The organism is Bacillus glycinifermentans, assembly GCF_001042475.2.
Classification (GTDB): domain Bacteria; phylum Bacillota; class Bacilli; order Bacillales; family Bacillaceae; genus Bacillus; species Bacillus glycinifermentans.
This window is the reverse complement of sequence record NZ_LECW02000035.1, coordinates 57,672-99,869: the sequence shown is the minus strand read 5'-3', so window position 1 is coordinate 99,869 and position 42,198 is coordinate 57,672. Positions and strand designations below refer to the sequence as shown.

Annotated in this window: 45 protein-coding genes, 1 rRNA gene and 3 pseudogenes (1 of these 49 cut by a window edge); 14 read left to right on the top strand and 35 right to left on the bottom strand. The window is 47.0% G+C overall.

All coding sequences use genetic code 11. The features are described 5' to 3' along the window. Together AB447_RS27000 and AB447_RS18420 are read right to left on the bottom strand one after the other, a co-directional pair. Positions 1 to 89 (bottom strand): 16S ribosomal RNA (locus AB447_RS27000); the annotation flags it as partial. Positions 90 to 312: 223 nt separating this feature from the next. Continuing rightward, positions 313 to 1,197, bottom strand: a complete 885-nt coding sequence (locus AB447_RS18420; protein ID WP_048356530.1) for a nucleotidyltransferase-like protein — start codon at positions 1,195 to 1,197, stop codon at positions 313 to 315. Positions 1,198 to 1,407: 210 nt separating this feature from the next. On the opposite strand from AB447_RS18420, the gene AB447_RS18415 reads away from it, so the two are divergent. Beyond that, positions 1,408 to 1,764 carry a YgzB family protein gene (locus AB447_RS18415; RefSeq protein ID WP_048356529.1) on the top strand — a complete coding sequence of 119 codons (357 nt, stop codon included), beginning with the start codon at positions 1,408 to 1,410 and terminating at the stop codon, positions 1,762 to 1,764. A gap of 30 nt (positions 1,765 to 1,794) precedes the next feature. Here the strand turns inward: AB447_RS18415 and perR are convergent, their stop codons facing one another. Beyond that, a complete protein-coding gene (perR, locus tag AB447_RS18410) occupies positions 1,795 to 2,232 on the bottom strand; it encodes a peroxide-responsive transcriptional repressor PerR (RefSeq protein WP_048356531.1) in 438 nt (145 codons plus the stop codon). Between the two features lie 214 nt (positions 2,233 to 2,446). Beyond that, positions 2,447 to 2,920 carry a thioredoxin-dependent thiol peroxidase gene (bcp, locus tag AB447_RS18405; protein WP_046132223.1) on the bottom strand — a complete coding sequence of 158 codons (474 nt, stop codon included), beginning with the start codon at positions 2,918 to 2,920 and terminating at the stop codon, positions 2,447 to 2,449. A 156-nt stretch (positions 2,921 to 3,076) separates the two neighbouring features. Here bcp and AB447_RS18400 point away from each other — a divergent pair, with 156 nt between their 5' ends. Further along, the gene (locus AB447_RS18400; protein WP_048356528.1) at positions 3,077 to 4,375 is read left to right on the top strand and encodes a glutamate-1-semialdehyde 2,1-aminomutase; all 1,299 of its coding nucleotides are present in this window, start codon (positions 3,077 to 3,079) and stop codon (positions 4,373 to 4,375) included. 185 nt (positions 4,376 to 4,560) lie between these two features. After that, positions 4,561 to 5,631: an FUSC family protein gene (locus AB447_RS18395; protein ID WP_048356527.1), complete on the top strand. Its 1,071-nt coding sequence runs from the start codon at positions 4,561 to 4,563 to the stop codon at positions 5,629 to 5,631. A 40-nt stretch (positions 5,632 to 5,671) separates the two neighbouring features. Here AB447_RS18395 and AB447_RS18390 read toward each other — a convergent pair whose 3' ends face one another. The 10 genes and pseudogenes from AB447_RS18390 to fabL all read right to left on the bottom strand — a co-directional run bounded on the left by AB447_RS18390 (position 5,672) and on the right by fabL (position 15,152). Further along, the gene (locus AB447_RS18390) at positions 5,672 to 6,562 is read right to left on the bottom strand and encodes an ABC transporter permease (RefSeq protein ID WP_048356526.1); all 891 of its coding nucleotides are present in this window, start codon (positions 6,560 to 6,562) and stop codon (positions 5,672 to 5,674) included. 13 nt (positions 6,563 to 6,575) lie between these two features. Continuing rightward, positions 6,576 to 7,577, bottom strand: coding sequence for an ABC transporter permease (locus AB447_RS18385; protein ID WP_048356525.1), 1,002 nt, complete (start codon positions 7,575 to 7,577; stop codon positions 6,576 to 6,578). Positions 7,578 to 7,598: 21 nt separating this feature from the next. After that, positions 7,599 to 9,197, bottom strand: coding sequence for an ABC transporter substrate-binding protein (locus tag AB447_RS18380; protein WP_048356524.1), 1,599 nt, complete (start codon positions 9,195 to 9,197; stop codon positions 7,599 to 7,601). Positions 9,198 to 9,213: 16 nt separating this feature from the next. Then, positions 9,214 to 10,152: an ABC transporter ATP-binding protein gene (locus tag AB447_RS18375; RefSeq protein WP_057957689.1), complete on the bottom strand. Its 939-nt coding sequence runs from the start codon at positions 10,150 to 10,152 to the stop codon at positions 9,214 to 9,216. Beyond that, on the bottom strand, positions 10,145 to 11,125 hold the full coding sequence (locus tag AB447_RS18370; RefSeq protein ID WP_048356523.1) for an ABC transporter ATP-binding protein: 981 nt from the start codon (positions 11,123 to 11,125) through the stop codon (positions 10,145 to 10,147). Before AB447_RS18370 ends, AB447_RS18375 begins: the two co-directional genes overlap by 8 nt. 117 nt (positions 11,126 to 11,242) lie before the next feature. Beyond that, positions 11,243 to 12,985 (bottom strand): ABC transporter ATP-binding protein, encoded by a 1,743-nt coding sequence (locus AB447_RS18365; RefSeq protein WP_048356522.1) that lies wholly within the window; start codon positions 12,983 to 12,985, stop codon positions 11,243 to 11,245. Between the two features lie 77 nt (positions 12,986 to 13,062). Next, complete coding sequence (ntdP, locus tag AB447_RS18360; RefSeq protein WP_048356521.1) at positions 13,063 to 13,593, bottom strand: nucleoside tri-diphosphate phosphatase; 531 nt, start codon at positions 13,591 to 13,593, stop codon at positions 13,063 to 13,065. A gap of 165 nt (positions 13,594 to 13,758) precedes the next feature. Continuing rightward, the gene (locus AB447_RS18355; protein WP_048356520.1) at positions 13,759 to 14,004 is read right to left on the bottom strand and encodes a YgaB family protein; all 246 of its coding nucleotides are present in this window, start codon (positions 14,002 to 14,004) and stop codon (positions 13,759 to 13,761) included. A 162-nt stretch (positions 14,005 to 14,166) separates the two neighbouring features. Then, positions 14,167 to 14,316: pseudogene (locus AB447_RS18350) on the bottom strand (gamma-type small acid-soluble spore protein); the annotation flags it as partial. Positions 14,317 to 14,399: 83 nt separating this feature from the next. Further along, positions 14,400 to 15,152: an enoyl-[acyl-carrier-protein] reductase FabL gene (gene fabL, locus AB447_RS18345; protein ID WP_048356519.1), complete on the bottom strand. Its 753-nt coding sequence runs from the start codon at positions 15,150 to 15,152 to the stop codon at positions 14,400 to 14,402. 82 nt (positions 15,153 to 15,234) lie between these two features. Between fabL and AB447_RS18340 the strand changes: the two genes are divergently transcribed. After that, positions 15,235 to 15,459, top strand: a complete 225-nt coding sequence (locus AB447_RS18340) for a hypothetical protein (protein WP_048356518.1) — start codon at positions 15,235 to 15,237, stop codon at positions 15,457 to 15,459. 25 nt (positions 15,460 to 15,484) lie between these two features. Here the strand turns inward: AB447_RS18340 and mutY are convergent, their stop codons facing one another. Beyond that, a complete protein-coding gene (mutY, locus tag AB447_RS18335) occupies positions 15,485 to 16,570 on the bottom strand; it encodes an A/G-specific adenine glycosylase (protein ID WP_048407130.1) in 1,086 nt (361 codons plus the stop codon). A gap of 227 nt (positions 16,571 to 16,797) precedes the next feature. On the opposite strand from mutY, the gene AB447_RS18330 reads away from it, so the two are divergent. Next, complete coding sequence (locus tag AB447_RS18330; RefSeq protein ID WP_048356517.1) at positions 16,798 to 17,781, top strand: metal-dependent hydrolase; 984 nt, start codon at positions 16,798 to 16,800, stop codon at positions 17,779 to 17,781. A 200-nt stretch (positions 17,782 to 17,981) separates the two neighbouring features. Here AB447_RS18330 and AB447_RS18325 read toward each other — a convergent pair whose 3' ends face one another. The 5 genes from AB447_RS18325 to AB447_RS18305 all read right to left on the bottom strand — a co-directional run bounded on the left by AB447_RS18325 (position 17,982) and on the right by AB447_RS18305 (position 23,499). Beyond that, on the bottom strand, positions 17,982 to 20,561 hold the full coding sequence (locus AB447_RS18325; protein ID WP_048356502.1) for a YfhO family protein: 2,580 nt from the start codon (positions 20,559 to 20,561) through the stop codon (positions 17,982 to 17,984). Then, positions 20,558 to 20,959 carry a GtrA family protein gene (locus AB447_RS18320; protein ID WP_082142548.1) on the bottom strand — a complete coding sequence of 134 codons (402 nt, stop codon included), beginning with the start codon at positions 20,957 to 20,959 and terminating at the stop codon, positions 20,558 to 20,560. The genes AB447_RS18325 and AB447_RS18320 overlap by 4 nt, the downstream gene beginning before the upstream one ends. Continuing rightward, on the bottom strand, positions 20,928 to 21,887 hold the full coding sequence (locus tag AB447_RS18315; RefSeq protein WP_048356501.1) for a glycosyltransferase family 2 protein: 960 nt from the start codon (positions 21,885 to 21,887) through the stop codon (positions 20,928 to 20,930). The genes AB447_RS18320 and AB447_RS18315 overlap by 32 nt, the downstream gene beginning before the upstream one ends. 191 nt (positions 21,888 to 22,078) lie before the next feature. Continuing rightward, complete coding sequence (locus tag AB447_RS18310) at positions 22,079 to 23,191, bottom strand: NAD(P)/FAD-dependent oxidoreductase (RefSeq protein WP_057957688.1); 1,113 nt, start codon at positions 23,189 to 23,191, stop codon at positions 22,079 to 22,081. A 38-nt stretch (positions 23,192 to 23,229) separates the two neighbouring features. Then, on the bottom strand, positions 23,230 to 23,499 hold the full coding sequence (locus tag AB447_RS18305) for a YfhJ family protein (RefSeq protein ID WP_048356500.1): 270 nt from the start codon (positions 23,497 to 23,499) through the stop codon (positions 23,230 to 23,232). Positions 23,500 to 23,631: 132 nt separating this feature from the next. Between AB447_RS18305 and AB447_RS18300 the strand changes: the two genes are divergently transcribed. Further along, complete coding sequence (locus tag AB447_RS18300; RefSeq protein WP_048356499.1) at positions 23,632 to 23,781, top strand: small, acid-soluble spore protein K; 150 nt, start codon at positions 23,632 to 23,634, stop codon at positions 23,779 to 23,781. Between the two features lie 26 nt (positions 23,782 to 23,807). Next, complete coding sequence (locus AB447_RS25450; protein ID WP_082142547.1) at positions 23,808 to 23,978, top strand: YpzG family protein; 171 nt, start codon at positions 23,808 to 23,810, stop codon at positions 23,976 to 23,978. Positions 23,979 to 24,007: 29 nt separating this feature from the next. Here AB447_RS25450 and AB447_RS18295 read toward each other — a convergent pair whose 3' ends face one another. From AB447_RS18295 to AB447_RS18285, 3 genes are all read right to left on the bottom strand, one after another. Then, on the bottom strand, positions 24,008 to 24,322 hold the full coding sequence (locus AB447_RS18295; protein WP_048356498.1) for a YfhH family protein: 315 nt from the start codon (positions 24,320 to 24,322) through the stop codon (positions 24,008 to 24,010). A 4-nt stretch (positions 24,323 to 24,326) separates the two neighbouring features. Next, positions 24,327 to 25,118 (bottom strand): recombination regulator RecX, encoded by a 792-nt coding sequence (recX, locus tag AB447_RS18290; RefSeq protein ID WP_048356503.1) that lies wholly within the window; start codon positions 25,116 to 25,118, stop codon positions 24,327 to 24,329. An 80-nt stretch (positions 25,119 to 25,198) separates the two neighbouring features. After that, entirely contained in the window at positions 25,199 to 25,567 is a 369-nt protein-coding gene (locus AB447_RS18285; protein WP_156416001.1) for a hypothetical protein, read from the bottom strand. On the opposite strand from AB447_RS18285, the gene AB447_RS18280 reads away from it, so the two are divergent. From AB447_RS18280 to AB447_RS18275, 3 genes are all read left to right on the top strand, one after another. Beyond that, entirely contained in the window at positions 25,535 to 26,074 is a 540-nt protein-coding gene (locus AB447_RS18280) for a GNAT family N-acetyltransferase (RefSeq protein ID WP_048356497.1), read from the top strand. The genes AB447_RS18285 and AB447_RS18280 overlap by 33 nt on opposite strands. A gap of 64 nt (positions 26,075 to 26,138) precedes the next feature. Further along, positions 26,139 to 26,252 carry a YfhE family protein gene (locus AB447_RS25445; RefSeq protein WP_082142546.1) on the top strand — a complete coding sequence of 38 codons (114 nt, stop codon included), beginning with the start codon at positions 26,139 to 26,141 and terminating at the stop codon, positions 26,250 to 26,252. A 71-nt stretch (positions 26,253 to 26,323) separates the two neighbouring features. Continuing rightward, complete coding sequence (locus AB447_RS18275; protein WP_048356496.1) at positions 26,324 to 26,518, top strand: YfhD family protein; 195 nt, start codon at positions 26,324 to 26,326, stop codon at positions 26,516 to 26,518. A gap of 39 nt (positions 26,519 to 26,557) precedes the next feature. Here AB447_RS18275 and AB447_RS18270 read toward each other — a convergent pair whose 3' ends face one another. From AB447_RS18270 to AB447_RS18245, 6 genes are all read right to left on the bottom strand, one after another. Further along, positions 26,558 to 27,142: a nitroreductase family protein gene (locus AB447_RS18270; protein ID WP_048356495.1), complete on the bottom strand. Its 585-nt coding sequence runs from the start codon at positions 27,140 to 27,142 to the stop codon at positions 26,558 to 26,560. A gap of 102 nt (positions 27,143 to 27,244) precedes the next feature. Next, positions 27,245 to 28,132, bottom strand: a complete 888-nt coding sequence (locus AB447_RS18265; protein WP_048356494.1) for a PhzF family phenazine biosynthesis isomerase — start codon at positions 28,130 to 28,132, stop codon at positions 27,245 to 27,247. A gap of 136 nt (positions 28,133 to 28,268) precedes the next feature. Beyond that, positions 28,269 to 30,821, bottom strand: coding sequence for a bifunctional lysylphosphatidylglycerol flippase/synthetase MprF (gene mprF / locus AB447_RS18260; RefSeq protein WP_057957686.1), 2,553 nt, complete (start codon positions 30,819 to 30,821; stop codon positions 28,269 to 28,271). A gap of 140 nt (positions 30,822 to 30,961) precedes the next feature. Next, a complete protein-coding gene (locus AB447_RS18255) occupies positions 30,962 to 31,498 on the bottom strand; it encodes a YfiT family bacillithiol transferase (protein ID WP_048356301.1) in 537 nt (178 codons plus the stop codon). 9 nt (positions 31,499 to 31,507) lie between these two features. Continuing rightward, positions 31,508 to 32,128 carry an NUDIX hydrolase gene (locus tag AB447_RS18250; protein WP_048356300.1) on the bottom strand — a complete coding sequence of 207 codons (621 nt, stop codon included), beginning with the start codon at positions 32,126 to 32,128 and terminating at the stop codon, positions 31,508 to 31,510. Positions 32,129 to 32,130: 2 nt separating this feature from the next. Beyond that, positions 32,131 to 32,718, bottom strand: a complete 588-nt coding sequence (locus tag AB447_RS18245; RefSeq protein ID WP_048356299.1) for an NAD(P)H-dependent oxidoreductase — start codon at positions 32,716 to 32,718, stop codon at positions 32,131 to 32,133. 160 nt (positions 32,719 to 32,878) lie between these two features. Between AB447_RS18245 and AB447_RS18240 the strand changes: the two genes are divergently transcribed. After that, positions 32,879 to 34,147: an MFS transporter gene (locus tag AB447_RS18240; RefSeq protein ID WP_048407247.1), complete on the top strand. Its 1,269-nt coding sequence runs from the start codon at positions 32,879 to 32,881 to the stop codon at positions 34,145 to 34,147. Further along, entirely contained in the window at positions 34,101 to 34,715 is a 615-nt protein-coding gene (locus AB447_RS18235; RefSeq protein ID WP_048407246.1) for a TetR/AcrR family transcriptional regulator, read from the top strand. Before AB447_RS18240 ends, AB447_RS18235 begins: the two co-directional genes overlap by 47 nt. Positions 34,716 to 34,740: 25 nt before the next feature. Here the strand turns inward: AB447_RS18235 and AB447_RS18230 are convergent. Further along, positions 34,741 to 36,187, bottom strand: a pseudogene (locus tag AB447_RS18230) (extracellular solute-binding protein). A 55-nt stretch (positions 36,188 to 36,242) separates the two neighbouring features. Between AB447_RS18230 and AB447_RS18225 the strand changes: the two are divergent. After that, a complete protein-coding gene (locus AB447_RS18225; protein WP_053075446.1) occupies positions 36,243 to 37,088 on the top strand; it encodes an AraC family transcriptional regulator in 846 nt (281 codons plus the stop codon). Here the strand turns inward: AB447_RS18225 and AB447_RS26990 are convergent. The 5 genes and pseudogenes from AB447_RS26990 to AB447_RS18205 all read right to left on the bottom strand — a co-directional run bounded on the left by AB447_RS26990 (position 37,085) and on the right by AB447_RS18205 (position 41,708). Continuing rightward, positions 37,085 to 37,789: a beta-xylosidase family glycoside hydrolase gene (locus AB447_RS26990; RefSeq protein WP_232517743.1), complete on the bottom strand. Its 705-nt coding sequence runs from the start codon at positions 37,787 to 37,789 to the stop codon at positions 37,085 to 37,087. The two genes, AB447_RS18225 and AB447_RS26990, sit on opposite strands and share 4 nt — an antisense overlap. Before the next feature lie 89 nt (positions 37,790 to 37,878). Beyond that, positions 37,879 to 38,598: pseudogene (locus AB447_RS26985) on the bottom strand (glycoside hydrolase family 43 protein); the annotation flags it as partial. A gap of 22 nt (positions 38,599 to 38,620) precedes the next feature. After that, on the bottom strand, positions 38,621 to 40,219 hold the full coding sequence (locus AB447_RS18215; protein WP_048356297.1) for a glycoside hydrolase family 43 protein: 1,599 nt from the start codon (positions 40,217 to 40,219) through the stop codon (positions 38,621 to 38,623). Between the two features lie 165 nt (positions 40,220 to 40,384). After that, positions 40,385 to 41,248: a VOC family protein gene (locus AB447_RS18210; protein WP_048356296.1), complete on the bottom strand. Its 864-nt coding sequence runs from the start codon at positions 41,246 to 41,248 to the stop codon at positions 40,385 to 40,387. Positions 41,249 to 41,279: 31 nt separating this feature from the next. Then, positions 41,280 to 41,708: a DoxX family protein gene (locus AB447_RS18205; protein ID WP_048356303.1), complete on the bottom strand. Its 429-nt coding sequence runs from the start codon at positions 41,706 to 41,708 to the stop codon at positions 41,280 to 41,282. A gap of 233 nt (positions 41,709 to 41,941) precedes the next feature. Here AB447_RS18205 and AB447_RS18200 point away from each other — a divergent pair, with 233 nt between their 5' ends. After that, on the top strand, positions 41,942 to 42,198 hold the 5' portion of the coding sequence (locus AB447_RS18200) for a winged helix-turn-helix transcriptional regulator (protein ID WP_048407241.1). The gene runs 79 nt beyond the window's last position; only the first 257 of its 336 coding nucleotides appear in the window; its start codon is at positions 41,942 to 41,944; the stop codon falls past the right edge of the window.

Genomic DNA, 42,198 nt, shown 5'->3' with positions numbered 1-42,198 from the left:
GGGAGCAAGCTCCCATCTGTCCGCTCGACTTGCATGTATTAGGCACGCCGCCAGCGTTCGTCCTGAGCCAGGATCAAACTCTCCATGAAGTTTGATAATGACTACGCACTTTCACGTGCGATTTATTTAATGAATTAACAGGTACGTTTTGTCTTGTTTAGTTTTCAAAGATCATTTCCGTTTCATCAAGAAGCGACTTTATTAGTATAACATTTTCAACTGAGTGTGTCAAATGTTTTTTATTTTTTCCAGTCGCTGCTGCTTTCGTGAAAAAACGTTTTGCTAACAGCGACGTCTAATAATATATCACCATCACGAATCAGAGTCAACACTTTTTTTGATAAAATATCCCCGGTGATAAATTTTTTGGCCCTTTGTTTCAATTGGCTCTATACCCACCAGGTCTTTCTCGGCCAAAAACTCGAGGATGACTCCGAGGTCTGCCGTAAAATATGTGAGCTCTGGGTGTGTCAGCAGTTCGGCAAATTGCCATACGCTTTTTTCGCTCATCACATCCAAAATGTGCTGCGCGCCGACTTCGGCTTTGGAATGAATGAGAAAATCGCTTGCGAGGAACAATAACTCAAGCCTTTTTTGCAGGCTTTCGTTGCTTTCTACCAGTTCTTTATACAGCTTGTACACCTGCGGCTCCATATGCCGGACTTGATTCCAAACCGTCACTTCCGGATGAAAGCCTTTATCTATGACTTCGATTCTTGCCAAATGGTGCAGAGCATGCACGATTGAATTGTATGCATCCAAGAACTGATCCTCTTCAAAAAACGCTTTTCCTTCTATATACCTTCTGATTAACTTTCCGTATTCAAGTCCGATTTTCAGTTTTCGCTCTGAAAAAGGAAACGTATTAAGCTGCTCAATCAGCTTTGCGATATATTCATTTCGGTCAAAGAGAACTTTCCCGTTCAGAATCCAATCTATTATTCTCCTGTTTGTACCGAGCAAAATCCATTCTTGGAGCTGTTCAACGGAAATGATATGAAGAGAAGCCGTCTTTCCGTCGAACTCGTAATGCTTCACAAATATCGGTTCCTCGGCTTTGCTTACAATCACTAATAATGCCGCATCAAAGTTATCTGTTGCAGATGAGGTTTGGTTTCTCCTCTCAATCATCATAACAGCTAAAGTATCAGGGCGGCTTGCTCTTTCCTGGTAAATCAGACGGAGAAGATTTTCCATCACCATTCCTCCAATACGATGTAAAATACATTGCTCAAAATGCTTCTCTTTCGTTTTCTACCTACTTCTACGAGCCAATAAAAACTCCTTTATTTTGAAAACACATTGAATTATTATAATCAATTCCCCGGAAACTCTCTATAAAAAAGTTCCATTTTATTAAAGAATATCACATCTTCAATATGCTATATTAGAGAGAGGGGGATGGATATGGCGAAATATTCTAGCAAAATCAATAAAATCAGAACGTTTGCGTTAAGCTTGGTATTTATCGGTTTCATCATTATGTACGTCGGAATCTTTTTCAGGTCGTCGGTCTTAGTGATGTCGGTGTTTATGCTCTTGGGGGTATTGTCTATCATGTTAAGCACTGCGGTTTATTTTTGGATAGGAATGCTTTCGACAAAAGCGGTCAAAGTCATCTGTCCGAACTGCGAACAGCCGACCAAGATCCTCGGCCGGGTCGACATGTGCATGCACTGCAGGGAACCTCTTACACTCGATAAAAACCTTGAAGGTAAGGACTTTAATGAATCGTATAATCGAAAAGCTCTAAAACAAAAATAAGCTGACCGTTAAAAAAGCGGCCAGCTCTTTTTAATGGCTTTCTTTTTTATCGCATTCCTGACACAAACCGTATATTTCCAGTCTATGGTGACTGACTTTAAATCCTGTCACGTGTGAAGCGAGCTGCTCTACTTCGTCGAGCCCAGGGTAATGAAAGTCTACGATCTTTCCGCAGCGCTCACAGATCGCGTGATAATGCTCGGAAGTCACAAAGTCAAACCGGCTTGAAGCATCTCCGTATGTCAATTCTTTAACGAGCCCTGATTCCTTAAAAACCCGTAAATTGTTATAAACCGTTGCGACGCTCATGTTTGGAAATTTTCCTTCAAGCGCTTTATATATATCATCGGCAGTTGGATGAGACATAGAATTTACGAGGAATTCCAGAATGGCATGACGTTGAGGAGTAATTCGCACCCCGGTTTCCTTCAACGCTTCCAACGCTTCTTTCAGATTATGTTCAGCCATCGTCATGCACCTCTCTTCTAAAAAAAATTCTTATATTATAACGTTTATAAATAGTGTAACTCCTGAGAAGAATCTTTGTCAATTCCAATCCCTCTCAAAATCCCCTTTTCCAAGGTGAAATCCGCTTTATATTTACATGATGGTCTAACAGCCGGCCAATTATGTACCCGTCAAACGGGGCCAAACCTGATAAAGGCTCGGCCCCGTGCCGTTCTTATTTTTCTGAAACCTCTTTTACAGCTTGAAGAGCCTCGGCGACGTGATCTTTCACCTTTACTTTTCGCCATTCTTTAACAAGGCGGCCTTCTTTATCGATGAGAAAGGTTGAGCGTTCGATTCCCATGTATTCTTTGCCGAAGTTCTTTTTTAGCTTCCATACGTCAAACGCTTCGGCTAGCTTATGTTCATCATCGACAAGCAGCAGAAACGGAAGATCGTGTTTTTCTTTAAATTTTTCATGTCTTCCCTGATCGTCCGGGCTGACGCCGATAATGACCGCATCAAGCTCTGCAAAGCTTTGATGGCTGTCCCTGAAGTCGCAGGCTTCGGTCGTACATCCCGGCGTCATATCTTTCGGATAAAAATAGAGCACGATATATTTCCCTTGAAAATCCGACAATTTCACTTTTTCGCCATGGTCGCCCAGCAGTTCGATATCAGGCACCTTTTGTCCAATTTCTACAGTCATTGTTTTGCCTCCTGTTTGTTTTAATCAGTTGCTTCTTCTCATTATAAAAAACAGTTCCCCCGTGTTCAAATCGTCACCGCTTCATTTTTGCTCTCGGTTCACAACGTGTTACAATATAGCCATAGACAGAGGCTTTATAGAAATGAGGAGGATATTATGCAGCATATACAATCGGAAAAGCTTCATGAAGAAGCTCTTCAACATATAGTAGGCGGCGTCAACAGTCCGTCAAGGTCATACAAAGCTGTGGGCGGAGGGTCTCCGGTCGCGATGGAAAAAGCAAAGGGCGCTTATTTTTGGGATGTTGACGGGAATAAGTACATAGACTATCTCGCGGCATACGGGCCGATTATTACCGGACATGCCCACCCGCACGTTACGAAGGCCATTCAAACAGCGGCGGAAAACGGCGTGCTTTACGGTACACCGACAAAGCACGAGGTCACATTTGCCAAAATGCTGAAGGAAGCCATTCCTTCTTTGGATAAAGTGAGATTCGTCAATTCAGGAACGGAAGCGGTCATGACGACGATTCGCGTCGCCCGCGCGTATACCGGAAGGACGAAGATCATCAAATTCGCCGGCTGCTACCACGGCCATTCCGATCTCGTGCTGGTCGCCGCCGGGTCAGGTCCTTCAACGCTCGGCACGCCTGATTCCGCCGGGGTTCCGAAAAGCATCGCAAACGAAGTGATCACCGTTCCTTTCAATGATATTGACAGCTATAAAGAAGCCCTTGACAAATGGGGCGACGATGTTGCCGCAGTACTCGTTGAACCGATCGTCGGAAACTTCGGGATCGTTGAACCGAAAAGCGGCTTTCTCGAACAGGTGAATCAACTGACTCACGACGCCGGTGCACTGGTCATTTATGACGAAGTCATTACCGCCTTCCGTTTCATGTATGGCGGAGCACAGGACCTGCTTGGCGTCAAGCCTGATCTGACCGCGCTCGGCAAAATCATCGGCGGCGGGCTGCCGATCGGCGCTTACGGAGGCAAAAAGGAAATTATGGAGCAGGTTGCCCCGCTCGGTCCTGCATACCAGGCCGGTACAATGGCCGGCAACCCGGCGTCGATTTTATCGGGCATCGCTTGTCTTGAAGTCCTGAAAGAAAAAGGAACGTACGAGAAGCTGGACCGTCTCGGCGCCATGCTTGAAGAGGGAATCTTAAAACATGCCGAAACGCATGGCATCGACATCACGGTCAATCGTTTGAAAGGCGCGCTCACCGTCTATTTCACAACGGAGAAAGTCGAGAATTACGAACAGGCCGAAAATACCGACGGTGAAATGTTTGCCGCATTTTTCAAGCTGATGCTGGAACGGGGAATCAACCTCGCCCCGTCAAAATACGAAGCGTGGTTTATCACGATCGCGCATACGGAAAAAGATATCGAGGATACGCTTGAGGCCGTCGAGGAATCGTTCAAACAATTGAAACAGCAGGTATAAAAAAGAGAGCACGTTTGCTCTCTTTTTTATACATTTGAACCTTATCGGATCAATTTTTTGACAACGCTTTGTTTTTTCTTAAAAATGGGTTGAATATTTCCGGAGATCGCTGTATATTACTTTATTGTTTGGCAAATTAGCAGAAATAACGAATTTATTATAGAAAGGGATGCAAGTAAAGCCTAATGAAACTAGGTGCCCGTATTTTCAAAACAGGCATTGCCATTACGCTCGCTCTATACCTTGCGGCTTGGATCGGCCTGCCGACCCCGATTTTTGCCGGTATTGCGGCCATTTTTGCAATCCAGCCTTCGATCTATCGTTCATTTTTGACGATTGTCGATCAAGTGCAGGCGAATATTATCGGAGCAGCGACAGCTATCATTTTTGGTCTTATTTTTGAACCCAGTCCGATTATTATCGGGTTGACGGCGGTTATTGTCATTACGATTAACTTAAAGCTGAAGATCGAGAACACGATTTCGATTGCTCTTGTTACCGTTATTGCCATACTGGAAAGCTCAGGCGACGACTTTTTGATGTTCGCATTGATCAGAACAGCAACGGTCATCCTGGGTGTTCTGTCTGCGTTCCTTGTCAACCTGATCTTTTTGCCGCCTAAATATGAAACAAAGCTCGTCAGCCATATCGTCGAAAACACGGACGAAGTCATAAAATGGATCCGTCTGTTGACGCGGAAAACGACAGAGCACACCATGCTGAAAGAAGACATCGAAAAACTGAAAGAAAAAATGATGAAAGTCGACCATCTTTACTTGCTTTACAAAGAAGAACGGAGCTATTTAAAACGAACCACTTACGTGAAGTCAAGAAAGCTCGTCCTTTTCAGACAGGCGATTATCGCGTCAAACCGTGCGCTTGATACACTGAAAAAGCTGCACCGGCTTGAAAACGATTTTTATCACATGCCGGAGGAATTCCAGAATACGCTGATCGAAGAACTCGATTATCTTCTGCATTGGCACGAGCGGATTTTGATGCGGTTTGTCGGCAGGATCAAAACGCATGAAACCGAAGACCTTCTCGAAGAAGGAGACGTATACAAACAGCATTTGACCGAATCGTTCCTGAAAAACCAGGATAAATTAAAGGAAGAACTGCTGGATTACAATATGCTGACCATCATGGCGAGCGCCGTGGAATACCGCGAACAGCTCTGCCATTTGGAAACGCTGATCTCAAGCTTCCAAACGTATCACCGCGAAGACAGCGAGCTGGAAGTCGATGATGATTAAATGAAAGACCCCGGTTAACGCTTTCGTTAACCGGGGTCTTTTATTTCCCTTCTTTCGTTTTCGGATCAAGCGTATCGCGGAGCCCGTCGCCCATTAAATTAAAGCCGAGCACCGCCAGCATGATTGAAATTCCCGGAAAAAACAAGGTCCATGGAGCCTGTGCCAAATAAGGGCGGGCGTCGGCAAGCATTTTCCCCCATTCGGGATTTGGAGCCTGAGCCCCCAATCCTAAAAAACCGAGAGCCGCCGCTTCAATAATCGCCGTTCCGATATTGAGCGTTGCTTGAACGATAACAGGCGCCATGCTGTTTGGGAGAATATGCTTGAGCATCAAGCGGATGTTGGACATACCGACGGCTCTCGCAGACAGAATATACTCCTCCTGCCTGATGCTGAGCACTTTTGAACGGACGAGCCTTCCAAACGTCGGAATATTGATGATGGCAATCGCAATCAGCGCGTTCTCAAGCGAGGGCCCGAGAATGGCGACGATCGCAATCGCGAGAAGGATGCTGGGAAACGCGAGCATGATGTCAAATATCCTTGAGATCAGCCCGTCCGCCCATTTGCCGTAAAAGCCCGCAATCAGGCCCAAGAGCGTTCCCGCAATGGCTGACCCTAAACAGGAGAAAAATCCGACCCAGAGGGAGAGCCTTGCTCCGTACAGCACCCTTGAGAAAATGTCCCTGCCGAAATCGTCCGTTCCAAAGAGGTGTTCGGCAGACGGCGGAGCAAGCCTTTCTGATAACGACTGATCGTTTAACCCGTAAGGTGCGATCAGCGGCGCGAAAATGGCCAAAAGGATAAACGCTGCGACCAGAATGCTGCCGGCCGCAGCAAGCTTATGCTCGAAAAACCGCTGAACGTTTTCCGCAAGAAGAGAGCGGCCTTTCGCTTCTCCCTCCCGGCGTTCATCTTGCAGCACATCCATATTTCACCGCCTCCTAATATTTAATTCTCGGATCGATGACGGCATACAACAGATCGACGACGAAATTGATCATGACGAAGATGAAGGCGATCACGAGGATTCCCGATTGGATCACCGGATAGTCCCGATAGCTGATCGCATCATAAATGTACCGGCCGATGCCCGGCCAGGCAAAAATCGTTTCCGTTAAAATAGCGCCGCCGAGCAAAAGTCCCGTCTGCAGGCCGATGACTGTCAGAATCGGAATAAACGCGTTTTTTAAACCGTGCTTATAGATGACGAAAAACATACGAACGCCTTTTGCTTTTGCGGTGCGGATGTAATCGGACTGAAGAACCTCGATCATGCTCGCTCTCGTAATTCTTGCGATAATCGCGGCAGGGATGGTGGCCAGGGCGGATGCAGGAAGGATTAAGTGGCGGATCGTTTCTCCAAGCTGGTCGAATCGCCCGTTTAGCAGTGTATCAAGCGTATGAATATAGGTAATCGTATCAACCGGGTTTCTCACATCCTCCCTTCCGGTGGTCGGCAGCCAGCCAAGCTCGATTGAAAAAAACCATTGCCCCATCAGCCCGAGCCAAAAAATCGGCATCGATACGCCGACTAAAGCGATCAGCATCGCCGTATAGTCAAACACCGAATTTTTGAACCAGGCGCTGACGATTCCCGCATTCACACCGAGGAGTACGGCGATCAGCATCGCAAAAAAAGCGAGCTCAAGGGTGGCGAACAAATAAGGCTGCATTTCTCTAGTAATCGCCGCCCCCGTGCGGATGGACGTCCCTAAATCCCCTCTCAGCAAATCTCCGACATATTTTCCGTATTGAACATACCAGGGCTCATCAAGGCCAAGCTGCATAGTCAGCTGTTCAACGGCTTCTTTTGTCGCCCTTTGTCCGAGAATTACCTGGGCGGGGTTACCCGGTATAAAGCGGATGATGGAAAAGACGACCAGCGTCATGCCGATAAGGACGGGTATCAGCATGCCGGTCCGCTTCAAACAGTAAGCAAGCAACGGCTGTCACCACCTTGTGCACTATTTAAATTGTACGTCTGATAATACTTCACTCCCCGTCGGGTGAGGGACGTATCCTTCAATATCTTTCGCCCCGGCCAAAACCGGCGTCGAGTGAACGAGCGGAATCCACGGCGATTCTTCGTGAATCAGCTCCTGCGCTTGTTCATAAAGCTTGTTTCGTTTAGTCTGGTCGGGATCTGACTGGGCTTCGATCAAGATGTCGTGAAGCTTGTCATTGCTGAAGTAGGTATAGTTGTTGCCCCCGATATTGTCTTTGTCAAGCAGCGTATAGAGGAAATTATCGGGGTCGCCGTTGTCGCCCGTCCAGCCCATTAAAAACGAATCGGCTTCGCCTTTGCTCGCTTTGTCTATATACGTGGCCCAGTCATAAGTGACGATTTTCGCTTTGACTCCGATTTTTGCAAAATCGGCTTGAATCACCTCGGCGATTTTCATCCCGTCAGGCATATATGGACGAGGAACAGGCATCGCCCACAGCTCCATGCTGAATCCGTCCGGGTAGCCCGCTTCTTTTAAGAGCTCTTTTGCTTTTTTGAGATCGTACGGATACGGCTCGACCTTGTCATTATAACCTTCAAGCGAAGGAGGCAAAGGATTTTTCGCAGGGTCTGCGAGCCCGCCGTAGAAGGAATCGATGATCGCCTGCTTATCGACGGCATGGTTTAGCGCCTGGCGTACAAGCTTATTGTCAAGCGGCTTTCTCGTTGTCGTCAGCCCGAGGTAGCCGATATTCATCGACGGCCTTTCAATTATTTTCAGATTGGGGTCGCTTTTGATGCTTTCGATATCCGACGGATTCACGCCGTCCATCAAATCGATCTCACCGGTTTTTAGCGCGTTCAGACGGGCCGAGTTTTCCGGAATTGCTCTAAAAATGATCTTTTTCAGCTTCGGCTTTTCCTCATCCCAATAGTCTTCATTCTTTTCAAGGACGATGCGGTCATTCGGCTTCCATTCTACGAATTGATACGGACCCGTGCCGACCGGGTGCTCCCTGAATTTGTCCCCGTATTTTTCGATCGCCTCAGGGCTTGCGATTCCAAATGAGGTCATGGCGAGGTTTTTTAGAAACGGCGCCTGCGGCCGTTTTAAAATAAATTGGATTTTATGATCATCGAGAATTTTGATATCTTTAATAACGTGCCCCTTATCTTTTTTGTAGCCTCCGAACATCCCGTAGTAAGGAAATTTTTCCTCGTCCCCGTTCATCCACCTGTCAAAGTTGTATTTGACTGCCTCTGCATTAAAATCGGTTCCGTCGTGAAATTTGACGTCTTTTCTTAAGTGCAGCGTATAGGTCAGCCCGTCATCGGAAGCATCCCATTTGACGGCCAGGCCCGGTTTTAGCGTCGTGTCCTGCTCTCCGTAGTTCAGCAAGGTTTCAAAGATATTGGTCGTGACTTTAAACGCTTCGCCTTCTGTCGTCGTTATCGGATCAAGCGAGGTGGAATCACCGCCTCTCCCGAAAATCAGCGTATCTTTTCCGGTTTTTGCCCCGCCTCCTTCTTTTTGGCTCTCTGAATCAGAACACCCCATTAAAAATAAGGAGACAGCCAGCAGCAGCCCCAGGCCTTTCAGCCAATGTTTTCTTTTCATCCTATCGCCTCCTCAGCTAAAGTAAATGGCACGCGGCATAATGGCCTTCCGTTTTTTCTTCCAGCATAGGCACCGCTTCCTTGCACCTGGCTTCCCGCTTTCGGCACCGTCCGTAAAAGGGGCACCCTTTTACATCGATTGCCGGGGCCGGGCCCTCAGACACCGCTTCATCCGCTTCGCCCTTTCCGATAACAGGCACAGCGGCCAAAAGGGATTCCGTATACGGATGCTTCGGCGCTCTAAATAATGCATCTGCAGCGGCCATCTCGACGATTTTTCCGAAATACATGACCGCCACCCGGTCGCTGATATAGCGGACGACCCCCAGGTCATGCGAAATAAAGAGAAAGGTTAATGAAAAAGCTTCCTGCAGATCTGACAGCAGATTTAAAATCTGCGCCTGTACAGACACATCGAGCGCTGAAACGGGTTCATCGGCGATGATCAGCTTCGGCTTTGTGATCAGCGCTTTCGCAATTCCGATTCTTTGCCTCTGGCCACCGCTGAATTGGTGCGCATAACGCTCTCCATACGAAGCATCCAGGCCGACGATCCCGAGCATCGATCGGACGACTTCTTTTCTTTCAGCCTTTGTCCCGAGCTTATGGACGATCAGCGGCTCTTCTAAAATGTCTTTGATTTTCATGCGGGGGTTTAAAGAAGCATAAGGGTCTTGGAAAATCATCTGAAACTGTCTTCTCATCTTCCGAAGGTCTTTTGGCCCGAGTCCGGTGATCTCTTTCCCGAGAAAGGTCACCTTGCCTGACGTCGGTTCTGTTAGCCGCAATATCGATTTACCCAAGGTCGATTTGCCGCAGCCCGATTCTCCTACAATCCCCAGGATTTCCCCTTGTTTCACTGAAAATGAGACATCGTCTACTGCTTTGACCGCTTTTTTTCGCGAAACCGGGTAATATGTTTTCAGCCGGCTGACGTTCAACAGTTCGTTATTCATTTGTCCCTCCTTCCTCATAGAGAAAGCACCGTACGGCGTGTTCATCGTTCAGTTTCTTCAGGCACGGTTCTTCTATCGTGCAGCGGCCGGTTTTGTGAAGGCATCTCGGGGCGAACATGCAGCCTTTTTTGATCGTTCCCGGCTTCGGCACTTGTCCTTCAATCGAAGTCAGTCTCTCCGATTTGCCGGTGAATGCGGGAATGGAAGCAAACAGCCCTTTCGTATAAGGATGCTTCGGATCTTTAAAAATGGCGGTGACGCTTCCTTCTTCAACGATCCGGCCGGCATACATGATCATCACCCGCCCGCAAATGTTGTGTACAACGCCGAGATCATGCGTGATCAGAAGAATAGCTGTTTCAAATTCTGCGTTCATTTTCTTTAAAAGGGAAAGAATCTGCGCCTGGATGGTGACGTCAAGAGCCGTTGTCGGTTCATCTGCGATCAATAGCTTCGGGTCGCAGATCAAAGCCATCGCGATCATAACGCGCTGCCTCATGCCGCCTGATAATTCGTGGGGGTACTGTTTCATGAGCTGCTCCGGCCTCGGAAGACCGACGGTTTCCAACATGCGGACGGCTTTATTGTCCGCTTGCTTTTTGTGGATGTCAGTATGGCTGGATAGAGCTTCTGTGAGCTGATCTCCGATCGTGAAAAGAGGATTAAGAGAGGTCATCGGCTCTTGAAAGATCATTGCGATATCATTGCCGCGCATATGCCGCCATTCTTTTTCCGACTGCTTAAGAAGATCCTTTTGCTGAAACAGGACTTTACCCGTTGTATGAGCATTCGCGTTCAGCCCCATCAAAGCCATGGAGGTGACGCTTTTGCCGCAGCCGGATTCACCGACGACTCCAACGATTTCACCTTTATGGAGGGTGAAAGAAACGCCTTGAACAATCGGGATTTCCGTCTTTTTCTTTTGAAAGGAAACGGAAAGATCCGCTACTTCAAGCAATTTCTCTTTTGTCACACATTCACCTCCGGATGCTTGTATTTTTTAAATTGTATTTACACGGGGTAGGAAATATGTACGAAATTTGCAGGGGAGAAAAAAAAGCCCGGCTTTAATGAAAGCCGGGCCTATATATCAATTCAGTTTTTGAATGGTGAATAAATGCTTATAATGGCCGTCACGGTTCATTAATTCCTCGTGGGTTCCCGTTTCGGCGATTTGTCCGTTTTCAATCACGACGATTTTATCGGCGTGTGTGATCGTTGACAGCCTGTGGGCGACGATAAAGGTCGTTCGGTCTTTGGCGAGCTTTTCCATCGCTTCCTGAATATAATGCTCGCTTTCAAGGTCAAGCGCAGAGGTGGCTTCATCCAGGATTAAAAGCGGAGGGTTTTTCAAGAAAACCCGCGCGATCGAAATCCGCTGCTTCTGCCCTCCTGAAAGCTTGACGCCCCGTTCACCGACCTTCGTCTCATATCCGTCAGGCAGCTCCATAATAAAATCGTGGGCATTCGCCGCCTTTGCCGCTTCAATGATTTGGTCCATAGATGCCTCCGGATTTCCGATCGAAATGTTTTCCCTGATCGATTCGCTGAACAAAAAGGTATCCTGCAGCACCATGCCGATCTGGTTTCTTAAACTTCTCGCCTCGTAATCCCGGACGTCTACGCCGTCGATTAAGAGACTCCCTGACGCGACATCGTAGAACCTCGGGATCAGGCTGACGAGCGTGGATTTTCCGCCTCCGCTCATGCCGACGAGTGCGACCGTTTCGCCCTGGTTTGCCGTTAAAGACAGGTTTTTCAAAATCATGTCGTTTGTTTCCTCATATTGAAACGAGACGTTTTTAAACTCGACGACGCCTTTTAAACGGCCTGCTTTCACGGCATTCGGTTTATCCTTTAATTCATACGGCTCATCGATGAATTCGAATAGCCTGTCCATCGATGCGACGGACTGGGTCAATGTTGTCGACGAATTAATGAGCCGCCTCAACGGATTATATAGTCTTTCGATATACCCGACAAACGCGACCATCGTTCCGACCGTCAACGATCCGTGAATCACGTGGTACCCTGCAACCGTAATGATGATGAGCGGTGCGAGGTCCGTAATCGTATTGACTACTGCGAACGTTTTCGCGTTCCATGCCGTATGGCGGATCGCTTTGCCGAGGAAGTTTCCATTTTCGTTGTCAAATTGCCTCTGTTCGTGTTCTTCGATGGCAAAGCTTCTGATCACCGGCATTCCCTGAACCCTTTCATGAAGGTGGCCCTGCACTTGGGCCAAAGCCTGGGACCGCTCCCTCGTCAAGATTCTCAGCCTGCCGTAAAAGTATTTAACCGACAGCCCGTAAAGCGGGAATAAAATGATCGAAATAATCGTCAGCTTCACATCCATCGTCATCATGATGGCGATGGCGATAAAAATCGTCATCACATCAAGCCAAACATTCATAAGCCCGATGATGACAAATTCTTTCGTCTGTTCGACGTCATTGATCACCCTTGAAATAATTTCGCCGGCGCGGGTATTCGCATAATATCTGAGGCTTAACCTTTGAATATGAGAAAAAAGCCTGTCTCTGATATCATACAGCACCTTGCTTGCCGTCCATTGCGCGAAATACTGCCGATAGTATTCGACAGGCGGCCGAAGCAGCAAAAAAATGGCGAACACGACCGCCATTACGGTAAATAGTGAAGATGTTTTTTCCTGGACCGTTCCGTTTCCTTGAATAATGTCATCGACTACATATTTCAAAAGAAGCGGAATGACAAGAGGAATCGAAAATTTAATGATGCCGATCAGAACTGTAACGATGATTTTCCACTTATATGGCTTGACAAATTCCATATATCTTCTGATAATACCCACACTCATATCCCCCTCTCTATTTTTGATGGTGTGAGTCCACTGCAAAAAACCTGTTGATTCTCAACAGGCTTGTTGGTTTATTTTGTATAATGGAGATACCGTTCATACCAAATATCGATAAACTCCGGAGCAAATGGACCCTTCCTTTGGTGAATCCAATGCAGCAGCGTATTCAAATGGTATCTTAAGATGCCGTCTATTTCCTTCGGATAATTCATCGCTTTTTTATGGTCTGCATATTCGTCTTCGTCAAGTATATGGTAGGTCATATCGGGAAAGACTTTCACGTCCAGATCATAATCGATGTACTTGATGGCTTCATCGTCCAATGCAAACGGCGAGCTGATGTTGCAATAATAATAAATGCCGTCTTCTCGAAGCATGCCGATGACGTTAAACCACTGCTTGGCATGGAAATAACAAATGGCGGGCTCTCGTGTCACCCATGTCCGGCCGTCTGATTCGGTGACCACCGTCCGGTCGTTGGCGCCGATGATGCACAATTCCGTTGCTTTTAATATCGTCGTTTCGCTCCATATTCGATGAATGTGCCCATTGTGCTTGTAGCTATGAATTTGAATGGTTTCTCCTTCCTTGGGAAAGCCCATGTTTCTCCCCTACTTTCTTTGCAAAAGCCTTACAAGTCAGTGTTTCACATCGCCTGTCCGACAGTTCTTTTATTTATTATAACGGTTGAAAATAAAAAATGAAAATAAAACAGCCACTCCGGATCAGGAATGGCTCTTTTTTCAGAAAAGCGATAAAGATAAACTTTAGGCTTCGATTTTTTGATAAGCCTGTATTACCTGTTCCGTCTGCTTTTGAAACAAATCTTGTATAGCGGCGAGATCTCTTCGTTTTTGGGAGATGTCTTCACGAATTGATAAAAGCTGGGCTTTTTTTTCAAAGGCTATCAGTTCTTTTTCGATTTCCTGGCATCTTTCAATCTCTGCCTGAAGGTATAACAACTTGTCCATAATCTCCAGCTGGCCCTGAACCAAGTTTTCAAATTCCGGCATTGATATCCTCCATTCTTTGCTCTACTCCATTTATTGCCTAAGTATCATTTCTCTATACACGGGAAATGTCCTTTGACTGATTCTGCCTAAGATTCGGAATTTTTGTCGCAAAGAAAAAAGCACCTCAACCGAATGGTGAAGCGCTTTTTCCTGTTTCAGTGATTAGCTGTTTTGTTGTTTCTTTTGTTCAGCTTGCTGGTTATTTTGTCTTACTTGCTGCGCATCAGTTTCGCTGGCAAATTCAGTGCCGAACTGACCACCTTGTGCAGAAGCTTGGTTTTGTTGTCTTACTTTTTGTGCGTTTGTTTTGGATTGTTGGTTAGCCATTGTATATCACCTCCACGACACTTAGATTGTGCAGTCGGGTGATATCCTATTCATTCATGCACAAAAATTTAAACGAGCAGGGAACGGCCGCCGTCAACGATGATCGTCTGACCGCGGATCATATCCGCTTTTCCGGATGCCAAAAATTCGATCGCATCGACCATGTCATCGATCTCAACCATGCGGCCGGCAGGTGTGTTTTTCCGGGCATCTTCAAGAAGCTCCTCACGGTTTGGAAAATGCTTCAGCGCGTCTGTGTCAATTGCTCCGCCGGATACGGCATTGACGATGATATTTTTCGGCGAGAGCTCGACAGCGAGATATCTTGTCAAAGATTCAAGCGCAGCTTTTGATACGCCGACCGTCGTGTAGTTTTCCAAATAGCGGATCGAGCCGAGCGAGCTGATGCTGACAATATGGCCTCCGCCTGTTTTTTCCATCAGCTTCGCCGCTTCCTGTGCGCAAAAAAGCAAAGCTTTGGCATTGATGTTCATCGTCCAGTCCCAATGGCTTTCTTCAAGCTCCATGACCGGGCGGAGAACGCCTGATGCGGCATTGTTGACAAATACGTCAAGTCTGCCGAACGCCTCGTCGATTTGCTGAAACATATCCTTAATTTTCGCAGGCTGGCCGACGTTCGCTTTGACAACAAGCGCTTTTACGCCGAGACGCTCGATTTCTTCAGCGGTTTCCAAAGCTGCTTTTTTGCTTCTCGCATAGTTAATGACGATATTGTAGCCGTTTTCCGCGAGCCTCAGAGCAGCCGCTTTTCCGACTCCCCTGCTGCTTCCTGTAATAAGCGCGCATTTTCTTTGTTCCATCTGTTATTCATCTCCTAGTATAGTTATTTCACTTCGTTACAAAATAATGTCATCCATTTTTTCAAAAGGAGGCTTTCGCCTTATGTACGTCGGACGTGACATGAGCGAGCTCGATCAAACGCCGAAGCACGAATGGAAAGATGCGGAGCTCCTCTATTTCCACCACGCCTTCCAGCAAATAATGCCCTTTTTAAATGAAGAGGGACATGCGGAATATGTGGAGGTTGTAAAAGAGATTAAAGCAAGAGGCGGTCTGAGCCGCCGTGAAGCCGATTATACGCACGGCACCGATATTCAGTATGATTAACGGGCAGCATGCACGGTCAAGCTGCCTATTTCATATACATATTCCATATTTTCTGGTGTGATACCGGGAAGGCGTATTCATCAAGCTCTTCTATTGTTACTTTTTTCAAATATGAATCATCCGGCTGATTACGCGTTTTCCCGAAGAAAACGGAAATGTTCCAGACAAGGTGTGTAAAGACGTGTTCGACGACTCCTTCAAGAGGACCGATTTCGGCATCGACTCCGGCTTGTTCCTTCAAAAATGCCGAAAGCTGCTCCCGTTCTGTTTTCAGGCCTTTTTGCGTTTCTGTATTCGGAAATTCCCACAAGTTCGCAAGCAGCCCGGATCCTGGCCTTTTATGGATGTAGACTGAGCCTTCTTCATCTGTCAGAACAACGGCGGCAAGGCTTTTTACCCCGGGTTTTTTCTTTTTGCTTTTGACGGGCAGCTCTTTTTCGCACCCCTCCGCAAAAGCAGAACAATGTTCACGGACGGGACACAAAAGGCAGGAAGGCGATTTCGGCGTGCAGATGATGGCGCCGAGCTCCATCAGCCCTTGATTGAATTCAGACGGCTTCTCTTTAGAAATAAAGGCTTCAACGATGTTTTCAAACAATGTTTTGGTTTTCGGTTTTGCGATGTCATCCCATATCGAAAGAATGCGTGACATCACCCGCATTACATTGCCGTCGACCGCCGGTTCAGGCTGGTTGTAGGCGATGCTCAGCACCGCTCCTCTCGTATAAGGACCCACGCCTTTCAAACCGCCAAATTCCTCTTTTGAGGAAGGAACAATTCCGCCGTACCGTTCATGCACTTCTTTGACTGCGCTTTGCAGATTCCGGACACGGGAATAGTAGCCGAGTCCTTCCCAGGCTTTCAGCACCTTTTCTTCATCAGCTTCAGCCAGAGCCTTTACGTTCGGAAACTTTTCGATGAAATTGTTAAAATACGGGATCACCGTATCCACTCTGGTCTGCTGCAGCATGACCTCAGAAACCCATATTTTGTAAGGATCGCTGTCAGAACGCCACGGAAGATCCCGTTTTTCTTTTTCATACCAAGAAATTAAATCTTCTTGAAATTGTTTAATGTTTTTTTGCTCTAATTTATTTTTCAGATCAATCATGAAACTTCTCCTTGCCTGTCCTCGTCACATTTACACACTGCACTTTTGTTCTTTTGGCTTTTTGTTGTAAACTAAATGCATACACGATAAACATGTTACATGAAAAGCGGGGAAAGCAAAAGCGTTAAATATTTCAGCTGCTGCTTTTCCTGTTTGGTCAATTGGGACGGCGTTCGGATTAAGGCAATGGAATACGATTTTTGAAACACCGTTAGGGGAGGTCACCAATGGATACTGGCACACACGTTGTCATGGGTGTTGCGCTCGGCGGCATCGCGACGCTGGATCCCGCCGTCGGAATGGATCCGTCAATGGCTCAGGCCGTCATGATCGCGACAATCGCCGGATCACAGGCGCCGGATATCGATACAATTTTAAAATTGAAAAACAACGCTGTTTATATTAGACATCACAGGGGAATTACCCATTCAATTCCCGCCGTCCTTATTTGGTCATTATTGTTTCCGGGGATGCTGTATTTGTTTTACCCGGAAGCAAACCTGCTTCATCTTTGGCTGTGGACGCTTGCCGCAGTCGCCCTGCATGTGTTCGTCGACATTTTTAATGCGTACGGCACCCAGGCGCTTCGACCGTTTACAAGAAAATGGGTGGCGCTCGGTTTGATCAATACATTCGACCCGTTTATCTTCGTCAGTCATCTTGCGGCAATCGCCGTTTGGCTTGCGGGCGCAGATCAGGGCTATACGTTTTTGACCCTTTATATCATCCTCGCCGGGTACTATATACTGAGGTTTGTGATGCAAAGACGGATCAAACAAAAGCTCCGCAGGAAAATCGATGATATTGAAGAGATCATTATATCACCGACGATGAAATTCAGACAGTGGCGAATCGCCGTCAAGGCCAAATCGGCTTTTTACGTCGGCAGAAGCATCGACGGAAACATCGTCATCCTTGATACATTCAACAGGGTTCCGTTACCGGATTCGCCCGTCATGAAAGCAGCGAAACAGGATAAGAACATTTCAGCCTTTCTGTCTTTTTCGCCTGTTTACAAATGGGAAATCGATACGTATAAGGACCATTATGAGGTCCGTTTTATCGATTTGAGATACCGCAGCAAAGAACATTATCCGTTCGTTGCCATCGCCCATATCGACCGGGACTCTTTGGAATTAATGAGGTCGTATACGGGCTGGATTTTCAGCGAAGAAAAATTGCAGAAAAAATTAAAGCTTGGCTCCGTTTAAGAGCCAAGCTTAGATTATTGACAAAATCCTAAAACGGTTTATAGTTTTAGGATTTTGTCATCCTTTCAGCGTGATTGAAAACCCTTGCAGTCTAGGAAGGCCGAGCATCGAAGCGGAGCGAATGTTGGAATTCGTGAGCACCGAAGCGCAGGCCTGACAACGAATGCGAGGGTTTGTCGACACGCTGAGCTTGGCTCCGTTTAAGAGCCAAGCTTTTTTCTTCTCCGGCTGTACCAGATTCCCGCTGCAAGACCGATGACGGTGACGGCAAGCGTTTCTTTGAAATAAGGCGGGTAATATGCGAGCTGAATGTCGTTTTTCCCTTTGTCGATGGAAAAGCCGATGAATGCGTAGTTCGCTTTTTGAACGGTTTGTTTTTTTCCGTTCACCGTGACTTCCCAGCCTTTTTCAAACGGAACCGGCAGCACCATGTACCGGCCGCCGTTATTGTTTTGATATTGGATCAACAATTTGTTTTGTTTCCAGTTCATGCGTGCGTCCGGCGCTTTTTTCGCCGAAGCTTGTTTTAAGGTTTGGTAATCCTCCTGATAGAGCTTCAGATTGTCGAGCTTATATTTCCCTTTCGGAAGCCGGATCGAAACCTTTTCCGCTTTCGGCACCCTGATCGTCAAATTGTAAACCCCCGTTTTATAAATCGACTTGTTTGATTTTCTTGAGGTGACGTAATCATTGACCTTCAGGTTGAAAAACTGGTCTTTTGCAAGGCTCTTCAAATATAAGGTGACATAGTAGTCGCCTTCTTTCGGGACGTTATCCGGCGGAATGAGATCGATTCCGCCGCTTTCCGATGTCACATTGAGCACGCCGTTTTCGTAGCTTGCCCCTTTCATCTTCAACTTCGTCTGTCCCATCAAATCAGAGCTTGTAGGAGGCTTCGCTTTTTCGCCCGGGTTTTCTAAAACGATTCCTTTCAGCATGGCATGCTCTTTAGCCAAAACCGGCGCGTTATCCAGGTCTTTTTCTGAATAAACGGTATTGGCCGTCCGAATAAACGGCAGCGTATAGTTGTTTTTAAAGACGATATAATGTTTCGACTCGTCCGTTTTCTCAAATCCGTAAGGAACGTCAGAAGCGTTCTCCTTCTCTCTCATGTAATACTTGCCGTACAACAGGCTGTACAAATTGGCGCGGCCGCCCATTGTCGCATAGCGGCTGACGCTTTCCCGCCCCATATCGACTTCAAGGTCTGTCCAATAAAACAGCAGCAGATTTTTGTTGAGGATGCTTGAATAAGCGCTGAAGCCGTTGAATTTCTGGATCATCGGCGTATTGTTGCGGACACCGTTCATCCAGTCGATTCTCGTATATGGATCTCCTCCATCGTCTTTTTTGATGTTTTCCAGGAGCTCCCGCTGTTCTTCGCCGTCATAGTCATTGCTCGTCAAGTAGCTCTTCGAAACGGATTTAATTTCACTCGATTCCGAAAGGACGTATTTTTCATACGTATTGGCAACGAACACAGCCGATGCCAAAAGACAACCGTGCAAAACGAGCAGCGATTTTCGATATCGCAAACCGGCGGCGATAAATGCGCCCATTGTTAAAAACAGCAAAACGAGCGAGCTCCAATTTCTCAGCAGCGACAAATCAAGGTCTTCGCGGAAAATGACTGCTATGTATACCAAAACAGTGAATAGGCACGACCATGCAATTTCTTTGCGCCTGATGCTTTTGATGCCGCTCAAGCCGGCGGCCGCGGCCCCTCCGATTGTAAAGGCAAGCAGATATTCAAAACGGTTCTGCGGGGCAGAAAAGCCGTTAAACGCGCTCGCGGCGAGCGGGCTGAAATGAAGAAGGCCCAAGAGCAGGCTGATTCCGGCAAACAGCCTGAACGTTTTGTTTTGATAAAAGGAAAAAACGAACAAAAACAAGACAAAAGCCGCCGGCAGCAGGATGATGCGGCTCGAAAACAAGATGTCATCTGTGAAGTCGTACAACGGGACCGGCTGATCATACGGCGGCCGCAAATTGTTCAAAAAGCCGTAGACGGCAGGCACAAAAGAAACTGCGCTGATCCCGAAGGAAATCAGACCCGACGCGAAAAACATCCTGAATTGCTCCCACTTTGACGCCTCGCGGTCATCAAGATGAATAAACCAGCGAAAGACGACATAGATCGCAATGAAAATCAAATTGATGTACGCAAAATAAAAATTGTTAAACAGCGTCAAAGAGCAGGCTATGATAAACAGGCCCGGACGCTTTTCCCTGATGATTTTTTCCGCTCCTGCGACAAGCAGAGGCAGCCAGAGCATCGAATCGCTGAAAAACTCCCAGAACACCGTATGGCGGAAATAGATGACCGACGTTCCGTACAAAACGGCTCCGGTAAAGGCGGACGCTCTATTTTTCACCATATATAAAAATGCATACGAAGCGGTCAAAATAATCAGGCCTAGCTTAACTGCACTGATAAAAACCGCAGCATTCGCCCAAAACAGGGGATCCGCATTCCCCGCCAGATGAAAAAACTGAAGCAGCAGTACCGCGGCAAAAGAGGCAAGAAACACGAAAGATGTCGTGAAATAATAACCAAGCTGGCTGTAGATTCCGCCTCCAAGGCCGAAGGCATAGGAATAAAAAAAGTTGCCTTGTTTGTATTGGTCAAAAAGGAACGATTTAAACACGACCATCTGCGCAAGCCCGTCGCCGTTCCCCGTCATATAGCGGCCGTGTGCCCATTCGAACAGAAAAAACAAATGGGCGGCCAAAGAAATGGCAATGCTTGATATGACAAATAATAATGCTGTTTTTTTCATATCTTTCCCCTGTCTCTTTTCAAAATCTTCCCTGTCAATAGAAATGTCAGAGGAACGGTTAAAAACATGGAAGCAAGCGGAGCCGCCGCACTGTTCATGTGCAAAAGATTCACAAAAACGTACATAAACAAAGAAGATGCGGCCAGATTGAACAGCTGTGTCAGCGGAAACTGCAAAAACTTCGCAAAAGTCGGCTTCGTTTTAAACGTAAAATAGCAATTCAGGAAAAAAGAAATCACAAGGCTGACAAGAAAAGCAGCAACGTGTGATGCCATATAATCGATATGCAGCAAAAAGTGAAGCAGTAAATAAACCGCATAGTAATTCAACGTATTAACGACGCCTACAATGGCAAAGCGAATAAATTCAAGATTCATTTTTTTCATGAGCTTCTCCATGCCCGATGTTTGCCTCCTGTATTAAATAATGAGGACGCTTTTTCGTTTCATAGTAGATTCTCCCGATGTACTCGCCGATGATCCCGAGGCTGAGAAGCTGAACTCCGCCGAGAAACAAAACAGCCGAAATGATCGTAAAATAGCCCGGAACGATAACACCGTATTTCAAAATCCTGATAAACGTTGCAACAATATAAATAAGCGAAAGGAACAAAATGAACATTCCGGTGTAAAAGCAAATGCGCAGCGGCCTGTTGTTAAACGAAACGATGCCGTCGATTCCATAATTCAGCAAGTGCCGGAACGACCACTTTGATTTTCCGTTTTTTCGTTCGACGTTTTCGTAATAAATAATTTTTTGATCAAAGCCGATCCAGCAAAACAACCCTTTGGAAAAACGGTTCCCTTCGCTCAGCTTGAGCAGCGCGTTTACGGCTTTTCTGCTCAATAGCCGGAAATCGCCGACACCGTCTCTTAAATCGACTTCGACCGCATTGTTGATGAAACGATAGTAAAGTGAAGACAGATAAGACCGTACAGGATTGTCGCCCTTTCGATTCCGCTGGGCAACCACTTGGTCATAGCCTTCTTCATACCCTTTAATGAAATCAGGCAAAAGGTATGTCGGATGCTGCAAATCCGCATCCATGACGACGACGGCATCGCCGCGGGCATGCTGAAAACCGGCAAGAATAGCTGCTTCCTTGCCGAAGTTTCTTGAAAATGAAATATATTTCACCCGCTCATTTTTTTCCGCCAGATCTTTGATTTCCTCCAAAGTTTGATCTGTGCTGCCATCGTTTATGTAATAAATTTCATATTCATAATCAATGGATTGAAATTCGTTCCTCAATGATTCATAAACCAGTTTAATGTTGCTTGCTTCATTATAGGAAGGAATAATAATCGAAACGATTCCTTTCTTCACTTAAAGGCACCTCTTTTGGACATATTAAAAATAAGCAGGATAACTTCGCACGCCTATAAAAACACAACAAAAGGAAAACAGTGGGCATGCTGCACTATTTTCCACAACATTATTTTGTCATTATATCAGACATCTATGAACAAGTGGCAAAAAATGATATAACCCGAAAAAATTTAAGGAGTTGTTTCCGATTATTTTGATATGTCTCTTACTGGAAGGTATTGGTCTATATGAAGATCCGTCTTTTCTCCAAACGCCAAAGAAGCGATGAGCGAACCGGCGTAAGGGCCGATCGTTAAGCCTGAAGGGCCGAATCCCGTGGCCGCGATCAAACCGTCCGCACCCGGAATGTGCCCGAGAAGGGGAAGCAAATCCTTTGTGAACGGACGGAATCCGATTCTGATTTCTTCGAGAGCTGCACCGTGGAGGCCGGGTGCAACGGACAAGGCTTTATTCAAAACCTCCTCTATTCCTCCGGCGGTGATTCTGTAATCAAATCCTGAACCGGTTTCCCTTGTCGCTCCGGCTACCACCCGAGAACCGTCAAATGATACGATATAATGGTCTGTATCGGGTAAAATAACCGGCCATTTTCCAGTCTCCCCGTCAAGAACCTTCAAATGAACGATTTGGCCGCGCTGCGGCTCCAATGGCAGCTGTATGCCCAAAGGCTGAAGCAATTGATTCGTCCAAGCGCCTCCGGCCAATATCACCGCGTCTGCAGACAGGAGCCGGCCGTCTATGATTACGCCTTTTATGACGTCCTGTTCAACAGAGAGCTCCGCCTTGCCGTTCAATAAGACAGCCCCGTGCTTTTTTGCCGCCGAAAGAAGCGTGTTTCGCAGCAGATGGCCGTCCACGCGGGCTGCTCCTGATACATAAATCGCTTCAAGCCCTTCACCAAGCGGAGGAAACAGCCGCCTTGCCTCTTCGTTTGATAAGCGGGTGATGTCACCGGTTTCAGGCGCTTCACGCTTTTGTTCTCTTAATTTTCTTTCAATTCGATCGAGCGCTCCAACGTCTCCGCTGACCCGCAGGGCACCCGTTTTGGCGTAGCCCGTACCGGTTTCCCCGTCTTGTTTAAGCTGTGATACAAGGGAAGGGTAATATGCGGCACCCGCTCTTGCCAAACGATACCAGTTTTCGCTTCTGGAAGAAAACCACGGGCAGATGATCCCCGCTCCGGCTTTGGTTGACTGCCCTTCATGCCCTTCATCCAAAATCGATACGTCCGCTCCTTTTTTCACGAGATGATATGCGGCACTCGCGCCTGCGATCCCTGAACCGATAACGATTGCCTTCAATTCATCACATTCCTTTCGCATAGAAAATGAAAAAGCGATTAATGCAGCAGTCCGTTGTCTGAGGTAAACAGGTCTTGAAAAGAAGAATTGCCGGTTTCGAATAAATGCAGATGGCTGCCGTTGTCCTCAATCCATTCTAAAACGACGCGTTCCGTCAGTTCTATTCCCCTGTAAGGATGGCCGGCTTTGGCAAATACCGTTTCAAAGTCTTCCCACAAGAGCGCTACCCAAGTTCTGGCTTGCGCGTAGCTCAGCATATGGTTCTTTTCAAGAAGCGCATTTGTCAGCTTTTCAAAGTGTGCTTTCACCTTGAACTTTCCCTCCTTCCTTTAGGAAAAAACTTTCTTTTTGAAAACGTCATCCATTTCATATACTAACATTACGTCTTCTAAAGCGAAGACGTCAAACATTTTGGATGTGAATGGAGGAGCCTATAACATATGCGGAATAAAGCAAGAGGCTTTCCGAACATGAACAACAACAAATTTGAAGGTGAGCCCCGGGCCAAAGATGATTTTGCTTCAAAGCGCGCTGACGGAAGCACGAATACCCATCCTCAAGAAAGAATGAGGGCTTCCGGCAAACGCTAAATTTTTTCTGGATGGAGTGAGTTTCTTTGTGTGCAAACCGCAAACCTTATATAAACGATTTTTACCAGATGAAAACGCAAAACTATCCGCAGCCTTGGGCAAACACAAAACATGCGCGGGCGCAGGTAAACGGTGAAACACAGCAGACCCAGGATCTCATCATTCTCCAGCGCAACACGCGCATCCGTACAAGATAGCCGCCGATATGAAAAGGGTTAAGCTTGCCTTAATCCTTTTCTTTTAATAAAGAAATCGGCAGGGCTTCTTCATGCTCGGGAGATTTGAGACGGTATCCCCAGGCAAAGACGCCGTTCAGGTAGCGGATGTAAAAATCCTCTCCTGCATCCTCGATTTCATATACATGACCCGGCTTAAAATCGGCCGGATCTAAAAGGTACGCCTTTGCCATCGCGATTTTCCGTTCGTGAACGGCAAGCTCGTTGACGATCCCCATTTGCTCCGCCTTTCTCGCTTTTTCCGTTAGGAGGCCGATTTCCCTTTGCAGTTCGGATGTCGTCATCTCACTGTATCTTTTCTCCATTTTCTCATCTCTCTTCGTCTAAATATTGATCGATCATCTCAAGCGGAAATCCTTTGCGAAACAAAAATTGTTTGACTTTCATTTTCGTTTCGTACGAGCCGTCGTAATTGTAGCGCCTCATCGCTTTTTCCCCATGCTTGTACAGCGCTTCTTTTTCCGCATCATCATCATTCTCATAGTCTGTTTCCGAAAGAGCGCAATTAATCACATCGAATGAATATCCCTTTCGGATTAACTGCTGTTCGATTGCTTGTTTCATCTCTTTGGAAGACAGTTTTTTTCCCTTTTTCAGCACTTTTTCAACGTGTTTTACAGCGGCTGTCACTTGTTCGGAAAACGTGAATGAGCTTAATGCCTCCTTGATCAGCTCTTCATCGATTCCTTTCAGCTGCAGCTCTTTATATAGAACATCGGGGCCCTTGCCGCTCGTTTTGCGGTGAGTGCTTACATAAGCGGCCGCGAATTCCCGGTCATCTACGTATTTATAACTTTTCAGCATATGAATGATTTCGGTCACTGCGGAATCTGCGACACCTTTTTTCTTTAAATGGTCTTTGACTTCTTTTATCGAGCGCATTCTGTACGAAAGGTAATCGAGCGCTTGATTAAAACCTTTTTTAATATCATCACCATACTGGATTTCGATGACGTCAAGCTCATCAAGCTGTTTTCCCTTTTTCAGATTAAACTTAACGAGAACATCCATGTCAACGCTGAACGCGTATTTTTCGTCCAGAAAAATATTGACCCGGTCTTTATTGTTTTTCTGGGCGGAGATTTTTGTAATATACGGCATAAAAAACTCCCTTCTCCCGTTTTCTGTTTGAGAGATCATGATGTAATTTCCGGCGCTTAACAGACGCTCGGACATCACGTCTACATTTTATCAAGAAAACCGGCAGAAGCCGAACAAAAATACTTCACGTGCAAGAGCAGAAATTTACCGGTTTCACCAAATAAGCTTTTTCCGCGCAATTTTCCCGCAATAGCCTTGTATCTTTTCGCTTTTTTGCTGCGTAAAATATAGAAATCAAAAGCAATTTGATATGAATTGGGAAGGCAAATGGTGCGCCACCAGGTCTCTGGTTTTAGTGGGTTCGATTCCCACCCCGAATTTTTTAATGGATGAGCAAGACATATTTGATTAAAAAATTTCGAGGGTGGAGCAGCATCTTTTTGATGAAGGAAAGCCGCCCTCAAGGAGGGGCTGCCATGCTGAAAAAACGTGAAATGGCCGACTGCCATGCACTTTTTGATCTTGTGAAACATCCGGAAGTATTTCCTTTTGTCCGGAATAAAACGGAGACCATTGAAGAGTATATGTTTCATGTGAAGAACACCATTGAAGAGGAAGAACAGGGAAAACTGATCTCCCGCACGATTCTCGACGAATGGGAGAATCCGATCGGCTGCATCAGTTTATATGAAATAAAGGGAAATACGGGGTTTTTAGGAACGTGGCTCGGGAAGCCTTACCACGGAAAAGGCTATAATCAGCGGGCAAAAAACGCGTTTTTCTGCGAGCTTTTTTATGAAAAAAACGTTGAGACGGTATTTATGAAAATCAGAAAAACAAACACACGCTCCCTCAAAGCCGCAGAAAAGCTGCCATACGCGGTTCAGGCTGATCCCGGCAGGCTGAACCGCGGGGACAGCGATGCATTTCTTTTGTTTGAAATCCCGAAAGATCTTTACACATTGCACAGCCTGCGGACGTTTGAAGACGAAAGCCTCCGCTTAAAAGAAGCGTAACATTGTATAAATGCCTCCAAAACGGACAGCCTGTGAATAATCTGATGTTTAGGAGGCTTGAAAAATGGCTGAAAAGAAAAAGCGTGATCAAATTAAAACGACCTTGACCAAAACACAGGAAGTCATGTATCAGCGGGAATTTAAAAGAGCAAAGCGGGCCGCCGATGAAAAATCATAATGCATAGCGGCAGTCTGATCAGCCAACAATAACACTGTCCGGCTGATTAATGACTTAGGGGTGATGTGAGAATGGGCAGAAATTCAATCCACAAAAACCGTGACAAAAACAAACAAAAGCTTCCTCAAGTGCCTGATCAGTATAAAAAAGAAACTGACGGCGTTTATGAGGAATATTCTGCTGAACTTGCCGATCAGGATGATCGCGAGGCTCGAAGCCGCATGGAGGCAGCTGACAAACGCGCCAAAGAGCGGCAGTCAAAGTAGCCATTCATTTCGAAAGCCCTGTTTGCAGGGCTTTCTTCTTTAAGAAAGCTCCGTAAGAAGCCGCTTTGCGGGCGTCCTTGTTTGCACTTTAGGAATTTCCGCCGGATAGCCGAGCTGCAAAATCGCGGCAAACCGTTCATTGCTGTCAAGCCCCATCAATTGCTGAAGCGTTCGATTATAAAGCACCTGTCCGCTTTTCCACACCATCCCGATCCCTTTTTCCCAGGCGAGAAGCTGAAGGTTTTGAATCAAACAGCTGACGGCTGCGAAGTCGTCATTTCTGACCCGTTCATTTTCGTCTTCCTTCAAAATGACAAAGAGAAAAGCCGGAACACTCATAATATGGTCCCTGAATTTTTTGATTTGTTCTTCCGACCTATCGGGCTTAATCTCTTGGAGTGCCTTATCTAAATTGTCGGCATGCTTCTGTTTTCCGCTTTCTGTTCCGACATAAACAAACCTCCACGGCTCTGTCAGCTTGTGATTTGGCGCATAAACTGCGTCTTCCAGCAGCTCAAGGACAACCTCTTTAGACACCGGATCGCTTTTAAATTTCCGAACCGTTCTTCTATTTCTTATCGCTTTACGAATGCTGCCTTTTTCAGACTGCAAGATATCGCTCATATCAGCGCCTCCTCAAATGAAAATGATTATCATTGTTGATTATAAAGGTTTATTTTCACGTTTTCAACGATAAACCATTCATTCAGAACGGAAACGGAGGTTTCAAATGTCGATGATTTGCTTTTCTGCAAAAACGGCCGTTCCGGTCATTTTCGCCTTCATCTCGCCGTTTTCTTCAAAAATTTCGATTTTCACCTTGCCGTCTTTGCCGATTTCCTGCCCCTGTTCGATCAAAAATACATTTTGATCCGCTTCTCCGTACGTTTTCATATAGGCGCCCATAACACCTGAAGCTGTTCCGGTAACGGGATCCTCAATCGTCCCGGAATACGGAGAAGAAAAATGCCGGCCGTGGAGATGGCTGTCACGGTGGATCGTCTCCAAAGAGAACGGATGGACAGAAGCGCGGGGCATGTCCGTTAAAATGGCTGGGAATTCGGAATTTTTCGGCTGCATCTTCCGGCATGCCGCCAAATGTTGAACAGGCACCAGCAGCGTCCAAGTCCCGGTGCTTCCGTAAACGATGGGCAACGAATCGTGGAAGTCCGCTTCAGTGATGCCGAGTGCTTCAGCCAGCTTGGCCCTGTCTCCCGCAAACGGACGAAAGCTCGGCGGCGCCTGCTCCAGCGTAACAAAAAAATGCTTCTCTTCATCAGCATAACCCGTCTTAACGGTCAGATTGCCGGCTTTCGTCTCTACCTTCAGCTCTGCACCGGGCCCAATCCCGCCTTTTTCATAAAGCGCATAAAGGGAAGCAACGGTCGCATGGCCGCATAAATTCATTTCGTGTCCGGGCGTAAAATAGCGGAGGCGAAGGTCAGCCGACTTGCTCGGCAGCAAAAATGAAGTTTCATTATATCCTGCTTTCTTTGCAATCAGCTGCATCTCTTCGTCGGTCAAACGACTCCCTTCCAACACGACCCCCGCCGGATTTCCTTTATTCGGCTCCTTTGAAAATGCATCATATCTGAGTACTTCGACTTGTTTCATCTGGATCCCCCTTGTTTCGCGGTTTCTTTTCATTATAAGGGGAGTGATGACTTTTTGAAACTGCGGAAAAATTGATTTTCGGGAATGAAATTCATGTTATACAAATAAGGCTGTCTTTTAACAAAAAGACAGCCCATCACTTCTCCCGTCTCCCGATCAGCCTTGTGACGAGAAACATCGTGGCCGGCAGCGATCTGTTTTTTCTGTAGGCTAAATATTTTCCGCGCCATTCGGGTTTGTATTTTTCTTTGAATGAGCGGAGGCCGCTGAAGCTGTATAAATAGCTGACATTGTTGAATATCACGGCGGCGAGCCGCTCCGTCCAAAATGACTGAAAGGATGTGCCGACGTTTGAGAGCGGGGCCATTCCCATGTTAAACGCGGTATAGCCCTGCTCTTGCCCCCATTGAAACAAGTGGATAAACAGCGCATCCATGATGCCTTTCGGCGCTTTGTGGGAATAACGCATCAAGTCGATGGAAATCTCGCCTTCCTGGTACATCGGCATGATATTCATAAATGCGACGATCTCTCCGTCTTCATCTTTTAATACAGCGATCGGCGCCTTTTGCAAATACTCTTCCTTAAAATAACCGAGCGAAAATCCTTTTTCCTTTTTTCGTCCCAGCCACTCGTCAGATATGTTCCGCAGCTGATTGAGAAAGTCGCTTGAAAACGGCGGCTGTTCGACGTGGAACGTATACCCTTCCCGTTCAAAGCGGTTGTATATCGCCCTTAATCCGGCCCGTTTTTTTCCTTTAATCGTAAAGGTGTTGAGATCGACGATCGCCTCTTCGCCAAGCTTAAAGAAACGGTAGCCGAAATCGTGATAGAGCGCCATATCCTCCCTTTCAATCTGGTAGAAAATGACGAGGTAGCCTTTTTGGTCGGCCAAATGAAGGAATTCCTGCAAAATGAGGGGAAAGGATTCCTTTTGGCCGGAAGGATCGCCGAGAACAACGAGGCGCTGGCCGATTTTCGCAAATTGAATCAGCGCATTGCCGTCACTCGAATAGAAAAACCGCTTATCTCCCAAAAAACCTAAATGGCTCAAAGCGTTCCCGCCTTTTTCATTCAAAAATTGCTCCAGCTTTTCAAAGTCCGGCTCTTCCCCGATCGGGTTAACCTTTCTGTTGAACAGCCAAATAAAAATGATGCAAAACATCGGAACAAACAATAAAGCAAACACTGTCGCATAATCGACATGCTGTTCGCTGTGGATGTAATAGTCTTTTACGACCACATGACCGAGCCTCTCCCACATGATGGAGGCAATGATATTGTAGTTCCAAAGGGCAAAAAGGTAAATAAATGCCGCCCACGCCATTTGTACAAAGGTATATACAGACCGCTCCCTCGTAAACTGCCGTCGCAGCAAAATAAGCAGGATGAACACGATCGGCGTGATAAATACCGCACTGATATTAAAACCTTTAAAAATGCTGAACACAAAAGCAAATGCCAAAGCTGTCAAGGCCAAATATAAGGAACGCTTCGTCCTCTTATAAAGCTCAAGCGGAACGATCAATAAAATCAAACCAAAGCTGATGGAAAGGCCGTTTAATACCGTCAGCATATGGCGGGGAATATCCGTAATGAGCGTGCTCCTGTCGATCGGGAGGGCGGCAGACGCCAGAATAATCGCTCCGCAGCAAAATGAAATTACGGCAAGCGAGCCGTTCAGCAAACGGAACAACAAAGCTCTGTGCAAGACCAGCAGGATGTTGGTCGTCTCAATTGCCGGGGCAATAATCGGCTTTTCTTCAAGCTTTTTTATCGTATTCCCCGTCATGTCCGCCGCCGCAAAAAGAAGGCCGAACCCAAAAGGAATAAATGAGTAGGCAAGCCTGTAAAGAACAATGGCTGTCAGGATAATTTCATTATCGACGCCGAATTGATTCATACCGACTAAAAAAAGCAAATCAAACGAGCCGAATCCGCCAGGGACAAGGCTGATCATTCCCGCGACAGAAGCGATCGCAAAAACGCCGAGGACCTTTCTAGCGTCAAGGTCTATTCCCAAGGTTATGAGCGAGAAATACATGACCAGTCCCGCCGCAATCCATTCGCAGACAGATGCACCCAAATATGAAAAAAAGACGGAAGGTCTCAAACCTTTTTCTACGGCGCCGCCTCTCTTCCTTTTGATGATCAAATAGACGATGAGGACGGGAACGATCAGCGCCATTCCGATGGCACCGAGGAAGAGCCACGTCTTTTCAAAAATCAGTTTTCCCGGAGACAGCAGCCCGATGAAGACGAACATGCTGAGAACGGACAGTCCGAGAAGAACGGAGGTTGCAAGCGTTGCGATTCCTTTGATCAGCAGCTTGACATCACTGACATGCTCTTTATAAAGAATCGTTCGTAAACCGGCGCCTGACAGGCCGCCGAATCCAAGGACATTGTTGAACGAATTGGCGATCCATGACACCCTGACCGTTTTCCACCTGGAAATCTTCATCCCGAGAGAGCGGACTAGCACAAAATCGTATAAAGACATGGCAAGAACGGCCATAAGACCGATAAAAACCAATATGAACAGATTGCTTCTTTCGACATTGTTTATAATCAGAAAGGTCTCTTTAACGGACAACCCGGCGAGCTCTTTTCTGGCCTGATAAACGACCAGCAGAAGTACGGCTGCCGGCAACATAATTCTTAAGACAGAAAGCGCATTTTTTTTCATGAATACCTCTTCTCTCTATCGTATGTTTCAATCGATTCCCTCGTCTTCTTATTTTAAAACATCTTCTTTTCACATTTTTAACAACCCGCCGGGAAATCAGACAGTCAAGCAAAAAAACGCGCCGAGTGCGCGTTTCATTGCTAGATCCAGCCTGTTCTGTCCCGAAGCGACGTGATATGGGCAGTATGGTGTTTCGAATGCCAAACATAAAGGGCAAGCGCATGATGGAGGCTGATCTCCTCCCCGGTGTCCGGGTGTAAATACGCTTTATCGTAATCCGCATCTGTCAGCGCTTCAAAGAGAGCTGCCCAGCGGTTGTGAAGCGGCTCCAAAAGCTCTATTGCCAATTGCGGATCGAATGTAAGGGAGTCGGCCAGTCCCGCCCATTTTTGCTCATCGTACGGCCGGATGAGCGGCGTTTCCTCCGTGAGGGCCAGTTTGCAGCGTATATAACCGTTCAGATGGCTGTCGGCTATATGGGAGACGACTTGGCGAACCGTCCATCCTCCCGTTCGGTAAGGCGTATCAAGCTGCGTGTCATTCAGCCCTGATACGGCTTTTTTCAGCATAGCGGGCGCTTGTTTCAGTGCTCTGATCAAATCAGCGCGCTCTTGTTTATCCGTCTGGTGCGGAGCTTGAAATGTTCCGATTGGATATCTTAGATCTTCCAGTGTGATTGCCCCCTTTTAGTCACAGTACACCTGATCGGAACCGTTTTTTTCTTGAAAAAGAAATTTGATCTGAGCGTACGTATTTCTTGCCTCTGATAAATCAGGCAGATCTTCCAATGAGAAAAAACCGAGGTTTTTCGTTTCCGTTCCCGCGGCTGCCTTCCCTCCAACAATATCACAGGCGATAAACATTTTGTAGACATGGTAAGCTGAAGGCGGATGGTTGTGGCGTTTTTTATCCATGACGGCCAAAAGCTTTCCGGCTTCAGCCTTAAAGCCTGTTTCTTCGAACACTTCTTTAACGGCGATCTCCTTCGGCGTCAGGCCGATATCCGCCCATCCGCCGGGAAGCGCCCATTTGCCGTCCGCTTTTTCCTGCACGAGGAGGAGGAGGTCCGCTTTGAATATGACGGCGCGGACATCTACTTTTGGCGTTTGGTAACCTGATTCGCCGGCAAACAGCTTTTTTACTTTCGAAAAATCGGCCTCTGTGTACCCGGCGATGATTTCGCAGCTGATCTCGCGAAGACGCAGAAAGCGCTCCTTGTCAAAATCGTCTTTTGTATACGCGAGCCCTGCTTGTGAAAGCGCCTGTATTTCCTTGGCCCAATCAAGCCATTTCGTATTCTTTTCCATCATCATCCCCCTTTAGATGAAAAGGCTGCCGACCGATATACGCGATCAAGCCATTTTTTTCGTTTTTCAACCGTGCTGTCTTTCACTTGCGGAAATAAAAAACGTCTGACACGCCGAACGCCGCAAAATTTCAAGATGTTGTCTTTAACGGTAATCCAGTCGGCATCCCGCCGCCAAAACCGCAGATACCAGCCGGGTGCATCAGCCGTATAATAAACCGAAGCCGTGCGCGCCTTCAGCAGTCCTTTCGGCAGCTTCCCTTCATAAGTATAGGCTTCACCGGCGACAAATACGCGATCGATGAACCCTTTTAAAATCGCCGGCATTCCGCCCCACCACAACGGATAAATCAAGATGAGGTGATCTGCGTTTTTCATAATCTTCCGGTATTCCGCCGTTTCAGGGTCGCCCTTCATGTCAGACCGCCGTTTCTTTTCATTGAATACAAGGACCGGGTCAAAACGCTCTTTGTACAGATCGATGACCGTATAGGAATGGTTTCCATCCTCAAGCGCTTTTTTCACCTCGTTCAGAATCGCTCCGTTAAAACTGTTTGGATTGGGATGTGCGTATATAACGGCAACCTCCATCTTTAGCTCCTCCTTTATGCTTTCCTCTATGGAATTATATTGTTTATTTAACAGGTTTTAAAGAAGTTGACCCTATATTCCAAAAAACTGATGTTTTTCCATAAAACGTTTGGTAGAATAGAACAAAACGACACATGTGTCGTTTTTATAAGGAGGACATATGAACGCTGAAAACAGATTGGCTCTGAACAGACCTTTCTTCATACTGATGGGGTCTCAAATTCTTTCAAGCTTTGGCGATTGGATTCAGGTATTGGCGGTTTTAAGTTTGGCCGGGTTTCAATTTCAGGCGTCTCCTTTGGAAATGTCGGCATTGATGATGTGTTTTGCCGTTCCTGTGATCGGCATCACGCCGTTCGCGGGGGTGCTTGCAGATCGCTATAACCGGAAAACGATCATGATCACCTCTGAAATCGGACGGTCTTGCACGGCTTATTTGATGTTATTCGCCGAATCAATATGGAGCCTTTACGTTTTATTATTTCTTCTAAGCTCATTTTCTTCTTTTTTCGTCCCTGCTAAAAATGGTAAATTAAAAGAAATCGTTCCTGAACCGCACATGCAGAAAGCCGTTTCTGTCAGCGGAATGATCGACAACGGGAGCAAAATCATCGGACCTGCGATTGCTGGGGGATTGATCGCAGCCTTTAGCATCCATGTCTCCTTTTACGTCAATGCGGCATTGTTTCTCCTGTCAGGCCTTCTCCTTTTCGCTTTGCCGAAAGATCCCTATCTTGAGCGAAGATCTGGCAGGCTGAAATCACCCGTCCGGCTGTTTGCTGATTTTAAACAAGGGATTGTCTTCATTCAAAAAAACAGATTGCTTTTCACCGGCTTGGCTGTATCCTTTTTTGTCATATTGGTGCTGCAAATCGCGGATTCACAAATCGTCGTGCTCATCCGGGAGCTCCCGGGGGCCCCTGCCGAACTGATCGGAACTTGTATGTCGGCAAGCGGGGCAGGAATGCTTTTAACGACCGCTTTCCTCGGCAAAATCGTGATCCGGTCGTTTTTACGCTTTTTTATCGGCGGCTCGATGATGCTCGGGATTTCGATCGGAAGTGCGCCGTTTGTCGCCGGTCTCGCCGGCGAATGGCTGCACGTGTTATTTTTAACCGTTTTTTTCTTTGCAGGGTCTGGATTTTCCCTCGTATACATTCCTTTTCATATCCTCGCCCAGCAAACCGTTCCGGCTTCATACAGCGGGCGCATCTTCGGGACCATACAAAGCGCGACCACTTTTGGGTCTGTGGCGGGAATGAGCTGCGGCGGCCTTCTCGCAGAATGGGCCGGCGTCAAAAACGCATTCGTCCTCTCCGGAAGCCTGCTGGCAGTCCTGGGGGCGGCGGTTATCATGTTATCCAAAGGAAGGGGGACACCGATTGTCACCGAAAATCACACAGGAACAGAAAGACAGACGGAAGGCTGAGATTTTAAAAGCTGCGGAACGTGTGTTTAAGCGTAAAGGCTTTGAAATGACGACGATGAAAGACATCGTTGAAGAATCCGGCTTCAGCCGCGGGGGCGTGTATCTTTATTTTTCAAGCACCGAAGACATGTTCAAACACATCATTGAAGAGCATCTTGACGTTTTTTTGACAGATTTGCAGGAACGCTCAAAGTCTGATGAAAGCGTATGGAGCATCATTCTCTCGTATATCGATGATTTTAAAGAAGGGCTGGATGAGATTGCGGATTCGTTTGCAGCCGTCCAATTTGAATATTTCTTTACAAGCTGGCGGAACGGTTCACGGAAAACATACCTTACCAAAAGGTATGAAACGTTTGCCGCTCATTTCACCGAGCTTTTGCAAAAAGGCGCAGACAATGGCGAATTTGATCCGCTTCAGCCGATCGAAACGATTACAAAGTTTTTCATGAACATGAATGATGCCATCGTCATGCAGACGATTTATTTAGGAAAGGCTGAAGCCGATGCACTGGGACAGATCGAAGCATTGAAGCACTATTTAACGTCCGTTCTTCAAGTCCGGTGACGGAGAGCCCCTTTCCCAGGGGCTTTTATGATTTTTTGGCATCTTCATTTAACTCTTCGATGATCTTTTCCCCGCCCTGGTTTTCCCATTTCTTGACGGCTTCCTCAAAGCCTTTTTCGTCAATTTCTCCAAGAATAAATCGAAATGTCGCATCATCGATGATCTTTTTTAATTCCGTCCCTCTGTCCATCTGGGTTGTGGAGCACAATGGCTCAGCCGGATTGGCAACGGCAATCTCCCGGTTGTCTTTTTCCAGCTTCTCGTGTTTGGCGCGCAGCGGATCCACTGCGCTTTTCAACGCCTGCTTGTTTATGCCGATCAGCTGCTGCAGCGGCTGAATGTCCGCCTCCCATCGATGATAGTTTTCTTGTTTTCGAATGTAGTGTTGATCTCCCTTTTTTTATAGTGAACGCCTTCAATGCCGTACAGCATTAAATGGTTAAGATCCTCTTCAGCGATTCGGTCAAAAAACACAAGGATCTGCTTAACCTCTTTTTCCATTTTGACGCTTGACTTTGAAATGGCGCCCATGTTTGCTCCTTGCCGTCGGGGCCTTTGATGCGGTTTGCGATATCAAGCTCAAAGTCAGAATTCAAGCTCAAGCCTTGATCGCGCAAATTCATCGCATCGCTCATCGTTCCGATATATATCCCCGCTTTTCCTTGGATCACCAAGTCCTGCTGCTGTGTTTTGCTTGTCACCGCAAAATCCCGATTCATCAGTCCTTCGTCGTAAAGCCTTCTCATCCATTTCATCGCTTCTTGATATGCGCCGCTTCGAAAATCGGGAAACAAGCTTCCGTCTTCGGTCTGTCCCCATTTATTCGGGGCTCCGAAATACGATGCCATCGTTTTAAAAGCCCCGAATTCCAAATCGTTGCGGTCGGCAAGACCGATCGTATCGTCCTTTCCATTTTGGTCAGGATCCTGTTCTGTGAACGCTTTGGCAATGCTGTATAGATCCTCCACTGTCTCCGGCATGTCCAGTCCGAGATTGTCGAGCCAGTCTTTGCGGATGACGACACCCTGTCTCGCCAACGGCCGTTCTCTATAAATCCCGTAAACTTTGCCATCAATCGAGATATTTTTTAAAATGGTTTTATCCAGTTTTTTTAAATTCGGATAGTCTTTCAAAAACGGACCGATTTCCCAAAACATCCCCGACCGCAAAGCATTTACGGCTGCGGAGTCGTCAAGGTCCGGCAGCATGATGATTTTAGGCATGTGCCCGCCGGCAAGCACAGCATTGAGGCGTTCTTCCTTGGTCGAGTCCGGAACCCATATAAGGTCAAGCTTCATATTCGTCTTTTCTTCAATCATAGCAAGCGCTTCGCCTTTCGGCGGCTGCGGGGTATGAAGCGGAACCAGCCAGTCAATCGTAAGTGCAGTCCCCTCTTCTGTCGCCGCTTCTTCATCATTTGCGCAGCCGGCTGTAAATGCGAACAACAACACTAAACAAAACAATCTGTACATGCTGTCCCTCCCGTTTCTAAAAAGATAACGTTTTCAAAAAGGAGAAATGCCCGCCATGCTTCACCCCAAATATTACATTGACGAGCGTTCTTTTTCGATTCAGTACATGCAAAGAAAAGGTTTTACCGAAATGAACGCACCGCATGGTCATGAAGGCTATGAATTGTATTATTTGCTGAACGGCGAACGAACGTATTTTATTAACCAAAAGGTATATACCGCCGAAAAAGGCAGTCTGATCTTCATCAACCCCCATGACGTACACAGAACGTCAAGTACGGAAGTTCAGGAGTTCGAGCGGATTTTGGTCAATTTTTCCCACGATTTCATCAAGCCGCTTCTCGCATGCAGCAAACACCCGCTGCTTCCGTTTCCTGAGCATACAAACTGCATCTCGCTTCCGCTGAGAGAACAAACATCTGTCGAACAGCTTCTTTTGGACATGAAACGGGAGTGCAGGCTCAAGAAAGACGGGTATGAGGATGTCGTCAGGGCTTTATTGTTTCAATTGCTGTTCAGCATTTACCGCTCCCTCCAAAGCGGCGGCCAAAAAGAGGGTCCGAAGCTTCATCCGATGCACGAAAAAATATCGGAAATCGCCTCATACATCAACGGGCGCTTTCATGAAACGATCACGCTGAACGGATTGGCACAACGGTTTTACATCAGCCCTTCCTATTTAAGCAGGGCGTTTAAAAAAGTCACAGGCTTTCATCTTCATGAATATATCCGGCACATCAGAATTCGGGAGGCGAAAAAATACCTTCGCGATACGGATGAGAAGATGTTGAGCATAGCCGAAAAAACCGGATTCAGGCATATCAGCCACTTCAACAAGGTATTTAAAGACATCGTCGGCATCCCGCCGCTTCAGTACCGGAAAAAGAGCAGAGATTATTAAAAAGCCGTGTAGCGGAACCAGTCAAAGTCGGCGGGTATCCCCCTGTTGCTTCCACCGTTGTTCGCAAACATCCCGACCATCGTCCCCGTATGGCCTTTTTCATCGCGGGAGCCTTCATCGCTTAAAAAGGTGGCGTCTTCCGTGCCGCCTACATGGTGCCAATGCTTTTCTTCATAGCTGTAGTAAAAATTCCTCGTCTGTTTATTGATGACGGCTTTTACATATATCGGCCCTTCCTTGACGTTTTTTTCGCCCAGCGTTTTCTGAACGCCGTTTCGGTTTTCGATCACTTTGACCTTCAAACGGTCTTCGTAGATGAGGCAGCATATCAAGTAGTTATTCGTGCTGTAATAACAGGTGAGCCCCGCCTGCTCCCCGTTTTCCGACGGCGCAAAGCAGAGCTTCAGCACAGCGCTGTACTGGTGGTGTTTTTCCCTTCTGACGATCGTATTTTTCGCTTTTATTTCGCCTAGATCAGCATCACCTGTCCAGAGCCTGAGAGAGCCCGGCTTTTCTGTTAAAGACCAGCCGGAATGGTCTGGATTCCTGACAAACTGCCACTGTAAATCAAGCGAATCATCAAGAAAATCATCGAAATCCTTTTCCTCCCATTTGACTTCCGGAAGGTTCGGGGCGGCCTGGATCGTGCTCGGACCGTGTAAATTGTTAATGACAAACCAATCGTCTTCTCTCCATTGCACGGGGTCCAAGGCGGTTTCTCTGCCGACGTTGTGAAGTTACCTTCATTCGGCCGGCCGCACAGGTATACCGCCCACCATTCGCCGTTTTGCGTTTTGACGAGCTTGCCGTGGCCTGCCCGCTGCAAAACGGCATCGGGATCTGCTTGCGTTAAAATCGGATTATGCGGACACGGCTCATATGGACCGTATAAATGGTTGGAGCGCGCGATCGTGATCGAATGGGAATAGCCTGTTCCTCCTTCAGCCAAAATGGCATAATAATATCCATTTGTTTTGAGGAGATGGGGCCCTTCCGGCGCCCTTCTGCCCGTCCCTTCCCAAATCAGCGACGGCGTGCCTGTGATTTCTGTGCATTCGTCATTTAGCGGAAAAAGCGTGCATGCCGGACTAAGCAGCATATAGTGCTTTCCGTCATCATCGACAAAATGGGAAGGATCGATACCGCTGCCTTCATCGATGAATACCGGCTTTGTATAAGGGCCTTCCGGACGATCTGATTTGATCATGATCTGTCTGCGGATCAGCTTTTTTCCGTTGATCATGGTCGGCTCGTTCAGCCTGAAGGTCGCGAAAATGTAGAAGGTTCCGTCATGATACGATAAATCGGGCGCCCATATGCCGTGGGAATCTTTAATTTCAGAAAGGTCCAAACCGTCATTTTCGGTAATGCCGTGGCCGATGATGTGCCAATGCACCAAATCCTTAGAATGGGAAATCGCAATCGCCGGAAAATACTGAAAGGTGGAGTTCGCCATATAGTAGTCGTCGCCGACCCTGATAATCGACGGATCAGGATGAAAACCTGTCATTACAGGATTTGTATACGTCTTGTTATCCTTCATCCCGGCAGGCTCCCTTCTGTTCAACGATAAACCAATCGATATCGCCATAACCCTCGGGCCCGGCTGTTCCGGCATCTGCGCAAAACATTCCCACCTTGGCGCCGATCCATAGTCCGGGGACGGCCTGAAATGCCTCGCCTATTGCCGTGAAATGCCTCTCGTCAAAGCTGTAGCTGAATCGGCATACCGCTTTTTCGTCGGCTGTCACCCTGAGATAAACCGGCCCGTCGGAAACTGCGTGCTCTTCCGTTTTGATATCCTCTGATCCCTCCTCAATGCTGCCTTTGTAAAAGGCGATGATAGCCCCGATTTTTTCTGATTTAGAAAAGGCGAGATAGGCATACTCTTTTCCCATAACGGCGAGCCCGGCGCGGATTGTTTCTGATAAAGCGTATAACGACAGTTTGGCCGTCGCCGTAAAGCTTGGCCCCGGAAATTTCTGCATGATGACGTTCGGCATGCTGCCGAGTTTCCAGCGGTCAGGCACACGGCGGCTGTACATGCGAAGGTGTCCCGGCCTGGCATGGAGAGAGTACCACTTCCGTTTTGGATTGGCCTGCCATTGCCATTGAAGGGCAAGGCTTTTTGAAGAAAAATCGTCGCTTGTTTGACAATGGGGCTCAAGTACGTCTTCGCTTTCCGTGTTCGGCTTCTCCCACTCCAAAACGGGCTCGCCGATGCCGTCATTGTCGATATCTTCCCCGACTCGCGGCCATCCGTCTTCCCAGCTTACAGGCTGAAGGTGGACGATCCTGCCGAATGCGGCGCGGTCTTGAAAATGGAGAAACCATGATTCACCTGAATCAAGCTCGACAAGGCCGCCCTGATGCGGTCCGTTAATGTCCGTGTTCCCTTGATGAAGGACAATCCGGTCTTCGTACGGACCGTAGATGCTCCTGCTGCGGAGAACCGTCTGCCACCCTTCCTTCACCCCGCCGGCCGGGGCGAAAAGATAATAATATCCGCCCCGCTTATACAGCTTCGGCCCCTCGATCGTCGGATGGTTCAGCGTCCCGTCATACACGATTTTTCCATCGTCTATTAAAGCCGTTCCGTCGTTTTTCATTCTGCACAGGTTCTGCTTGCTTTTAATGCCGATTCGGCTGTTTGCATAAGCGTGTATCAAATAGGCTTGGCCGTCATCATCCCAAAACGGGCACGGGTCGATCCATCCCTTCGTTTTTTTGACATGAACCAAAGGCTCCCAACCGCGGAACGGATCCTTTGTTTTGCTCATAAAAACCCCTTCGTCAGGGGTGGCAAAGTATACCCAAAAAGCGCCGTTATGGTATCGAATGCTCGGCGCCCATGCCCCTTTTCCATGCGCCGGCTCTTCATAGTCTTCAAATGGAAGCTGATCAAACACATGGCCGATAATGTTCCAATTCACCAAATCACGGGAATGCAAAATCGGAATACCAGGAAAACAAGAAAAACTTGAAGCCGCCATAAAAAAATCGCTGCCTTTTCTAACGATGTCAGGGTCTGAATAATCCATAAACAGAACAGGATTGCGAAAACGCCCATTCCCGATGTTGGGATTCCAGACGGCCCGCTGCTGCAAACTCCCGGTTAGATGCTTTGCCATCAATCCTCACCCCTTTTATTTTTCCAAATAAAAGCATTTGGTACATTTATGTTAGCACAGCTCTCGATCGCGAATCTTTGTTATTGATGTCTGTTTTTTCTCATTCTTTGCTGTATTTGTCATTGTTTACAGCATAAAAAAAAGATGAAACCAATCGTTTCATCTTTACTTAACGGCTAATCTGATATCGACTCCTGAAGCCGGATCTTTGACAAACCATGCGCCCTCTTTTCGGCGGGGCGCATGTCCTGAGCTTTTCAGCTTATAAATGGTGTTTTCAAGCTCGGCCTGATTCGGCAGAAGGACCGTATAATAAGCCATGCCGGCGGCTTCAGCCGGAGCAAAAGGAGCACCCTGCCCGGCCCACACATTTAATCCAATATGATGATGATAGCCGCCCGCAGAGACAAAAAGCGCTGACATGAATCGATAATCCCCCGCAATGCCAAATCCGAGGACAGAATGGTAGAAATCTTTTGCCTCTCTCAAGTCCCTCACGTGAAAATGAACATGGCCGATTTTTGTTTCAGGGGGAAGCCCCTTCCATTCCCGGTCACCGGCTTCTTCCAAAAGCCCCGCTATATCAACGGGCTCCGTTCCCATCACATAATTGCCCTCATCATCGCGATTCCAGCCTTCACGCGGCCGGTCCCGGTAGATTTCAATCCCGTTTTGATCCGGATCTGACAAATACAGCGCCTCGCTGACGAGGTGATCCCCCTGGCCGATTTCAATGTGCGAGCTGAGCAAGTTTTTCAAAGTCAAGCCCAGCTCTTTGCGGTTTGGCAGCAAAATAGCAAAATGATAAAGACCGGCAGCAGACCTTTCAGGGAGCACCACCGCATTTGGGATCTCTTCGATCAAAAGCAGCGGATGCATTCCGTCGGCGGTGAACTCCGCCGTCTTGTCATTCCGTTTTAACAATTGTAAGCCGATCACGCCCCGGTAAAAGGAGATGGACCTTTCGAGATTGCTGACCTTTAGCTTGACATGGCCCAGTTCTGTATGCGGATGTATTTGCTGAATCATTATCATTTCCTCCTTTTCCGGCGCTGTTTCCTTAAGACAATTTCTCAGACAAATCTTCTTGCTGTTTGGCGCGAAACAATCTGTCCAGAGACAGCATGCTGCTTCCGCTCAATGCAAGGGAAACGGACATTGCAAGGAGCGCGACATCAAATTCATAGCCCGCGCCGCCGTCAGTTCCCATGAACCCGGCGGAAAGCTTCACTGTGAAAATAGCTCCGAGCATGACAACAGCAAATAAAACTCCGATAATCCGCGTACCAAGGCCAAGGATCATCAAGGCTCCTCCGGCCAGCTCGATGATCGCTACGATATAAGCAAGAAAGCCCGGAATCCCGACACTGCTGAAAAATCCGACTGTGTTTTCAATTCCCCCTTGAAACTTTGACAATCCGTGAAGGAAAAACGTAAAACCTGTAATCAGACGTAATATTAATGCACCAATTTCGTATTTTTTATTCATCATAATCTCCTTTTTGGTTTTATTTTAAGTCCGCAATCTTGAACACCAGCAAACATCCATCCTATCAATCTATTAACATCTCATCAGGTGTGACAATAATATCCTCCTTTTTTCGTTCGTTACTTACTTTGTGTAAGTTAGTATATATAAATAACATACTTACGTCAAGACATTTCCTGATCTTTGCTCATTTATTCGAAAATCGCTATAATATACCTAGAGAGGTGAAGAACATGAGCCTATCATCTTTATGTCCCAAATTTGAAAAAGGAATGAAAATGATAAGTCAGCGCTGGAACGGATTGATCATTCACCAGCTTCTAAACGGCCCGCAGCGGTTTTGTCATATAGAATCATCCCTTCCCATCAGCGGAAGGCTGTTATCCGAAAGATTAAAAGAACTTGAACATGAAGGTATCATCCACCGCCACGTTTACCCCGAAACCCCCGTGCGGATTGAGTACTCCCTGACAGAAAAAGGACAAGCGCT

What these genes read in the sequence shown, in the direction of transcription:
- AB447_RS18420 (WP_048356530.1), bottom strand. Translation starts at nt 1,197, where the DNA reads ATGGAAAATCTTCTCCGTCTGATTTACCAGGAAAGAGCAAGCCGCCCT.
- AB447_RS18415 (WP_048356529.1), top strand. Translation starts at nt 1,408, where the DNA reads ATGGCGAAATATTCTAGCAAAATCAATAAAATCAGAACGTTTGCGTTA.
- perR (WP_048356531.1), bottom strand. Translation starts at nt 2,232, where the DNA reads ATGGCTGAACATAATCTGAAAGAAGCGTTGGAAGCGTTGAAGGAAACC.
- bcp (WP_046132223.1), bottom strand. Translation starts at nt 2,920, where the DNA reads ATGACTGTAGAAATTGGACAAAAGGTGCCTGATATCGAACTGCTGGGC.
- AB447_RS18400 (WP_048356528.1), top strand. Translation starts at nt 3,077, where the DNA reads ATGCAGCATATACAATCGGAAAAGCTTCATGAAGAAGCTCTTCAACAT.
- AB447_RS18395 (WP_048356527.1), top strand. Translation starts at nt 4,561, where the DNA reads ATGAAACTAGGTGCCCGTATTTTCAAAACAGGCATTGCCATTACGCTC.
- AB447_RS18390 (WP_048356526.1), bottom strand. Translation starts at nt 6,562, where the DNA reads ATGGATGTGCTGCAAGATGAACGCCGGGAGGGAGAAGCGAAAGGCCGC.
- AB447_RS18380 (WP_048356524.1), bottom strand. Translation starts at nt 9,197, where the DNA reads ATGAAAAGAAAACATTGGCTGAAAGGCCTGGGGCTGCTGCTGGCTGTC.
- AB447_RS18375 (WP_057957689.1), bottom strand. Translation starts at nt 10,152, where the DNA reads ATGAATAACGAACTGTTGAACGTCAGCCGGCTGAAAACATATTACCCG.
- ntdP (WP_048356521.1), bottom strand. Translation starts at nt 13,593, where the DNA reads ATGGGCTTTCCCAAGGAAGGAGAAACCATTCAAATTCATAGCTACAAG.
- AB447_RS18355 (WP_048356520.1), bottom strand. Translation starts at nt 14,004, where the DNA reads ATGCCGGAATTTGAAAACTTGGTTCAGGGCCAGCTGGAGATTATGGAC.
- fabL (WP_048356519.1), bottom strand. Translation starts at nt 15,152, where the DNA reads ATGGAACAAAGAAAATGCGCGCTTATTACAGGAAGCAGCAGGGGAGTC.
- AB447_RS18340 (WP_048356518.1), top strand. Translation starts at nt 15,235, where the DNA reads ATGTACGTCGGACGTGACATGAGCGAGCTCGATCAAACGCCGAAGCAC.
- mutY (WP_048407130.1), bottom strand. Translation starts at nt 16,570, where the DNA reads ATGATTGATCTGAAAAATAAATTAGAGCAAAAAAACATTAAACAATTT.
- AB447_RS18330 (WP_048356517.1), top strand. Translation starts at nt 16,798, where the DNA reads ATGGATACTGGCACACACGTTGTCATGGGTGTTGCGCTCGGCGGCATC.
- AB447_RS18325 (WP_048356502.1), bottom strand. Translation starts at nt 20,561, where the DNA reads ATGAAAAAAACAGCATTATTATTTGTCATATCAAGCATTGCCATTTCT.
- AB447_RS18320 (WP_082142548.1), bottom strand. Translation starts at nt 20,959, where the DNA reads ATGGAGAAGCTCATGAAAAAAATGAATCTTGAATTTATTCGCTTTGCC.
- AB447_RS18300 (WP_048356499.1), top strand. Translation starts at nt 23,632, where the DNA reads ATGCGGAATAAAGCAAGAGGCTTTCCGAACATGAACAACAACAAATTT.
- AB447_RS18295 (WP_048356498.1), bottom strand. Translation starts at nt 24,322, where the DNA reads ATGGAGAAAAGATACAGTGAGATGACGACATCCGAACTGCAAAGGGAA.
- recX (WP_048356503.1), bottom strand. Translation starts at nt 25,118, where the DNA reads ATGCCGTATATTACAAAAATCTCCGCCCAGAAAAACAATAAAGACCGG.
- AB447_RS18280 (WP_048356497.1), top strand. Translation starts at nt 25,535, where the DNA reads ATGCTGAAAAAACGTGAAATGGCCGACTGCCATGCACTTTTTGATCTT.
- AB447_RS18285 (WP_156416001.1), bottom strand. Translation starts at nt 25,567, where the DNA reads ATGGCAGTCGGCCATTTCACGTTTTTTCAGCATGGCAGCCCCTCCTTG.
- AB447_RS25445 (WP_082142546.1), top strand. Translation starts at nt 26,139, where the DNA reads ATGGCTGAAAAGAAAAAGCGTGATCAAATTAAAACGACCTTGACCAAA.
- AB447_RS18275 (WP_048356496.1), top strand. Translation starts at nt 26,324, where the DNA reads ATGGGCAGAAATTCAATCCACAAAAACCGTGACAAAAACAAACAAAAG.
- AB447_RS18270 (WP_048356495.1), bottom strand. Translation starts at nt 27,142, where the DNA reads ATGAGCGATATCTTGCAGTCTGAAAAAGGCAGCATTCGTAAAGCGATA.
- AB447_RS18265 (WP_048356494.1), bottom strand. Translation starts at nt 28,132, where the DNA reads ATGAAACAAGTCGAAGTACTCAGATATGATGCATTTTCAAAGGAGCCG.
- mprF (WP_057957686.1), bottom strand. Translation starts at nt 30,821, where the DNA reads ATGAAAAAAAATGCGCTTTCTGTCTTAAGAATTATGTTGCCGGCAGCC.
- AB447_RS18250 (WP_048356300.1), bottom strand. Translation starts at nt 32,128, where the DNA reads ATGGAAAAGAATACGAAATGGCTTGATTGGGCCAAGGAAATACAGGCG.
- AB447_RS18245 (WP_048356299.1), bottom strand. Translation starts at nt 32,718, where the DNA reads ATGGAGGTTGCCGTTATATACGCACATCCCAATCCAAACAGTTTTAAC.
- AB447_RS18240 (WP_048407247.1), top strand. Translation starts at nt 32,879, where the DNA reads ATGAACGCTGAAAACAGATTGGCTCTGAACAGACCTTTCTTCATACTG.
- AB447_RS18225 (WP_053075446.1), top strand. Translation starts at nt 36,243, where the DNA reads ATGCTTCACCCCAAATATTACATTGACGAGCGTTCTTTTTCGATTCAG.
- AB447_RS18215 (WP_048356297.1), bottom strand. Translation starts at nt 40,219, where the DNA reads ATGGCAAAGCATCTAACCGGGAGTTTGCAGCAGCGGGCCGTCTGGAAT.
- AB447_RS18210 (WP_048356296.1), bottom strand. Translation starts at nt 41,248, where the DNA reads ATGATTCAGCAAATACATCCGCATACAGAACTGGGCCATGTCAAGCTA.
- AB447_RS18205 (WP_048356303.1), bottom strand. Translation starts at nt 41,708, where the DNA reads ATGAATAAAAAATACGAAATTGGTGCATTAATATTACGTCTGATTACA.